This window comes from Pararhodobacter sp. CCB-MM2, from assembly GCF_001691415.1.
GTDB lineage: Bacteria > Pseudomonadota > Alphaproteobacteria > Rhodobacterales > Rhodobacteraceae > Pararhodobacter.
Window position 1 is genome coordinate 1 of sequence record NZ_LRRR01000023.1, and the last position, 56,965, is coordinate 56,965.

The following is a 56,965-nucleotide window of genomic DNA, read 5'->3' on the forward strand; positions in this document are numbered from 1 at the left end:
GGCTCGGAGAGGGTGGCGGGGCGGGGCATGCCTCGATTTCGCCCGATTCCCGTTGAGAAAAGGTTAATTGGCGCGGGAAAAGAAACGGCGCCCCGAAGGGCGCCGGTTTGTCTTGTCGGGGGAGGGGCACTTACGCCGGCCCTCGGCGTGGCCTCGGGCGTGAAACCCTGAAAAGGCTCCACCGGAGCCTTTTCGCGCTGCCGCCTTGGCGGCAGCGCCGGGTTTCACCCCTTCATCCCATCCCAGAAGCTTTTGACCTTGCCGAAGAAACTGCTGCCCTCGGGATGGTTGTCTTGCGACAGCCCCTCGAATTCACGCAGCAATTCTTTCTGACGCGCGGTCAGGTTCACCGGCGTTTCGACGCCCAGCTCGATCATCATGTCGCCCGAGCCACCGCCCCGCAGGGCCGGCATGCCCTTGCCGCGCAGGCGCATGGTCTTGCCCGATTGCGAGCCCGCCGGCACCTTCACGCGCGAGCGGCCACCGTCGATCGTCGGCACTTCGACCTCGCCACCCAAGGCGGCAGCGGTGAAGCTGACCGGCACGCGGCAATGCAGATCCATGCCGTCGCGCTGGAAGATCGGGTGTTCGCGTACCTCGATGAAGATATAGAGATCGCCCGCCGGACCGCCCCGCAGACCGGCCTCGCCCTCGCCCGTCAGGCGGATGCGGGTGCCCGTCTCGACCCCGGCCGGGATGTTGACCGAGAGCTGACGCTCCTTCTCGACCCGACCGGCACCCTTGCAGCTGTTGCAGGGGTTCTTGACGATCTGACCGAGACCACCACAGGTCGGGCAGGTCCGCTCGACGGTGAAGAAGCCCTGCTGCGCGCGGACCTTGCCCATGCCCGAACAGGTCGGACAGGTCACCGGCTCTGCGCCGCCCTCGGCCCCGGAACCGTTGCACGAGTCGCAGGCGGCCAGCGTCGGTACGCGGATGGATTTCTGCGTGCCCTTGTACGCCTCTTCCAGCGTGACGCGCAGGTTGTAGCGCAGGTCGCTGCCACGGCTGGCACGGGTGCGTTGACCACCACCGCCGCCACCACGGCCGCCCATGAAGTCGCCGAACAGGTCTTCGAACACATCCGAGAAGGACGCGCCGAAATCGCCGCCACCGCGCGGACCGGCACCGGGGCGCGGGCCGCCCATGCCGCCGTCGAAGGCTGCATGGCCGAAGCGGTCATAGGCCGCCTTCTTGTCGGCATCTTTCAGGACGTCGTAAGCCTCGTTCACTTCCTTGAACTGGTTCTCGGCGTCCGGATTGTCCTTGTTGCGGTCGGGGTGCAATTCCTTGGCCTTGGCGCGGTAGGCCTTCTTCAGCTCCTCGGCGGAGGCGCCCTTCGATACACCCAGAACCTCGTAGAAATCGCGCTTGGCCATTCGTGGACCTCACTTATCACAGGCAAGGCCCCGGCCCGGTATCTCTCCGGCCGGGGCCCCGCGTTAGGTTCTGGCGTCAGCCGCGACGCTTGTTGTCGTCGAGGTCCTCGAAGTCGGCATCGACGATGTCGTCATCCACCGGGCGCGGCTCGTCCTCGGCCGAGGCTTCCTCGCCTTCCGCCTGCTCCTGCTGCGCCTTGTAGATGGCTTCACCCAGCTTCATCGAGGCGTCGCGGACGTTGTTGATGCCGGATTTGATCTTCTCGGCATCGTCGCCGTCCAGCGTGTCCTTGAGCGCGGCGATGGCCAGCTCGATCGCTTCGACCGTAGTCGGGTCCACCTTGTCCTTGTATTCGACCAGCGATTTCTCGGTCGAATGAATGAGGCTTTCCGCCTGGTTCTTCGCCTCGACCAGATCCTTGCGGGCCTTGTCGGCATCGGCGTTCTCTTCGGCGTCCTTGACCATCTTCTCGATGTCGGCGTCCGACAGACCACCCGAAGCCTGGATCGTGATCCGCTGCTCCTTGTTGGTCGCCTTGTCGCGGGCCGACACGTTGACGATGCCGTTGGCGTCGATGTCGAAGGTCACCTCAATCTGCGGCATGCCGCGGGGCGCCGGCGGGATGCCTTCCAGATTGAACTGGCCGAGCATCTTGTTGTCCGCCGCCATCTCACGCTCGCCCTGGAACACGCGGATGGTCACCGCGTTCTGGTTGTCCTCGGCGGTCGAGAAGACCTGGCTCTTCTTGGTCGGGATCGTGGTGTTGCGGTCGATCAGACGGGTGAACACGCCACCCAGCGTCTCGATGCCCAGCGACAGCGGGGTCACGTCCAGCAGCACGACGTCTTTCACGTCACCCTGCAGAACGCCGGCCTGAATGGCGGCGCCCATCGCCACGACTTCGTCCGGGTTCACGCCCTTGTGGGGCTCTTTCCCGAAGAACTTCGTCACTTCCTCGATGACCTTCGGCATGCGGGTCATACCGCCGACGAGCACGACCTCGTCGATGTCGCCTTTCGACAGACCGGCATCCTTCAGCGCCTGCGCGCAGGGCTTCATCGACTTGACGATCAGATCGCTGACCAGCGATTCCAGCTTCGAACGGGTCAGCTTCATCACCATGTGGAGCGGCTGGCCAGTGTTCTTGTCCATCGAGATGAACGGCTGGTTGATCTCGGTCTGCTGCGAGGACGACAGCTCGATCTTGGCCTTTTCCGAGGCTTCCTTCAGACGCTGAAGGGCCATCTTGTCGAGGCTCAGGTCGACGCCGTGCTCTTTCTTGAACTCGTCCACGAGGTAGGTGACGATGCGCATGTCGAAGTCCTCGCCGCCGAGGAACGTGTCCCCGTTGGTCGATTTCACTTCGAACAGGCCGTCGTCGATCTCGAGGATCGAGATGTCGAAGGTACCGCCGCCGAGGTCATAGACCGCGATCGTCTTGGTGCCTTCCTTGTCCAGACCATAGGCCAGCGCGGCTGCGGTCGGTTCGTTGATGATGCGCAGGACTTCCAGACCGGCGATCTTGCCGGCGTCCTTGGTGGCCTGACGCTGGGCGTCGTTGAAATAGGCCGGAACCGTGATCACCGCCTGGGTGACGTTCTCGCCCAGATACGATTCAGCGGTTTCCTTCATCTTCTGCAGAATGAAGGCCGAGATCTGCGAGGGCGAATACTTCTCGCCACGGGTTTCCACCCAGGCGTCGCCATTGCCGCCGTCCACGATGTTGTACGGGACGAGCTTCTTGTCTTTCTCGACCTCGGCGTCGCCCAGGCGACGGCCGATCAGGCGCTTCACCGCGAAGACGGTGTTGGTGGGGTTGGTGACGGCCTGCCGCTTGGCGGGCTGACCGACGAGACGTTCGCTTTCGGTGAAACCGACGATCGACGGCGTGGTGCGCGCGCCTTCCGAGTTCTCGATGACCCGGGGCTGCGAGCCTTCCATGATCGACACGCAGCTGTTCGTCGTACCGAGGTCGATCCCGATGACTTTAGCCATGATGAAATCCTTCTTCCTTCGGCGATGTTGTGGGGCGACGATCCCGTCAGGCTTCGTGGCCCCGATCCCAGAACCGGGCGTCCCATCTGGGGCGTCGTCCCGGCTTCGAGGGCTATATAGGGAGGGGGTTTGGGGCCTGCAAGCGGCTGGTGGGCGTCTATTTCATCAGAGTTTCATGGTTTACGCAGGCTCTGGTTAACAATTCAACCCGTGAAACGGGCCAGGATCAGCGGCAAGGTCAGCACCGAGAGCCCGGTCGAGATCAGGATCGCGGCCGAGACGCGGGCAACAGCCACGCCGTAATGCTGTGCAAGGATGTAGACATTGCCTGCAACCGGCAGCGCGGCGGCCGAGATCAGCACCCCTGCGGCGAAGGGTTCGACCCGGAAAATGAACAGCGCGGCGCCGCCCACGGCCAGCGGGTGCAGCACCAGTTTGGCGAAGCTGAGCCAGCCGGCGACGGTCAGCCGCTCGGCCCGGCTTTGGGTCAGGGTGGCGCCGATGGCGAACAGCGCGCCGGGGGTGGCGGCGGCGCCCAGCAGTGTCATGGTCGCGGCAATCGGGGTGGGCAGCGGCACGCCGGTCGCCGACCACAGCAGGCCCGCCGCCATGGCCACGACCATCGGGTTCTTCAGCAGGCCGACGACAATCACCTTGGGCAGCGCCGGCGAGATCCGGCCCTCGCGCGCCAGCGTGATGATGATGGTCAGCAGGCTGGAGAAGACGATCAGGTCGATAGAGAGGACCAGCAGCACCGTCCCCGCGGCCTCGGCCCCGAGGATCATCACCAGCATCGGTACGCCGAGGAAGCCGGTGTTGCCGATCACGGCGGTATGGGCCTCCATCACGGACTCGGTCAGGGGGCGCAGGCGGATGAAGGCCACGCCCAGCGCAATCAGGTAGATCACGCCGCAGCCCCAGAGATAGGCCATGGCCGCGCGGGGCTCGAAGATATCGGACAGCGACATGCTGGCGGCAAAGCCGAACAGCATCGCGGACAGGGCGAAGTAGAAAACGAACTTGGTCAGCCAGGCCGTGGCCTCGGGCGGGAAGAAGCCGGTCTTTCCGGCGCCGTAGCCGACGGCGATGACCACGAAGAAGGGCACGACCTGGAAGAAGGTAATCAGCATCGGGGCGGTCTTCGGGGTTTCGTGTTCAGGGTCAGGATAGGAAAAGCCCCGCCCGGTGAAGGGCGGGGCAGGGCTGTCTTTGGATCAGTACAGCAGGTCCGGCAACCAGGTGACGAACTGCGGGAAGATGAACAGCAGCGCGATCACGGCGATCTGCAGGAACACGAAGGGGATGATCCCGCGGTAGATCATCATCGTCGACACCGAATTCGGGGCTACGCCGCGCAGATAGAACAGCGAGAAGCCGAAAGGCGGTGTCATGAACGAGGTCTGCAGGTTCACGCCGATCATCACGCCCAGCCAGATCGGGTCCACGCCGAGGCGCAGCAGGATCGGGGCGGTGATGGGCAGGACGATGAAGATGATCTCGAAGGCGTCGAGGATGAAGCCGAGGAAGAACATCAGCACCATGACGGTGATCATCGCACCGACCCAGCCGCCGGGCATGGCCGACAGCATCTCATGCACCAGGTTGTCGCCGCCCAGCTGGCGGAACACGATCGCGAAGACCGAGGCGCCGAACAGGATGATGAACACCATCGAGGTGATGACCGCGGTCTGCTTGGCGACTTCGTAGATCACCTTGAAGGTCAGGCGACGACGGGCAGCGGCCAGCACGGTCGCACCCACGGCACCCACCGAGGAGGCCTCGGTCGGGGTGGCAATACCGCCCAGGATCGAGCCCAGAACGGCGACGATCAGCAGCAGCGGCGGCACCAGCGCGACCAGCAGCTCACGGCCCAGACCCGCACGCTCTTCGGGGGCGACGGGGGTGGCCGGGCAGCTCTCGGGGTCGACGGCGGCCTTGAACAGGATGTAGCCGATGTACACGACGACCAGCAGCATGCCCGGGATGAAGGCACCGGCGAACAGGTCGCCCACGGAAACCGTTTTCGGGGCGAAGTTGCCGAGGCTCATCTGCACCTGGCTGTTCATGCCGGCGATCATGTCGCCCATGAAGATCAGGATGGTCGAGGGCGGGATGATCTGACCCAGCGTGCCCGAGGCGCAGATCGTGCCGCAGGCGAGCTTGGGGTCATAGCCTGCGCGCAGCATGGCCGGCAGCGAGATCAGGCCCATCGTCACCACGGTCGCGCCGACAACGCCGGTCGCGGCCGCCAGCAGGGCGCCCACGATCACGACCGAGATGCCCAGACCGCCGCGCATGTTGCCGAACAGCTTGCCCATGTTGGACAGAAGCTGCTCGGCAATGTTCGACCGTTCGAGCATCACGCCCATGAAGATGAACAGCGGCACCGCGACCAGCACCTCGTTCACCATGTAGCCGGTATAGCGGCCGGCGAGGGCGCTGAGGTTCGACATGTCGAACACGCCGAAATTCATGCCGATCAGGGCGAAGACCAGCGCCGAACCGGCCAGCGTGAAGGCGACGGGGAAGCCCAGCAGCATGAAGCCGATCACGCCGAGGAACATGACGCCGGAGAGGATTTCTCCAAGGAGAACGGGATCCATGACGCCTTACTCCGTTTCGATCTTGTAGCGGTAGTCTTCGGGCACGAGGTCCTCGCGGCCGGCAAGGGTCAGGATCGAGCGGATCAGCATCGACACCCCCTGCACCGCGATCACCACGGCGAAGACCAGGATGAAGGTTTTCAGAATGAACAGACCCTGCGCGCCGCCGGGGTTGGCCGAGGCCTCCTGCAGGCGCCAGGCGCGCATGACGAAGGTCTGGCTATAGCTCCAGACGACCCAGGCGAAGGGCAGCAGGAAGACCAGCGTGCCGAACAGGTCCAGCAGGGCCTTGGTGCGGAAGCTGGCCGGGCGGTACAGGATGTCGACGCGCACATGGTCGTTGCGATAGAGCGCATAGCCCGCAACGCCGGTGAACATGGCACCGTTCAGCCAGGGATAGAGGTCCTGCATCCACAGGCGCGTGGTCGAGAAGGCATAGCGCTCGACGACGACCCAGAAACAGACCAGCACGATCCCGACGGACAGCCAGAGGAAGATGTTGCCGATCAGCCGGTTGGCCAGGTTGATCGCCCGCATGATGTAGGACAGGAAGACCACGAGACTCTCACCCTGTTCGAGGCGGCGCCGGTTCGTGCCCCTCGGGCGGTGCCGGGTCGCCGGTGTGGATTGGCGCTTGGAAGGTGGCCCAGCCGGGGTCGGGGGCCGCGCGGGGGCCATGCCGGATCGGCCGGTCCGCGTCAAGCAAAATGGCCGGCCCCCTGGGGGACCGGCCGATACCTGTGGCGCCGGATTAGAGGTCCGACAGATCCAGGAAGCGCTGACGGGCGCTCATGAAGCCCTGGTCGGTGCCCTGGGTGCGGGTGCGCATCAGGGTCAGGCCGTCCACGAAGCTGCGGGCCACGCGCTGGGTCAGTTCGTCATCCGAGTTCAGCAGGTTGCGGATGATGTCCTTCGAAGCGTTGGCGCCGGCTTCCAGGATGTCGTCCGGGAACGACTCGTGGACGGTCACGCCATGCTCTTCGACCAGAGTGCGCAGGGCGCGCGGGTCGTTGGCGACGAAGTCCGAGTAGACGTTCTCGTACTCGGCCTGGCAGACGTCCTTGACGATCGCCTGCAGGTTCGACGGCAGCTCCTGATACTTCGCCTTGTCGACGACGAGTTCCGTGGCCAGGCCCGGCTCGACGAAGGACGAGGTGTAGTAGTGGTTGCAGACCTGGTGGAAGCCCAGCGCGAGGTCGTTGTACGGCCCCACGAATTCGGCGGCGTCCAGCGTACCGGTCTGCAGCGCGGCGAAGATCTCGCCGGCGGCCATGTTGGTCACCGAGGCGCCCAGCGCCTGCCAGACCTGACCACCCAGACCCGGGGTGCGGAAGCGCAGGCCCTGCACGTCAGCCAGGCTGTTGAGCGGGTTGCGGAACCAGCCGCCAGCCTGCGTGCCGGTGTTGCCCGACAGGAAGCCCTGCAGGCCGAACTGATCGTAGACCTCGTCCCACAGCTCCTGACCACCGAGGTAGCGCATCCAGCCCGAGATTTCCGACGCGGTCATGCCGAAGGGAACGCCCGTGAAGAACGACAGGGCGACCGACTTGTTCTGCCAGTAGTAGGCAGCGCCGTGGCTCATCTCGGCCGAACCGTCGATGACGGCGTCCAGCGATTGCAGCGGCGGAACCATTTCGCCGGCCGAGAAAACCTGCACCGTCAGCGCGCCATCCGAGGCGGCGGTGATGCGGTCGGCCAGACGCTGCGCGCCGACACCCAGGCCCGGGAAGTTACGCGGCCAGGTGGTGACCATGCGCCAGGTGATGTTGCCCTGAGCAATGGCCGGAGCTGCCAGCGACGTTGCGGCAGCGGCTGCGCCGCCCACGGTCGAGGCGCGCAGGAAAGAACGACGATCCATTAGTATCCTCCCAAAGGATTGCATGTGGTCAGTTTTGCTGACCAATGCAGCGGTTATACACGGCTCGTTGGCCGAGGGAACCCGATTTGCCTTGCCGGACCGGCTGGGTACGGGTTTGCGGCATCCTATCGCAGCGCCGTCAAGACGCCAGCGATTTCGCTGCATCATCCTTGTGCGGGTTGCCGCTTGCTCAGGCGCATATTGGCGAAGTTTGCCGAGAAAATGATCGCCGCGCCAATGAAGACGAAGGGGTCGAGCGATTCGTTGTACAGCGCCACGCCCACCAGCGCGATGATCGGCAGGCGGATGAATTCCATCGGCGCGACCAGCGTCGCCGGCGCCAGCCCCAGGGCCGAGGTCAGCGAGTAATGCGCCGTCAGCCCGGTGATGGCGATCACCACCAGCCAGGGGCTCATCGCCAGGCTGGGCCAGGTGAAGCCCGTGGCCACGGCCAGCACCAGCGCCATCACGGTCTGGCTGAGGGTCATCCAGAACAGCACGCAGAGCACGGTGTCATGCAGCATGATGCGGCGGGTAAAGATCAGGTTCATGGCAAAGCCGATCGCCGCCATCACCCCCGCCGCATGGCCCCAGTTCAGGGGCTGCACACCCGGTTGTGCCACGACCAGAACACCGGCGAAACCGATCACGGTCAGCAGCAGCTTGGTGCCGGTCAGCCGCTCGCCCAGCAGGAAGGGGGCAAGGATCACCACCCAGATCGGGCTGGTGAATTCCAGCGCCACCAGCTGCGACAGCGGGATCATGATCAGCCCGTAGAACCACATGTTCTGGCCGAAGAAGTGGAACAGGTTGCGGATCAGGTGCTGGCCCGCCATCCGGGTGCGGATCTGCGCGAAATTCCCGCTTCGGATACGGATGATGGCCGCGACGATGAAGAAGCCCAGAAGGGAGCGCCAGAACATCAGCTCGAAGGTGTTGAGTTCCTGCTGAACGGCCCGCCCCGCCACCGCCATCATCACGAACGAGACGATGGCCCCGCACATCCAAAGCGCCGCCTTCAGCGGTTGATACTGTTGGGTGCTCATGGGGTCCTCCTCGGCGCCGGGGCGCTCTCTCCTCCCGATGGATAGGCCTCCGGGGCGGGTAGGGCAAGCCAGTTATCAGGTTAAGTAACTCTCCAAGGCCGTGGCGGCGAGGGGGGCTACGGCCCGGTTCCGGTGCGGCAATTCGGGGGGATGCAGGCTGCCCGGAAGCCCGATAGAAAGACTCGGGATGGATCGGGAGCTTGCCATGAAACGTCGCCAATTCCTCGCCAGTTCGGGCCTAGCCATGGCCGGAGGGCTCTCGGGCCTGAGCCTGCTGCCGCGCCGGGCCGAGGCCTCGCCCCTGTCGCTGGTGATCCAGCCCGCCCGCTATGCGCTGGAGGGGGCGGTGACCGAGGGCATGGTCAGCCTCTCGCCCGATGGCCCGCCGCCCGTGCTGCGTCTGCGCCGGGGCGAGACCTTCGTGGCCGAGGTGACCAACACGCTCGAGGATTACACGGCGATGCATTGGCACGGGCTGCGGGTGCCGAATGTGATGGACGGCGTGCCCTATCTGACGCAGGTGCCGATGGGGCCGGGCGACAGCTATCGCTACGAGTTCACGCCGCAGGATGCCGGCACCTTCTGGTATCACCCGCATTGCAACACCATGGCGCAGATGGCGCGGGGCCTGACCGGCGTGCTGATCGTCGAGGATGACGAGGATCCGGGCTTCGACCTCGACCTGCCGGTGAACCTGCGCGATTGGCGACTGGGCGATGACAGCCAGTTCATCGACCTGTTCACCGCCCGAGGGGCGGCCCGCGCGGGAACCCATGGGACGGTGATGACGGCGAACTGGCAGCAGGAGCCGGTCTATGACGCCCCGGCCGGCGGGCTGGTGCGGCTACGCCTCGTCGCCACCGACACCACGCGGATTTACCGCGTGCAGCTGCCGGGGGCCGAGGGGCAGATCATCGCCGTCGATGGCCATCCCGTCGAGGAGGACGTGCCGATGCCGACCGAAGGGGCGCCGCTGATCCTCGGGCCGGGGCAACGGGCGGACATCGCCCTGCGCATACCGGGGCAGGAGGGGGCCGAGCTGGTGGTGCTGAACGAACAGCCCGGCCGGGCCCGCACGCTTCTGACCCTGCGCGCGACGGGCGCCGACCGGGGCCGCGCGCTGGACGAGCTGCGCCCGCTCAGCGCCAATCCCATCGCCATGCCGGACCTGTCGCAGGCCGAGACGATCGAGTTCGTCTTCGGCTGGAGCCCTGAGCAATCCTCCGAGAACAACGGCTTCTGCGGCACGTTGGGCTATACCTTCTGGTCGATCAACCGCACGGCATGGCCCGGCGATGCCTCGGGCACCGGGCCGCTGGCGGTGCTGGAGCGGGGTAAGACCTACGTCCTGCGCCTGCGCAACGAGAGCCCCAACGACCACCCGATCCATCTGCACGGCCTGCTGTTCATGCCGCTGGCGTCGAACCAGCGTTATGTCCCGGCGAACTGGACCGATACCGCCATGCTGCTGGAGCAGGAGGTGATGGATGTCGTGCTGGTCGCGGACAATCCCGGCGACTGGGCCTTCCACTGCCATGTGATCGAGCACCAGAAGAGCGGCCTGACCGGCTATCTTCGCGTTACCTGAAACCCGCCGATCCCGCGTCCCGTTGCAGAAACTTGTTTTTGACGGGGCGGGGGATTGGGATACGCTCCTCTCACCGGGCGCTTCGTCCGCGATTCAGAGATCTGTTTGAGGAGTTTCATTATGACCAAGGGCGTTCCCACCAGCGGCAAGGGCTCGACGGCCAAGGGCCAGATGCCGGGCGGCGACAAGAAGCAGGCCGGCAGCGGCGGCAATTCGGACGAAAGCCGCGTGACCTCGGGCCTGCCGAGTGGCGGCAGCAAGGGCGGTAGCTCGAAGTAAGCGCCCCGCCGTCGCGACACCGCCAACGGCATGAAAAATGGCCGGCCCCAAGGCCGGCCAGTCAGCACTCTCTGACCCGAGGGAACAAGTCAGAGCAGGACACTCACCAGATATCGGGACCCTTCTCGGCGAAACGATCGACGAGGAAATCGATGAAGGCGCGCACCTTCGGCTGGGTGAAGCGACCCGGCGGATAGACCGCGTAGATCCCCAGCGTGGTCTGCGGCAGATCCGGGATCACGTCCGACACCAGCCCCTGCTGCATCGCGTCGTGATAGAGGAAGCTGGGCAAGTAAGCGATGCCGAGGCCCTTCACCGCCGCGTTCAGCAGCGATTGGCCGTCATTGACCGTCAGCCAGCCCGTGCCGCGCACCTGCCGGACCTCGCCCGAGGGGGCGGTGATCTTCCAGACGTTGGCGCTGGCCTGGTTGGAATAATGCAGCAGGCGGTGTTCGTTCAGGTCGTCGATCTTCATCGGGCGACCATGGGCCTGGAAATACTTGGGCGACGCGATCAGGCGCTGCGTCGTCTCGGTGATCTTGCGGGCGCGGAGCGAGCTGTCCTCCATCTCGCCGACGCGGATCGACATGTCGAACCCTTCCGAGATCAGTTCGACATAGCGGTTCTTCAGCACCATGTTGACGCTGATCTCCGGGAATTCAGTCAGGAATTCATCCAGCACCGGGGACAGCAGCGAGACGCCGAAATCCGTGGCGACCGACATGCGCAGCACGCCCGAAGGGGCCGATTGCATGGCGGTGACGATGCTGTCGGCTTCGCCGGCGTCGTTCAGGACGCGGCGGGCACGGTCGTAATAGACCAGACCGATCTCGGTAGGGCTCACGCGGCGCGTGGTGCGGTTCAGAAGGCGGGCGCCGAGGCGCGCCTCCAGCGACGAGACATGTTTCGAGACGGCGGATTTCGAGATCCCCATCTTGCGTGCCGCGTCGGTGAATCCACCCTGATCCACAACCGTGGCGAAGGCTTCCATTTCGGTCAGACGATCCATCGCGCTATCCGTAACCCTGACTGTTTCGATGTTTCCGTTACACACCCCAATTGGGGCGCGATCTGGGCGCAGCCGGGGAATTGGCGGGGCGATTGTCGGGTATTCAGAAACGGTTAGCGGCTCATCAACCTGAATGTTTCGTTAATGGCCCGGCATTGTACACGTCACGTTAAGAATGCCGTGAGCGCGATCCAGAACGGTAGGGTCGCTACGCTGATCAATGTCGATTGAGCGACGACAGTTGCGGACAGCTTGCGATCCGCCCCGAAGGCTGCCGCAAGGATATGGCAGGCCGAGGCGGTGGGCAGCGCGGCGAACATCACGAGGATCTGCGTCAAGGCCGGTCCCGCGGCGAGCATCAGGCAGACGGTCAGGGTCACGGCGGGAAGAAGCACCAGCTTCACCCCCACCAGCACGCCGCTGAAGGCATCGAGCCGTGCCAGCGCCCGCCAGTCCATCGTCGCGCCCAGAGACAGCAGCGCCACCGGGATCGCGCCTTGCGACAGCAGGTGCAGGGGCGCCATCAACAGCGCCGGTGGCGTCCAGCCCGAGATGCCGACCAGCACCCCCGCGACCGAGGCCAGCAGGAAGGGGTTCAGCGCCACCTTGCGCAGCGTGGCTCCGAGGCCAAGGTTGCCGCCCCGCGACAGGGCCGAGACGGCGAAGATATTGGCCAGCGGCACCGCCATGCCCGCAACCACGGCCATCATCGCGGCATCCGCGAGGGGCAGGGTGGTCACGGCGACAAACCCCAGCGCGGTGTTGAAGCGCCACGCGGTCTGCCACGATCCGGCGAAGTCGAGGAAGCTCTCAGGTCCGAAACGCCGGGCGAGATAGCCGCCGGCCAGCCCCAGCGTCAGGATCGCCCAGACCCCCGGCGCGATCGCGGCGACGAGGCCCAGATCCATCGGTCGTCCGGCGGCGGCGGCGAACAGCAGGGCGGGGAACAGGATCTCGAAATTCAGCCGGTCGAGGCCGGTCCAGGCGTTCTCGGACAGCCGGTTGCGGACGAGGCCGCCCAGCCCCACCAGAAGGAAGCTGGGCAGAAGGCCCGCAAGCACGGCCGTGAGAATCATCGGAGCCCTTTCAGAGTTGTGCGGCCAGCCGCGCCCCCTGATCGATTGCGCGCTTGGCATCCAGCTCGGCGGCCAGATCGGCCCCGCCGATGACATGCACCTTTTTGCCCGCGGCCTCCAGCGCATCCGCCAGCGTCCGGTTCGATTCCTGCCCGGCACATAGCACGATGGTGTCGACCTCGAGCAATTGCGGGCCGTTCGCGGTGCCCAGCGTCACGCCCTCGGGCCCGATCGCGTCATAGGTGACGCCGCCCAGCATCTTCACGCCGCGCGCCTGCAGGCTGGCGCGGTGGATCCAACCGGTGGTCTTTCCCAGCCGTTTTCCGGGCTTCTCGGCCTTGCGCTGCAATAGCGTGACCGCGCGGGCGGGCGCGGGCGGCGCGGGTTCGACCAGACCGCCCGGCACGTCCGAGGGATCGCCAACGCCCCATTCCTTGCGCCATTCGGCGGGATCCAGCGTCGGCGAGACGCCTTCATGCGTGACGTACTCCGCCACGTCGAAGCCGATGCCTCCCGCACCGATCACTGCCACGCGCGCGCCCACCGGGGCCTTGCCGCGCAACACGTCGATATAGGAGAGCACATTCGCCCCGTCCTGCCCCGGAATGCCCGGATCGCGAGGGCTGACGCCGGTCGCGACGATCACCTCGTCAAAGCCCATCAGCGCCTCGGCGGTGGCTTCGGTCCCCAGCTTCAGCTCGACGTCCGAGGCCTTGAGCATGGTCTCGAACCAATGGACGAGGCCGTGGAACTCCTCCTTGCCGGGGATCACACGCGCCATGTTCAGCTGCCCGCCGATCACCTGGTCGCGCTCGAACAGCGTCACCTTGTGGCCGCGCTGATCCGCGACCAAGGCCGTCATCAGCCCCGCGGGGCCCGCGCCGATCACGGCGACGGTCTTGGCGGCCTCGGTGGGCGAGTAGTTCAGATCGGTCTCATGGCAGGCGCGCGGGTTGACCAGACAGGTCGAGATCTTGCCGCTGAAGGTATGATCGAGGCAGGCCTGATTGCAGCCGATACAGGGGGCGATGGTCTCGGCCTTCCCGGCGGCAGCCTTGTTGACGAACTCGGCATCGGCAAGGAAGGGGCGTGCCATCGACACCATGTCGGCGCAACCCTCGCGCAGGACGGCCTCGGCGGTGTCGGGGCTGTTGATCCGGTTCGAGGTGATGACCGGGATCGACACCTTGCCCATCAGCTTCTTCGTCACCCAAGCGAAGCCCGCGCGGGGAACCGAGGTGGCGATGGTCGGCACGCGCGCCTCATGCCAGCCGATGCCGGTGTTGAGGATCGTCGCGCCGGCCGCCTCGATGGCCTTGGCCAGCGTGACGATCTCGTCGAAGGACTGGCCGTTCGGCACCAAATCCAACAGCGAGATGCGGTAGATGATGATGAAATCCGGCCCGACGGCCTCGCGCACGCGGCGGACGACCTCGACGGGCAGGCGCATCCGGTTCTCATACGAGCCGCCCCAGCGGTCGGTGCGTTTGTTGACATGCAGGCAGAGGAATTGGTTGAGGAAATAGCCCTCGGAGCCCATCACCTCGACGCCGTCATAGCCGGCCTCGCGCGCCCGGACGGCGGCGGTGACGAAATCGGCGATCTGCTTTTCGATGCCCTCCTCGTCCAGCTCCTTAGGCGGGAAGGGGCTGATCGGCGACTTGATCGCCGAGGACGAGACGCAATCCGGCCCATAGGCATAGCGGCCGGCGTGCAGGATCTGCATGGCGATCTTGCCGCCCGCCTTGTGCACGGCGTCGGTCACCAGCTGGTGGTTGGCGATGTCCTGTGGGGTGTAGAGGCCCGCCGCCCCCGGAAACACGCCGCCTTCCGTGTTCGGGGCCATGCCGCCGGTGACGATCAGCGCGACGCCCCCCGCCGCGCGTTCGGCGTAATAGGTGGCGACGCGAGCCCAGTCGCCGCGCTCCTCCAGCCCCGAATGCATCGAGCCCATCAGGACGCGGTTCTTGAGCGTGGTGAAGCCCAGGTCCAGGGGGGCAAGCAGGGTCGGGTAGGGGCTGGACATCGGGTCTCCTCCGGTCTGGCGATGGCGCTCCACGGTAGCCGGGCGTGGGGGATTGTCATCCGAAACCTTGCGTCAGGTGGGCGGGACGGAAAGGGGGGCTGTCTGCCCCCCTCGCCCTGCGGGCTCACCCCCCGAGGATATTTTCGGAACGAAGATTTGTAAGTCGAGTCGCGTGGCTCAGACCGGGCGCCCGGCCCTCTCACCTTGTTGCAAATACTCAATGCGACGGGCGCAAACGGCGCATAACGGGCTCGTCGGCGCGCGCAATCACGGCCTCGAGGTCCTCTTCTGTCACGGCCATGTTGTGCGCGTTGGCATGGATGACCCGGCCCGGTCCGGTCACCACGGCGACATGGCCTGCCCAGAAGATCAGATCGCCCGCTTCTTCAGATCCCGGCACGACCTCGGCCCCGGCCATCAGGCTCTGGATGTCGCTGTCACCCGGACAGTCACGTCCGGTGGCGCGGAACACCGCCTGCACGAGGCCCGAACAATCGATCCCCTCACGCGAATTGCCGCCCCAAAGATAGGGCGTCCCGAGGAAGTCGCGCGCCACAGCGATGCCATCCGCCCGCCAGTCGCCGATCGTGCGCAGGTGCTTGGCGGGAATATAGCCGTGCGGCGTGACGGCGAAGCGCCCGGCCTCGTCCGTGACGGCCACGCGGGCGCCGAGGCTCAATGCCATGCGTTCGCGCTGTTTGATGTCGGCGGCGGGATAGACATGCGTTGCGGGGGCCGAGACCCAATGCGTCACCGCCGAATCCTCGCCCAGCGCGTCCTCGGCGATCCAGCCACAATAGCCCTCATCTCCGTCGAAGCCGAAGGCATAGCCGTCGCATTCGGTGATCACGCAGAACCGCGTGCCCAGCAGCATCTGACGATCCCGCGCGCCGGCGGGCGTGGCGCAGAGGTCGGTCAGCGGCACGGTCACACGTTGCCAGCGGCCGGGGACGAACAGCGCGCCGTCCAGCGCGCCGCGCAGGCTTTCATGCGCGACCCCTCCGGCGGCGCGCAGGTAGCGCCGGTCGGTCATGCCTTGCCCTCGATCTCTTCGCCCAGCACCTCGGGCAGCGCCCAGAGCACAGCACGGGCGCCTTGCCCGATCCCGCCTTTCGGCCGCGCCGGGGCGGCGGCGGGTTGCCAGCCGTAGATGTCGAAATGGGCGAAGCGTTGTGCGCCCTCGGCAAAGCGGCGCAGGAACAACGCGGCGGTGATCGAACCCGCCATCCCGCCCGAGGGCGCGTTGTCCAGATCCGCGATCCCCGGTTCGATCATCGCGTCGTAAGGGTCGTGGAAGGGCAGGCGCCAAAGCGGGTCGCGCTCATGTGCGGCGCCGTCGGAGAGGGCCAGTGCCAGATCCTCGTCGTCGGTGTAGAAGGGCGGCAGGTCAGGGCCCAGCGCCACCCGCGCCGCGCCGGTCAGCGTGGCCATGCAGATCAGCGCCTCGGGCTCTTCCTCGCAGGCCAGCGCCAGCGCATCGGCCAGCACCAGACGCCCCTCGGCATCGGTGTTGTTGATCTCGACCGTCTTGCCGTTGCGCGCGGTCAGCACGTCGCCCGGCCGCATCGCGCTGCCGGAGATCGAATTCTCCACCGCCGGGATCAGCACCCGCAACCGCACCTTCCAGCCCAGGGCCATGATCATCAGCGCCAACCCGGCCACGGTCGCCGCGCCGCCCATGTCCTTCTTCATCAGCCCCATCGAGGCGCCCGGTTTGATGTTCAGCCCGCCGGTATCGAAGCACACGCCCTTGCCGACCAGCGTCACGCGCGGCCCCTCCTGCCCCCAGCGCAGGTCCAGAAGGCGCGGCGTCCGGTCCGAGGCGCGGCCGACCGCGTGGATCAGCGGGAAATTCTCGTGCAGGAGGTCGTCGCCATAGGTGACCGAGACATCGGCGCCGAATTCTTCCCCCAGCGCAAGGATGGTCGATTCCAGCTCCTCAGGGCCCATCTGCGAGGCCGGGGTGTTGATCAGGTCGCGCGTCAGCCATTCGGCGCGGGCGAGGATCGCCAGCCGGCCTGCATCGATGCCCGCCGGGGCCTTCAGTGCGGGCTGCGGGATCTCCTCGGCCGGACGGTGGCGGAAACGGTCAAAACTGTAGCCGGCCAGCAGCCAGCCGAGAGCCTGTTCCGGCAGCGCCTCGGCGTCGAAGCCCGAGGCGAGGTGATAGGTGCCCTGCGGCAGCTTCGCGCGGGCGGTCCCAAGGGCCATGCGCGTGCGCCGGCGTGCTTTGGCGTTGCCCAAGCCGAACACCACCAGCGCAATGCCGCCGGCGGCGTCGGGCACACAGAGCGTCTCACCATTGCCGGCTTTGAAATCCACGGCGGCCAGCCAGGTCCGGACCCTTTCGGGCTGGGTATCCAGCCAGGCGGCCAGATCCTCGCTGGCGATGGCGTGCAGCGGGATCGAGGGGGTGTCGGCCGGGGCGAAGGTGGCGAGGCTGTGGCGCATCATTCGTCTCTCTGATCGTGGTCGTCCCACCCTACGCCGCAAGCGCGGCGGAAAGGAAGGGACATGCCACGGACAACGCGCGAGGCCGGAAAACGGCGCCGAATCAGAGGGCTGTTAACCCTTTCTTTACCAACCGTGGATAGTTTGTTTCCCAGATCGGCAAAATCGGCGGGGTTCTGAGGCCCGTGCCGTGAGCCGCTCGAGGGCCCAAACGTCACGGGCACCGGAACAGGGGCACCAGAAGGGGAGACCGCGCCAGAACGAGCAACGACGCCGCGCGCCGATGACGCACAACGCACCCCACTGCGCTCAACGCAGGCGGGTCAGCCGCAAGCCGGAAGGCTTACAGCGAGAGGCCGGGCATCTCCCAGACCATCGCCAACGAGCGATCACCGATCCGGACAAGACGTTCCCAGACCGCGCGGAACGCGACCATGTCCTGCCGACGCGCCGAGATCGCCATGTCGCGGGATACCCGCGCCAAGGAGGTCAGGCCGATTTCGGCACAGAGCCGCGAGACCTGCTGGGCCCGCGGTGGAATCTCGTCATAGGCCTCGTGTCGCACGAAGGCATCGACTTCGGCCAGGATGTCCGAAATCGTCTCGACGGTCTGCATGACGAAGCCTTCGGCCCCGCGGTCACCCAACCGTTTGAACAAGTCATCCAAGGTTGCGGCGTCAATAATGACGCGCTCACTCGGACGCATCTCGATGACAAACGTCACAATCGCACCCTTTCTGCCCCTAACGGCCTTCCCTTATTCACCCGAACCGAGGATCTTTTCTCGGTGCTAACAAAAGGTTGCTCCGGGTCTGGGAAGCTGCTCGATTTTCCTGCAAATTGAGCATAGCACTGGGATGGCCTGTGATTAAGGCAGAATTAAGGGGATGGACCGATGACGCACGCCCGCAAGTTGCCCGGATATCTGACGAACAGATTCCGCGGTTGGCGCGCCACGCAATATGCCGAAAACAAGAGCTGGTTCAGGCACTTAGCCCAAGAGGGCCAGCATCCGCGATCAATGCTCATTGCCTGCTGCGACTCACGCGTGCACGTCACGGCGATCTTCGGCGCCGATCAGGGCGAGTTCTTCATCCACCGCAACATCGCCAACCTCGTGCCGCCCTACACGCCGGACGGACAGCAGCACGGCACCTCGGCGGCGGTCGAATACGCGGTGACCGCGCTGAAGGTCGCGCATGTGATCGTGGTCGGCCATTCGAACTGCGGCGGCGTGCGCGGCTGCCATGACATGTGCGCCGGCAAGGCGCCGGAGCTGGCGCAATCCTCCAGCTTCGTCGGCACCTGGATGGAAATCCTGCGCCCGGGCTATGAGGCGACCGCTGAAATCGGCGATGCCGAGGCCCGGATCTCGGCGATGGAGAAACAGGCGGTACGCATCTCGCTGTCGAACCTGATGAGCTTCCCCTTCGTGAAGGAAGCCGTCGAGAACGAGACGCTGACCTTGCACGGCCTGTGGCACGACATCGGGGAAGGCGGGCTCGAGGCCTATGATCCCGAGACGGACAGCTTCCACTCCGTGCTGTGACAACCGGCCCGCTTGCGTGATTTGGGGACGGCGCGATAGGCTCGCGCCGTCTCTGTCATTCTGGCGGCCCCGATGCCCTATTCCGACCGGCTTGTCCCGGCGCTGATCCCCGTCCTGCGCGAGGGTTACACCGTCGATCACCTCAAACGCGACGCCGTGGCGGGCCTGACCGTCGCCATCGTCGCCGTGCCGCTGTCGATGGCCATTGCCATCGCTTCGGGCGGGACCCCGGCGATGGGGCTCTATACGGCGATTGTCGGCGGCTTCGTGATCTCGGCGCTGGGCGGCAGCCGCTATCAGATCGGCGGACCGGCGGGCGCCTTCATCGTGCTCGTCGCTGCCACAGTGGCGCAGCACGGGATCGGCGGCATGGTGATGACAACGCTGCTGGCCGGGTTGTTGATGGCCGCGCTGGGGCTGCTCAGGCTGGGCTCCTACATCCGCTTCATCCCCTATCCCGTCACCGTGGGCTTCACCGCCGGCATCGGTACGATCATCTTTGCCAGTCAGATCAAGGACCTGCTGGGCCTGACCCTGTCCGGCCCCGAGCCCGGCCCGATCCTGGAGAAACTGCCGGTGATCTGGCAGGCGCTGCCGACGGCGAACCCGGTGACCATCGCCTTGGCCGCCGTGACCATCGTGCTGATCGTCGGGCTCAAGCGCTTCGCCCCCCGGCTGCCGAACCTGCTGATCGCTGTCGCCGCGACGACGCTGGCGGTGGCGTTGCTGGGGCTGGACACGCCGACCATCGTCTCAACCTTCGGGCCCGTCCCCGCGATGTTGCCCGCGCCGGAATGGCCGCCCCTCTCGGCCGAGCTGGCGCTGGCGGTGCTGCCCAATGCCGTGGGCTTCGCGCTGCTGGGCTCCATCGAGGCGCTGCTGTCGGCGGTGGTCGCGGACGGGATGAGCGGGCGGCGGCATTCGTCCAACATGGAGCTGGTGGCGCAGGGCGTGGCCAATATCGCCTCGGGCCTGATGGGGGGCATGGTCGCGACCGGCACCATCGCCCGGACGGCGACCAATGTGCGGGCCAACGCCCATTCGCCGGTGGCGGGGATGCTGCATGCCCTGTTCGTTCTGGGCTTCATGCTGATCGCCGCGCCCTTGGTGGGCATGATCCCCTTGGCCGCGCTGGCAGGCGTGCTGGCAACCGTGGCGTGGAACATGATCGAGCGCCACGCCATCGTCACCCTGATCCGCAGCGCGCGGGGCGAGGCCGCCGTGATGGCCGTGACGCTGGGCCTGACCGTGTTCCGCGATCTGACCGAGGCCATCGTCGTCGGTTTCGCGCTGGGCTCGGTGCTGTTCATCCACCGCATGTCCCGCGCGGCTGGGGTGTCGCGCGATGGCGACGAGGCTGAGGCCGGTCCGGCCCGCGACGATGCCGTGCTGGTCTACCGCATCCGGGGGGCGTTCTTCTTCGGGGCCGCGGCCTCGGTCGGGGCGGTGCTGGAGAAGATCGGCGATCAGCACCGCGCGCTGGTCATCGACTTTTCCGAAGCCTCGATGGTGGATGCGACGGCGATCAACACTGTCGAGGGCCTGGTCGCCTCGGCCCGGAAGCGTGACGTTGTGGTGGTGCTGACCGGGGCCGACATGCCGTTGCGGATGCGCATGGCCGCCCATGGTCTGGCCGAGCCGCATATCCTGCTGGCCGCCGATGTGACGCAGGGCGTGGCGCGGGCACGGGCGGCGCTGGGGGCCGAGGCCCTGCCGACGGCGGCGCTTCTGGCCGCCCGTTGACCTGCGGGCGCCCGCATCCTATGCACCCCTGAACGGCCCAGACGCCGGCTAATTCCAGCCCGAGGACCTGCCATGCCCCATATCGTTCCTATCGGAGACATCCGCATCGGAGGGTCCAACCCCTTCGCGCTGATCGCCGGTCCCTGCCAGTTGGAGAGCCTCGACCATGCGCGGGCGATGTGCGCGGGCATTCTGGAGGCCTGCGAGCCCACGGGCACCAAGCTGATCTTCAAGGCCAGCTACGACAAGGCAAACCGCTCGTCGATTTCGACGGCGCGGGGGCTGGGGATGGAGAAGGGGCTCGAGATCCTCGCCGCGATCCGCGAGGAATTCGGCGTGCCGGTGCTGACCGATGTGCATGAGCCCTGGCATTGCGCCAAGGCCGCGCAGGCGGTCGACGTGCTGCAGATCCCGGCCTTCCTGTGCCGCCAGACCGACCTGCTGCTCGCCGCCGGTGAGACCGGCAAGGCGATCAACGTGAAGAAGGGCCAGTTCCTCGCGCCGTGGGACATGAAGAACGTGGCCGACAAGGTCGCTTCGACCGGCAACCAGAACATCATGCTCTGCGACCGGGGCACCTCGTTCGGCTACAACACGCTGGTCACCGATTTCCGCGGCCTGCCGGTGATGGCGGCGACCGGCTATCCGGTGGTGTTCGACGCGACCCATTCGGTGCAGCAGCCGGGCGGGCAGGGCGCGACCTCGGGTGGGCAGCGCGAATTCGTGCCGGTGCTGGCGCGCGCGGCCTGCGCTGTCGGCGTCTCGGCCCTGTTCATCGAGACGCATGAGGACCCGGACAACGCACCGTCCGATGGCCCGAACATGGTGCCGCTGCATCAGATGAAGGTGCTGCTCGGCCAGCTCTCGGCCTTCGATCGTCTGTCGAAGGAGAGCCTCGATGCGTGATGCCGTCATCGTCATCCCCGCCCGCTATGCCTCGACCCGCTATCCGGCCAAGCCCTTGGCGACGCTGAAAGGCGCCTCGGGCACCGAACGCACCCTGTTGGAACGCTCGGTCATGGCGGCCCGCGCCGCCGCCGTGTCCACCCGTGGCGTCACCGGCATCTTCGTCGCCACCGATGACGAGCGCATCGCCGACGAGGCTCGCCGCATCGACTGCGACGTGATCATGACCGCGCCCGAATGCGCCAACGGCACCGAGCGCGTGACGCAGGCGGTGGAACGCGCGGGCCTCGGCCAGCCGATCATCGTCAACCTTCAAGGCGACGCGCCACTGACCCCGCCGCATTTCGTCTCGGCCCTGATTGCCGCGATGCGCGAGGATGAGACGCGGCAGGTCGCGACCCCCGTGCTGCGTTGCGACCGCGAGGCGCTGGACAATTTCCTCAACGATCGCCGCAACGGCCGCGTCGGCGCCACCACAGTCGTGCGCGATCTGGTCGGCAATGCGATCTATTTCTCGAAGGAAGTGATCCCCTTCACCGGCTCCTTGAAGCCCGACGCGGAAATCCCGGTGTTCCACCATGTCGGCCTCTATGCTTATACGCCGGAGGCGCTGAAACTCTACGCAGGCCTCACCCCGGGCACGCTGGAGCAGCTCGAAGGGCTGGAACAGCTGCGCTTCCTCGAGCATGGGCACAAGATCGCCGCGGTCGAGGTCTCGGCCCCCGGCGCCGCCTTCTGGGAGCTGAACAATCCCTCGGACGTGCCGCTGATCGAAGGCTATCTGAAGCGGATGGGCATCGACTGACACCGTCTCTCCGGGGCACGCCTGCAGAGACGTTGTCTACCGGCGGGCGACCGCTCAAGCGCTCGGCACCCCCCTTGCTTGCTGCGATGCAGCAATGCTAACGTCATACCACTTTTGCTGGAAAGACGGCGATAGCGTACTCGTTTTCCGGGAGCAGGGCGAAATAAATGCTGAAACAAGCGGCAAATCGTGCAAAGCTGAGTCGCAGTTCTCGTGGCTCGCAGCGGTTTGCTGACACCGCCAAGGCCCAATCAAGTCATTCTGGTTCTTTTTTTGGTTTCCGCATGTTGTCGCGTCTTACGACCTTATCCAGGCCGGCCAAGCAACTGATCCTTCTGTCGCTGGATGTATTGCTCGTTCCCGTGTCGATGCTGGCCGCGATGGCCATTTCCATCGGGGCAATCCCGACGTCGGGCGAGGTCCGCGCCGAGGCGCCTGCGCTTGTGCTGATGTCGATCGCGGCTGTTTTCCTGTCCATCGGTCTGGGGCTGCCGCGGGTTCAGTTGAAATCCTACGAACTCTCGGCCCTCAGTCGATCCGCGGCATTGGGCGGCGTTCTGGCCGGGCTTCTGATCGTTCTGCGGCTTGTCCAAGTATCTGGGGTCGAGAATGGCACCCCCATCGTGCTGGCGCTGATCTATTCGGTGTTCAGCGGCGCGTCGCGGGTTGCCTTGCTGAAGATCCTGATGGCGATCTACCGCCATAACCAGCCGGAAACGCGCGTGATGATCTACGGCGCGGGCAAGACCGGCATCCAATTGGCCATGGCGCTGCGCACCTCAGACGAGGTGCGGCTGGTCGGTTTCGTCGACGACAACAGTGTTCTTCACGGCATGAGTGTTGCCGGGCAGACGGTGTATCCGGCCCAGCGGATCGAATCCCTGATCCATGCGCATGGGGTCGATCGGGTTCTGTTGGCCATGCCGTCCCTCAGCCAGCCGAGGCAGGCGCAGATTGCACGACGGATCGCCGGTCTGCATGTGGATGTGCAGGCTCTGCCCTCGTTCGCGCAGCTGATCGGCGAGGAGGAGATCGTCAACAAGCTGACGCCGGTCCTCCCGAATTCGGTTCTGGGACGAAAGCATCTGAAGGACGCTCTGGACGGTGGGTGTTCTGCTTACGAGGGCCGCGTGGTGATGATCACCGGCGCGGGCGGCTCCATCGGGTCCGAGATCTGCCGCCAGATCCTCGCGTGCAAACCGCGCAAGCTGGTCCTCTTCGAACTCACCGAATTTGCCCTGTTCAACATCGACCGCGAGCTGCGGGCCCTGGCCGAGGGCACAGACTGCGACATTGTGCCGATCCTCGGGTCGGTGACGGATCGCCGCGTGGTCGAGGCGACAATCGCGCGTCAGTCGGTTCAGGTCATCCTTCATGCGGCGGCCTACAAGCATGTGCCGATGGTCGAACAGAACCCGCTCGCCGGCATTGCCAACAACGTATTCGGCACGCAGGTCGTCGCTCAGGCTGCCAACGATGCAGGCCTTGAGCGTTTTGTGTTGGTGTCGACCGACAAGGCGGTGCGGCCGATCGGGGTGATGGGGGCAACCAAACGCATGGCCGAGCTGATCGTCGGCGATATGGCACGACGCTCTGCCGGGACGATCTTCACCATGGTTCGGTTCGGGAATGTCCTTGGCTCTTCGGGGTCGGTCGTGCCGATCTTCTACGAGCAGGTCAGCCGGGGCGGCCCGGTCACGGTGACGGACAAGGATGTCACCCGGTATTTCATGACCATTCAGGAGGCGTGCCGTCTGGTCTTGTGGTCCGGGACGTTGGCGCAGGGTGGCGAGATCTTCGTGCTCGACATGGGTGAGCCGGTGCGCATCGCCGATCTGGCGCGGCAAGTCATCGAAGCGGCCGGTTATTCGGTGCGTGACGGGGCCAACCCCGAAGGCGATATCGAGATCATCACCACGGGCCTTCGTGACGGCGAGAAGCTGCACGAAGAACTGACGGTCGCCCGCAAGCTTGAGCGCACGGCCCATCCGAAGCTGGGAAGTGCACGGGAGTCGATGCTCTCCGAATTCGAGATCACCCGCGCCCTTCATGCGCTTCAGACCGCCCTTGAGGCCGATGATGCAAACACCGCGGTGGACGAAATGATGCGCTGGCTGCGTCGGGATCTTGAGAACCAGACCTTGCCGGCGAATGGCGACATGGGTGGGCCGCCGAAGAAAGCCGAGCGCACCTCCGCCAACCTCCGCGACACGGACTGACGCGCGTTCGCCTTGGTATTTGCGGGGGACCGTGGCCCGCGTGGCGCGAGCCACCCTTCCTGCTAAAGAATGTTCCTGGGGTCGATACCCCGCCATCACATGATCTCGATATAGTCAGGCAACGACTCCAGATCGTCATAGCCATTCAGGGTCACGACATTGCCGCCCACATCGGTGAAGTCGAGAACGACATTCCCATGCCCGTCGACGGAGCCGAACCGTTCCACGACCTCTTCTGCCGTAAGATCGCCCAGCGAGAACCAGATCCAGTCGTCCAGCTTGATCAGATCGCCTTCGTTCGGATTGAAGTCCATGACCCGCCCGGTATCGTGATCGCGGAAGAACTCGAAGACATCGGCCCCCGCGCCACCCCAGAAACGATCGTCGCCAGAGCCCCCGCGTAGCGTATCATTGCCCGGCCCTCCGCTCAGGACATCGTTGCCGCTGCCGCCGGAGAGCCAGTCATCCCCCCAGCCGCCATGAAGCGTGTCGTTGCCTTCATCGCCCCAGACGGCATCGTTGCCGCTGCCGCCGTCCAACTCGTCGTCGCCGATGCGTCCGAACAGCCGATCGTTGCCCTCGCCGCCATCGACACTGTCATCGCCATCCCCCCCGTCCAGCGTGTCGGCCCCATTGCCGCCCAGCAGGGTGTCGTCGCCGCCATCCCCCTGCAGATTGTCGTTGCCGTCCCCGCCATCGATGACGTCGTCGCCCGACCGACCGCGCATCACGTCGCTTCCGGCATCGCCGCGCATCGTGTCGTGGCCACCGCCGCCATCCAGCGTGTCCGCGCCGTCGCCGCCTTCCAGAAGATCCTGTCCCGACCCACCGAGGATCCGGTCACTGTCGGAACCACCCCGGGCGGTGTCATTCCCGCCGCCGCCTTTGATGACATTGCGCCCTTCAGAATCGATCAGCAGATCGTCGCCCCCTCCGCCGAGGAGCTTGTCATTGCCGGTCCCGCCGTGGATCGTGTCCTGCCCGGCGCCGCCCTTGAGCTTGTCGTTGCCGGATCCCCCTTCGATGGAATCCCTGCCGCTGCCGCCGATGACCCGGTCAGCCCCGTCGCCGCCGATCAGCGTGTTGTCCCCGCTTGCGGACCGCAGGACATCGTTACCGCCCCCACCGACGAGCAGATCGTCGCCTCGGCCGCCATCGAGCGTATCGCGACCGTTCCCGCCGTCCAGCGTATCGTCGCGCGCCGTTCCGCCGAGGTCATCGTTGTTGCGGCTTCCGACGCGCCAGACGCCGGGATTGTCCGATTCCTCGCCTTCCGGAGGGAGATAGGGAAAATGATCGGCCCAGTCGAAGCCATCCGGGAACAGGTCGCGGATCTGCAACGGTTGCCCCAAGGCGGACGAGATCACCACCACATGTCCGCGGTATTCGATCACCGCCCCGGAGGATGTGCTGGTCACCGTCAGCTGCGACGGGTCCCGCAGCATCGGCAGGTCGCTCAGATCCAGCCGATCCTCGCCCGGCCGGAAGTCCTGGATCGCCGTTGCCCCACTGCCTTCGCGGATGACGAAAGTGTCGGCCCCGGCCCCGCCGATCATCTCGGTACCGGTTCCGTCCGACACGAGGATGTCGTCGCCATTGCCGCCGATCAGCGTGTCATTCGCGCCGGAGGCCATCAGGATATCCGCCCGATTGGTCCCCGAGAGCTCCTCGCGGCCGCCTTGCCCCTCGATCACCCGGCCCAGATCCGAAAGGTCCAGCGTGAAGGTGGTGATGCCGCCCTCTCGCTGCGAGCCGACGAAGACATAGAGTGTGTCGCCGGACACCGCGATCTCCAGCGACGAGACCGAATGCATCGACGTGTTGTCGGCGTCCGCCAGCGTCTGCAGTTCCAGAAGGGTGCCATCCGGCAGCATGGTGAACAGGGTGATGCCGTTGTCCGCGCCGCCGGCGACGATGAAGACGCGGCCATCGACTTCGGTGACGGCGAGGGCTTGCACCCCCTCGAACCGGGTCGCGCCCGTGTCGACGACGTGATCCGTCGGAACCAGATCGCCGCCCGCCGTCAGTTGCATCACCGATATCGACGAGGTATTGGCCGAGGCCAGCAGCACGAAGGTCTGGCCGCCCAGCGTCACGACCTCCATCGCGGTCGGCGCGTCGATGCCGAGGCCTTGCTCTGCCCCCATTTCCGACACCTCGACCAAGCGGCCGGCGCGGGCATCGAACCGGAATGCGGTCACGCTGTTCCCCACGGCATCCGCGACCAGCACGAATTCCTGACTGCCGACCGTGGCGCCGGCAACAGACACGACATGGGTGCTGTCAAACCCGCCGGGGAAGCAGCCGCCGGTTTGATCGGACAGCTCCATCAGGGCTGCCAGATAGGCGACGCTGCCCCCTTCGATCGCGGTATCCAAAGCGCCCCAGCCCGTCGTGCCCTGCTGGCCCAATCCACCGTTGCCGGTGATGTTATAGCCGATCAAGCCGCTGCCGCGGCTGCCGACCATCAAAACGGGACCATTCGGCGTGTCGACGAGGACAAGATTGTCATCAACACTGCCGGTGATGTTGTCGGGAAAGATGACGCGACTGTGGAGAGTGACCTGCCCGTCAGCGCCGATCACATACTCGGCGACGCCGCCGTTGCGACCGGTGGACGCGTAGAGATGAACCACCCCGTCCACCACCGCCACCTCGAAATCCGTAATGCCGGAATCGAGCAGCGAGACGCCTGTCTGCACTATGCCGTCAAGCCGAAGCTCCATGGCCAAACCCCTACTAACACACTAACAAACACTCTGACCGGAAACGACGGCAGCGCTTTGAGCGGGATTGTGGCGAAACAGTGGTCTTCATGTTGCATTTGACCTGTTCCTTTTTGGCAGATCGGTGTTCGTGGCCCCTCGTTTGACACGCCGCGCAGGGTGGGCCTAGTTGGCCGCACAAGGGAAAAGGGCGACGGGACATGGACGGGACTGAGGGTCTGACAGGGGCGCAGGGACGCCTCGTTGCCGTTGTCGTGACGTATCGGCGTCTGGAGCAGCTTCAGGTGACCCTGCCCGCGCTCCTTGCGCAGGCGGAGGAGGATCTGGCGGCGATTCTCGTGGTGGACAACGCCTCGGGCGACGGGACCGGCGCCTATCTGGCCGCGCAGCAGGATCCACGCGTGCATGTGCTGACGCTGCCGCAGAACGGGGGCGGCGCCGGCGGTTTCGAGGCCGGGATGCGGCACGCGATGACCCATCTGGCGCCGGACTGGATCGTCGTGATGGACGATGACGCGCGCCCGGCGCCCGGCGCCATGGCAGCCTTCCACGCTTTGGATCTGGACGGCTATGACGGGTTCGCGGCGGCTGTCCGACACCCGGACGGCACCCTGTGCGAGATGAACCGGCCCACCTTCAACCCGTTCTGGCACAAGCGCATTCTGGCCCACACGCTGCTGGGAGGCGGTCGCGGGGCGTTCCACCTCGGCGCCGAGGATTTTGCCCGTCCGGGACTGCGCAGGATCGACGGCGCATCCTTCGTGGGGTTCTTTGTCCGCGCAACGACCGTGGCGCGGCGCGGATACCCGGATCCTGCGCTGTTCCTGTATGGTGACGATGCGATCTACACGATGGGCCTGACCGCGGCCGGCCATCGCCTGGCCTTCGACCCTTCGGTCCGGTTCGAGCATGACAGCTCGACCTATTCCAATGCGGACCCCCGGATCAGGCCGCTTTGGAAGGTCTATTACTACCACCGCAACCTGCTGATCCTGTACCGGATCGCCACGGGGATCTTCTTTGTCCCGGTGCTGTTGCTCTACATCCCGCGCTGGCTTCTGCGACTGCGCCACCACAAAGGCGAACGCCGGCGCTATCTGCGGCTGTTCAGGCTGGCGTTGTGGGACGGGCTGCGCGGACGAACGGGCCGCCCTCACGACGACGTGATCTCGCATGCCGAGGGTGAATGACCGCGCCGATCAGCGGTTCAGCAATTCCAGATGGTAGCGCCGTACCAGCAACAAGCCGAGGCACAACGGGATCAAGGAGCAGGCGAGGACATACGGGATCGAGATGTAGGAAGGCTGATAGGTCGAATAAAAGCCTTCGCGCATGAGGCCCGTGATGTGCATCACCGGATTGTACCACAAGAACTTCTGCCCCAGCGGCGGCAGGTCGTCGTAGAGCATCAGCACACCGGAAGCGATCATAAGCGGTGCGGTCATGATGCCCCAGACGTTCGACCAGATCGAGATTCTCTCGACAAGGAAGCAATTCAGCATCCCGATCCCGAAACCGAGCAGGGCGGCCAGCAGCGTCGCCATGGCGATCCTTGGCCAATCGAGGATCAGGGTCAGCCCTTCAAAGTAGATTATTCCTGCCAGAATCAGGATCGTGACGACCAAAGACACCGCGACGTTCAGGAACAGGCGCGCCAGCACGGCGTCGATCCAGTTCACCCCGGGATAGGCCAGCAACTGCTTTGAAAAGGACAGACTCTTGCCGACCATGTTCGATGTCGTCTTGAACATGCTGAACGGCAGCATACCCGTCGCCTTGAACATGATGAAGCTGGTGCCCAGAGACGGCGTGCGTGCGATGAGGGAGAACGCGAACCCAAGGACGATGATCGTCGCCAAGGGCTGAAGGACGGCCCAGATGAAGCCACCGGGCGTCCGACCGAAGCGGGTTGCCACCTCGCGCAGCATCAATGCCGAAATCGACCGGAAAGCGCGGTATTTGATGCGTTGCGGTGCCCTCGGCAACTCACTGCCAAACTCTTCAAGGGAACCGGAGGCGACACTCATTGCGCAACCCTTCTTCTGGCCAATGCAGCCGGGACTATGTAGAAATTCGCAACGCAGTGCAATTCGCGCGGAACCGCGACGTGGAGCAGGATCAGGCCGGCATGGAAAAACAGGGACGCCTTGGTGCACGGGGCACGCAGGCCAGACGAAACCGGCGTGCCGCCGCCGATACCGCGCAGCTCGATCAACTCGATTCCATGTCGGAGGAAAATCCGGAGCATACCGATCCTGCGCGTGACGTCTCCGGCAAGGCCCCGCAGGGCCGCCCCGCACCCCGTGGTGACACAGCCGAGCCGGCGGTCCGACCTGTAGCCGCACGCGCGCGTCTCAAGCGTCGGCACAGCGGCCTGTTTCTGGCCTTCGTGATCATGGTGATCGTGCCGACCTTCCTGTTTTCGCTGTACCTCAATGTCTTTGCGCAGGACATGTATGCCTCGAAGACCGAATTCACCGTCCGCAGCGAGGAAACGACCTCTGCTTCGGAACTTGTCGGGGGCCTCAGCGCCTTCGTCGGCGGTAGTACGACCTCCAATGCCAACGTGCTCTATGCCTATGTGCACAGTCAGCAGATCGTGGAGCGGACGCAGGAACAGGTCGATCTACGCGCCCATTACTCTGAATTCTGGCGCACCGACCCCCTGTTCTCGATCTGGCCCGACGCCACGATCGAGGATCTGATGTGGTACTGGCACCGCATCGTGACGGTGTCCTACGATCAGAACTCGGGGCTCATGGATGTGCAGGTGAACGCCCATACCGCCGAGATGGCGCAGCGCATCGCGCAGGTGATCGTCTCCGAGAGCGAGGAGATGATCAACGCGCTCAATGAACAGGCGCGCTCGGACACCATGGCCAACGCCCAGCGCGATCTGGACGATGCGCTGGAGCGTCTGCGCACCGCGCGCGAGGAGCTGGCCAGCTTCCGCGCCCGTACGCAGATCGTCGACCCGCAAGCGGATATTGCCGGTCGAATGGGCGTGATCAACGGGTTGCAGCAGACCCTGGCCCAGGCCTTGGTCGATTACGATCTGCTGCTGCAGACCTCGGCCGAAAGCGACCCGCGGGTCCGTCAGGCCGAGCGCCGGATCGAGGTCATTCGCCAGCGTATCACCGAGGAACGCCGGAACTTCGCCACGCAGGACGTCACGACCTTCGATACCGATTATCCCCGCCTGATCGCCCAGTTCGAGGCACTGACGGTCAATCAGGAATTCGCGGAGATGACCTATACCGCCGCGCTTCAGGCCCTCGACAGTGCGCGGTCGAATGCGCAGCGGCAATCGCTTTATCTGGCGACCTATGTTCGCCCGACGCTTGCGGAACGCGCCGAGTATCCCCAGCGGATGCAGCTCACGTTGCTGCTGTTCGGGTTCTTGCTGTTGGGCTGGGCCGCACTGGCGATGATCTACTACAGCCTTCGCGATCGCGGTTGAGGACTGGGTCGCCATGATCCGCTTCGAGCATCTGTCCAAGGGTTTCTGGGTCCGAAACGAATTCCATCCGGTGATCCGGAACCTGAACCTGACCCTGCCAACCGGAAAGTCGCTGGCTTTGCTGGGGGGGAACGGGGCCGGCAAATCGACGCTGCTGTCGTTGATCGCCGGGACCATGCCCGCCGATTCCGGCAGGGTGTGGAGCGACGGGTCGATCTCGTTTCCGGTCGGCCTTGGCGGAAGTTTCCACAAGGATCTGACCGGCGCGCAGAACACCCGGTTTCTCGCCCGGGTCTATGGCGTCGACACCGAGGAATTGGCGGATTTCGTGCAGGACTTCGCGCAGATCGGCAAGCATTTCGACATGCCGATCCGAACCTATTCCTCGGGGATGAAATCCCGCCTGACGTTCGGGATCTCGATGGGCATCCCCTTCGACACCTATCTTGTCGACGAGGTGACTGCCGTCGGGGACCAAAGCTTCCGTCGCAAGTCCAAACAGCTGTTCAGGGACCGCATGCTGAAATCCAGCGCCATTCTGGTCAACCACAACCTTGAGGAGCTGCGCGAGTATTGCGACGCTGCAATCGTGCTGCACCAAGGCAAGCTTGCGTATTTCGAAGACCTCGAAGAAGCGGTCAATCACCACAAGAGCAATATGAAATGACGCCCCGGCGCCATCCGGATCCCGCATGACCCAGACCCGCGACATCATTCTCCATATCGGCCATTTCAAGACCGGGACCACCGCGCTGCAGGTGTTCTGCGCCAACAATGCCGAGGGCCTTGCCGGGCTGGGTCTGCATTATGCGCAGACCGCGCGCCATCACGACAAGCACTCGACACTGCCGCTAACCCTGCTGCACGAAGCAGGCGCCCACAAGATGATGTTCAGCTTCGATCCTGTGGAGGATTCGGATGCTCTGTGGGACATCTTCCTCGAGGAAGCCCGGATGCTCCCCGAAGGTCATGCCCTTCTCATCAGCAGTGAAGAGCTTATCCGCCTCGCGGCCTATCCCGGCGCCGTCGAACGCTTCAGGGCCTTGGTCGAACGGACTCCGGACATCCGGATCCGGGCCATCGCCTACCTGCGCGCGCCGCAGGATCATCTGGAAAGCTACTATAACCAGCTCATCAAGATGGGGCGCGACGTGCCCGGCTTCGACGCCACTGTTTGCCATTGGCTGGAGCCCGTCCACTGGGACTATGCCCTCGCCCTGCATCCCTGGCTGGAGATCCTCGGCCCTCGGAATGTGATGATCCGCCAGTTCACGGACGATCTTCGGAACGAGGACGCGATCTATGCAGATTTCCTCGCGGCGCTCGACAAGCCGATGCTGTTGCATCCCGTTGGCTCTGGCCGAGATCCCAATCCGAAACTGGACCCAAGGCTGCTGCCGCTGCAGCGTGGGCTGGGTCGGTCCGATCTGAAGCCGCGCCATATCCGCGACGTGGTCGAGAGCGCACGTGAGACCCTTGCAGCCGAGGCGGGCACGGGATTGGGCGGTGGACCCGATTTCGCCGCCATCGCCAAACGCTCCCGCGAGGGGCTGGAGCTTCTGGCCGCCCTGCCCAACGCGTCGATCGACCTGCCGACCATGCTTGACGCGCTGCCCCGCGCCCTCGACGATGGGCAGCGAAAGATGGATGAAAGTGTTGCCATGCTCAGCGCCGAGATCGGCCGCCTGCGCAGCCTCGTGCTGTCCCAGCAGGCACGGATCGCCAAGCTGGAGGGAGCCCTGGGCGACGACGGCCCGGACCGCCCCCGTGGCGGCCGGGGCCGCAAGCGGCGGAAAGACCCTGAAGCGTGAGGATCCTGTTCTACAACTGGGCCGACCCGTTCGATGCCGACAAGCGCGGCGGTGGCGTCACCGTCTATCAGCGCAATCTCCTGCATGCGCTGGGCCGGCAAGACGGCATCGAGACGGCGATGCTCTGCGCCGGATTGGCCCATGACCTTCACCGGCGCGATCCCCATGTCGTCACGCGCGGCCAAGGGGCGCAGCAGCGGCATGTGCTGGTCAATTCCGGGGTCATCGCGCCGTCGCATGCCGGCTACGGCCGCCCCGAGCAGCTGGAACACGCCCCGACCGAGAAGGCCTTTGCCGATTTCGTCGAGCGGACAGGGCCCTGGGATGTCATCCATTTCAACAACCTCGAAGGCCTTCCCGCGAATGTCCTGTCGCTGAAGGACCGTTGGCCCCAGACCAAGTTCGTGCTGTCGCTGCACAATTACTACCCGATCTGTCCGCAGGTGAATCTGTGGTTCTCCGAGCGCGAGACCTGCGATGATTTCCACGCGGGCGAGAAATGCACGCGCTGTCTCGTGGCGCGGCCCTCGCAGGGTTCGGTCCGGATGGCCTATGCCACCGCCTGGGGCCTGTCGCGGATGGGTATGGGCCCCGGCTCGGGTTTCTATGACGGGGTGTTCGAGCCCTTGGCCGGCAGCGCGTGGCGCAGCCTGCGTCGCTTGAAAACCGCGCGCCACCGCAAGCGGGACGCCGCGCACGCCGGCGCCTCCCCTGTCGCTGCGCCCAGTGTAGCCCCCATGCCGGCGCCCGCCCCGATGCTGGCCTTCGAGGCAGCGGGCGCGGGCAGCGGCCTTCCCGTCTCGAACGCTGCCCCTGAGCGTGAGGCACCCCGCACACCGCCCACGCAGCAGACCGCCCGCGCGCAAGCCGACGCCTTCCTGCAGCGACGCGCGCGGATGGTCAGTTTGATCAATGCCCATTGCGACCGCGTGCTGTGCGTTTCGGATCGCGTGCGGCAGATCGCCTTGACCCACGGCATCCACGCCTCGCGGCTGCAGACGCTCTATATCGGCAGCGCCGAGGCCGGAGAATGGCACTACACCAAGCCGCAGCCGAGCTTCCTGTCCGACGACGGCACGCTGCACCTTGCCTATCTGGGCTACATGCGGCGCGACAAGGGCTTCCATTTCCTAATGCAGGCCCTGCGCCGGCTCCCACGGGCGCTGGCTTCGCGCATCCATCTGACCGTCGCCGCGCGCAAGCTCGAAGCCGAGCCCGTCGCGCTGATGGAAGCGTTGCAGGGCCATATCGCCACCTTGCGGCATGTGGACGGCTATACCCATGCCGGCTTGTCGGACCTGCTGCAAAGCGTGGACATGGGCATCGTCCCGGTGATCTGGGAAGACAACCTGCCGCAAGTCGCCATTGAAATGCATGCAAGGCACATCCCTCTCATCACCTCGGACCGGGGCGGTGCGCAGGAACTGGGGCGCTGCCCCGAGACGGTGTTCCGCGCCGGCGACGCCGAGTCGCTGCACGCCGTTCTGGAGCGCGTCCTGAATGGCGGCGTGACCCCGGCCACCTACTGGACCCATGCCATCCCCCCCGTCAGCCTGCCCGAGCATATCTTGGCGCTGCTGGCCAGCTACCGGACCGCCTCATGAAAGCCGTCATCCACATCGGGACGCCGAAATCCGGCACCACGACCATCCAGTCCTTCCTGTCGCTGAACCGCACCGCGCTGCAGGATCAGGGCATCCGCTATCAGCCCTTCGATCCGCGCAACATCGCGCAGCTGGAGCTGGGTCTGGCCGGGCTGGTCGGCGTGGGCGAGATGGCCGGTGCCGCGAACAAGAAGCATGCCCTTGGCGCCCATACCCGCGCCGAGCAAGAGGCCTATGTGGCCCGTTTCGACGCCATGCTGGCCGAGGGGGTGAATTCCTGGCCCGAGGGGGTCTATCTCGGCTCGTCCGAGCAGGTGCATTCCTGGCTGTCGACACGCCCGCGCGTGCAGGCGCTGCACGATTTCCTCAAGCGCCATTTCGAGAGCGTGCACTACATCGTCTACTACCGCCCGCAGGAAGAATTCATGCTCTCGACCTATTCCGAGCGCATCAAGCGCGGCGAGATCTTGACCTTCGACGAGCATTACCAGCAGCGGCTGGAAGCGATGGATTTCCACCGCAAGGCCAAGATCTGGACCCGCGTCGCCGGGCGCGAGAACCTGACCGTGCGCCTGCTGGACCGGACCGAGTTGAAGAACGGCGACCTGCTCGACGACTTCTGCGCCGCCGCCGGCATCGACCGTGGCCCGCTGCAGGACCCACCACGGATGAACGTCTCGCTCAGCGCGGAAGAGATCGACCTCTATCTGAAGCTGGGTCGCCGCATTCCGGCGCGTCGGTCGAATGGTGGCCCGAACCCGGTGTTCTTTGGCCTGCTGAAGCTGATGAAGATGCGCCTGCCCAATCCCGGCTCCCGCCTGCGCCTGTCGCAGGCGCAGATCGCCGAGATCCGCGCCCTCAACGCCGAGAGCAACGAACGCCTGCGTGCCGATTTCTTCCCTGAGCGCGAGACGCTCTTTTCCCAGCGTTGAGAGGGTCCGATGGACGCGGTGATCCACATCGGGCTGCCGAAATGCGGCTCGACCTCGATCCAGGGGTTTCTGGCGCTGAACGCCGAGGGGCTGGCTGCGCGCGGGATCCGCTACGCCCCCTGTGACACGCGTTTCACCAGCCAGATCGAGCTGGGGATCGCTGCCCTCGATGCGGTGGGTGCGGGGGTGGCCAATGCCCATGCCCGGCGGGTCTTCCAGCTGGAAACGCCCGACGACATGCGCCAGCGGGCCGCAACCTTCGCCGCGTTTCTGGATGCGGGGATCGCGCAATGGCCCGAGGCGCTCTATGTCGCCAGCTCCGAGCATCTGGCCGTCTGGCTGGACACGCCCGAGAAGATCGCCGCGCTCGACACCTTCCTGACTGCGCGCTTCGCCTCGGTTCGCTATGTCGTCTACCTGCGGCCCCAGTCCGAGATCGTCCTCAGCAATTATTCCGAGAGCGTCCACCGGGGCAGCACCGAGAGCTTCGAGGCCTATCTGGGGCACCAATCCGGCGGGCATAACCACCGCGCCCTGGTGCGCCGTTGGGAAAAGGCCTTGGGCGGGGATCGGTTGTCGATCCGCCTGCTGACGCCTGACTTCCTGACAGACAGCGACCTGATCGCCGACTATTGCGCGCAGATCGGGACCTCTGTGCAGGGTCTGACACGGCCACCCCGGCTGAACAGCGCCATGACCGACGGCGAGATCCGGGTACGGCGGGTGCTGAACCGCGTGCTGGCTCTGCGCAAGAGCGGCGGCGGATCGAACCTGCTCTACCGGGGGGCGCTGAAGCTGGCGCATCTGCTGCGCCTGACCGGGGGCGCGCCGCATGAATTGCCGCGCGGCCATCGTGCTGCGATCGAAGCGCACTATGCCGAGTCGAACGAACGCCTGCGCGCGCGTTATTTCCCCGACCGCAAGACGTTGTTCTGAAACGCAAAGGGGCGCCCCGAAGGACGCCCCCTGACTTCCGCTCCGGCGAAGGGCCTCAGCCCTTCTTCAGGCAGCGCTGGCCCAGAACCTCGGCGATCTGCACCGCGTTCAGAGCCGCGCCCTTGCGCAGGTTGTCCGAGACGCACCAGAAGTTCAGGCCGTTGTCGATCGTCGAATCCTGACGGATGCGCGAGATATAGGTGGCGTATTCACCGACGCATTCGACGGGCGTGATGTAGCCACCGGCCTCACGCTTGTCGACGACGAGGATGCCGGGCGCTTCGCGCAGGATCTCGGTCGCTTCTTCCCAATCGAGGAAGTCCTCGGTCTCGATGTTGATCGATTCCGAATGGCCGACGAAGACGGGCACGCGCACGCAGGTCGCGGTGACCTTGATCTTCGAGTCGAGGATCTTCTTCGTCTCGGTGACCATCTTCCATTCTTCTTTCGTGTCGCCCGAATCCAGGAACACGTCGATATGGGGGATCACGTTGAAGGCGATCTGCTTGGGATAGACCGACGGCGCGACTTCCTGACCGGGGACGAAGATGCCCTTGGTCTGGTTCCACAGCTCGTCGATGGCTTCCTTGCCGGTGCCCGACACGGATTGGTAGGTCGAGACCACGACGCGCTTGATCTTGGCGCGGTCATGCAGCGGCTTCAGCGCCACGACCATCTGCGCGGTCGAACAGTTCGGGTTCGCGATGATGTTCTTCTTGGTGTAGCCGTCGACGGCCTCGGCGTTCACTTCCGGCACGACCAGCGGGACGTCCGGGTCGTAGCGATAGAGCGACGAGTTGTCGATGACGACACAGCCCGACGCCGCAGCCTTGGGGGCGTAGACCTTGGTCGCGTCCGAGCCGATGGCGAAGAGCGCGATGTCCCAGCCTTTGAAGTCGAACGTGTCGAGGTCCTGGCATTTCAGCGTCTTGTCGCCGAAGCTGCATTCCGTGCCCAGCGAGCGGCGCGAGGCCAGCGCGGCGATCTCGTCGACCGGGAATTCCCGTTCGGCGAGGATGTTGAGCATTTCGCGACCCACGTTCCCCGTGGCGCCAACGACGACGACTCGATAGCCCATGCGGACCTCCAATGCCTGAATGACGGGGGCCGCATAGCGTGAAACCCGTTCCTTGGAAAGGGAATTGCGCGCAATCCCTGCGATCAGGCCAAGAGGTCGCGGTAGATCGCCACCAGCGCGGCGGCCTCGTCTTCGATGCGGAAGCCCGCTTCGACATGCACTCGCGCGGCCTGACCCGCCGCGCGCAGGGCCTCAGGGTCCGACAGGTAGCGCCCGGCGGCCTCGGCCAGCGCCTGCGGATCGCCGGGTTCGACCAGCGCGCCGGTCTCGGGCGTGAGGATCTCGGGGAAGGCGCCGACCGTTGTGGCAACGACCGGCACGCCGCAGGCCATGGCCTCGAGCGGTGTCAGGCCGAAGCCCTCCCAGCGCTGCGGCGCGATGTAGAGGTCGAGCGCGCCGTACCAATCGGCCATCCGGTCCACGGTAACTTCGGGCAGGAACAGGAGGCGTTCGCTGAGCCCGGCCTCGGCCACCTTGGCCTTGAGGCCCGACAGGAACTCGCCATGCCCTTCGGTCGCGCGGCCCATGACCAGCGCCGTGGCTTCGGGATGGGCCGGCAGCGCGGCGATCATCGCGTCGACGAAGGCGTCGGTGCCCTTCTGCGCACGGATGCGACCGTAGCAGCCGATCAGCAGCCCGTCCGGCAGGCCCAGTCGCGCCCGCAGGGCGGCGCGGTCCTCGGGTGGGGTGAAGGTCGCGGTGTCGATGCCGTGCAGGATCACGGTCGCGGGGCGCTCAAGGTAGCTGGCCGTCCGGGCCGAGGTCGCCACGACCGCATCCATCTTCGAGATCAGCCATTTCGTATAGCCCGAATGCTTGCGTTGGCTGGCCGAGGTGAACATCAGCTTCAGCCGGCTCAGCCCCAGCCCGCGCAGGATCAGGCCGAGCAGCATCTCGGTATTGCGCCGCGCATGCCAGACGCGCAACCGGCGCTTGAGGAACGGCAGGCGCCACAGGGCCACATGCGGCGTCTCGGGCGGCAAGCCGGGGCCTGTGGCGACGATGCCGATCATCCGCGCCTGCACCGGCACCAGCCGGGCAATGGTCGCGGTGACGCCGGAAAGGCGGCGCTTGAGGTTCGGGGCGATGACATCGATCTCGGACATGGCGCCCTTGTCGCCGATCCCCGCCCCGCTGTCACGCCTTCAGTCGGTGCGGTCCTGCGAGAAGGCGTAGACTGCGCAACCGGCCAGCACGAGGAGGCCGAACATCAGGAAGATCGCCTGATAGGGGGCCTCGGCCGGCGGGGTGGGCGTCGCGTGATGAAGGCGGGCCGAGAGGGTCTGCAGCACGCCGACGCCGCCGATGCCGAACATGTTCATCAGCGTGACGCCCCGGCCCAACAGATGCGGCGGGAAGAAGCTGCGGCCATGGGCGATCATCATCGGGAAGGACGCGCCGAAGAAACCGATCCCGGCCAGCAGCGCGGTCACTGGCCAATAGCCCGCGGTCGGCACCGCCCAAAGCGCCATGACGCAGGCGGCGGTCAGCAGGTTGCCGACCAGCGCGACGCCCTTGCGGGTGCCGAACAGGCGGTCGGCGGGGCCATAGGCGAAGGAGCCTGCCACCATCGCCAGCGCCATTACCAGCGTTGCTGTGCCGATGCTGAGGGCGTCCGCGCCGTAGACATCGCGGAAGAACGGCCCGGCCCAGAGGCCCCGGATCGCCGCGGCGGGCAGGTAGCAGACGGTCATCAGCGGAATGATCAGCCACAGGGCTGGGATCTTCAGCAGGTCGAGGAGCGAGCCGCGGCCTTCCGGGCGGTGCTCCAGCGCCGGTGGGTCCTGCACGAAAAGCCACAGGGCGAGGGCCACGAGCAGCGTCACGGCGGCCAGCCCCATCAGGGTCTCGCGCCAGCCGAAGGTCTCGGCCGCCCAGGCCAGCGGCCAGGCCCCGGCGATGTTGCCCAATGTGCCGAAGCCGATGATCGCACCGGCCAGCGTGGCGAAGACCCCGGCGGGGAACATGCGTCCGAAAATATAGTAGCTGGCCATCAGCACCGGCGAGCAACCGATGCCGATCAGGATCATCGCGGCATGGATGTGCCAGGGCTCGGTCGCCAAGGCGAAGACGAGGGCGCCGCCACCGCCGGCCAGGCCGAGGAGCAGGGCCGAGGTCTTGCGCGGGCCGACGCGGTCCAGTGCGGCGCCGACGGGGATCTGCATCAGGGCGAAGGTCAGGAACCACAGGCCCGAGGACAGGGCGAGATGCTCGGCCGTGGCGCCGACCTCGGTGCCGAGGATGGGCGACAGCACGGCGAGGAAGGCCCGGTAGAACTGGCTCAGCACATAGGCGATGACGAGGAAGAAGATGCCGAGCTTCATGAGGGCGGTCCGTGAACAGGTGAAAGGCTGCGCACGATTGCCGAAAACTTGAGCAAGGTCCAGAGGCCGCAGCCGGTGGGGTGAAACCCCACCCTACACGCGCGACCCGTAGGGTGGGGTTTCACCCTACCTTTGCCGGCGCTCAGGCAAGATGCGCCCGGAAAGCCGCCACGACCTGTTTGTAGATCTCGCGCTTGAAGGGGACGATCGCCTCGATCATCTCCTCGGCCCCGACCCAGCGCCATTCGCTGAACTCGGGATGTTCCTGCTCCAGATCGATCTGATCATCCCGCCCGAGGTAGCGCAGCAGGTACCATTTCTGCTTCTGGCCCCGGTAGCGGCCCTTCCACATCTTGCCCAGAAGCTCGGGCGGCAGGTCATAGGCCAGCCAGTCCGGCGTCTCGTCGAGCACCTGCACCAGCGCCGGATGCACACCCGTCTCTTCCTGCAGCTCGCGCAGGGCGGCGGCGCGGGCATCCTCGCCTTCGTCGATCCCGCCCTGCGGCATCTGCCAGGCCGGGACCGGGCTGTCGAGCCGCTTGGCCGCGAAGATCATCCCCCGCCCGTCGATCAGCATGACGCCGACATTCGGGCGGTAGGGCAGTTTCTCGATCTCTTCCGGGCTCATCGCTTACTGGCCGTTCATCACCGACAGGCCGCGCAGGATGTCCAGCGCATAGGCCAGCTGGTAATCCTCGTTGCGCAGTTGCGCCAGTTCCTCGGCCGCGCGCTCCTCGTCCTCCATCTGCCGACGTTCGTCATCGGTGATGGTCTGGTTGCGCAGGGCCCCGCGCAGCGACGATTCACTGCGTTGCGGACGGGTGGTGCCAGCCTCTTCGGGGGCGGCGGCCATGTCGTCGGGATGCGCGGGCTCATGCACGACGATATCCGGGGCCACGCCCAAAGCCTGGATCGAGCGGCCCGACGGCGTGTAGTACAGCGCCGTGGTCAGACGCATCGCCCCATCGCCGCGCAGCGGGATCAGCGATTGCACCGAGCCCTTGCCGAAGCTGCGCTCGCCCACCACCACCGCGCGGTGGTGATCCTGCAGCGCGCCCGCCACGATCTCCGAAGCCGAGGCCGAGCCGCCGTTGATCAGCACCACCATCGGCAGCCCGCTGATCAGGTCGCCCTCGGTCGCGTTATAGCGATCCCCCTCCGCTTCCTCGCGGCCGCGGGTCGAGACGATCTCGCCGGCATCGAGGAAGGCATCCGACACGCGGATCGCCTGCATCAGCAGACCGCCCGGGTTGTTGCGCAGATCCAGCACGACGCCCTGCAGCTGGTCGATCCCGCCCATCTCGGCGATGCCGTCCTGCAGTTCGCTTTCCAGATTGTCGTAGGTCTGTTCGTTGAAGGTCGAGACCCGCAGCACGATGATATTGCCCTCGACGCGGCTGCGCACGGCCTGCATGCGGATCGTGTCGCGGATGATCGAGATGTCGAAGGGCTCGGCCACGCCTTCGCGCAGCACGGTCACGACGATTTCGGACCCGACCGGGCCGCGCATCAGGTCCACGGCCTCGGCCAGCGTCAGGCCCAGAAGCGAGGTGCCGTCGACATGGGTGAGCAGATCGCCCGGCTCGACGCCCGCCTGCGCGGCGGGGGTGTCGTCCATCGGCGTGATGACGCGGACATAGCCGTCCTGCTGGGTGATCTCGATGCCCAGACCGCCGAACGAGCCGCGGGTCTGCACCCGCATGTCTTCATAGTCATCCGGAGCGAGGTAGCTGGAATGCGGGTCGAGCGAGTTCAGCATGCCGTTGATCGCGGCCTCGACCAGCTGGCTGGTGTCCACCTCGTTGACGTATTGCGCGCGAATGCGCTCGAACACGTCGCCGAAAAGGTCGAGCTGCTCATAGACCGACTGGTCGGCGTCCTGCTCCTGCGCGAGCAATGGCGCGGCCACCTGCGTCGACAGCACGGCCCCGCCAAGGATGCCTGCCGCCGCCGCCACCAGATACTTGTTCATGCTTCCATCCCGTTTGTCCGCCGGGGAGGCTTCGCGTCTCCCCGCTCAGGCCTTGCCGGCCCGTTCATGGCTGCTGCCCACTCAAGTCGAACCAGTCGGCCGGGTCAATGGCCTGCCCGGCCTGCCTGAGTTCCAGATACAGCGTTTCCGTTGCATTCGCTACCGCATCGGGCTGCACGAATTCGTCACTTTGGGTCTCGGCGCCGGGCATCAGGCCCAGCGCATCGCCCTGCGCCACCACGTCGCCCATGCGCGGATAGACCGTCTCCAGCCCGGCGATGACCATCAGCCAACCCTCACCGGGCTCCAGCAGAACGACGTTTCCGTAATCCATCAGCGGCCCGCGATAGCGCACGGTGCCGAACCAGGGCGCGACGACGAGCGCGCCGGGTTCGGTGGCCAGCACGAGGCCCGGACGCGCGATCCCCGCCGCATCCGTCTCGCCAAAACCGCGCAGCACGGTCGCGGCCGCCGGCAGGGACAGGGTGCCGCGCGCAGTGCCGAAGATCGGCAGCCCGTCGGTATTGCCTGAGGGGCGTTGGGCGAGGCTGGTCGCCAGCTCCTGCAAGGTCCGCACCGATTCCAGCAGCGCCTGCATCCGCGCCTCGTCATCGCCCAGCCTGGGCGGCAGGTCGCGGCGGTCGGCCATCGCCTGACTGAGGTCGGCGCGTGCCGCCTGCAGGCTGGAGAGCCCCGCCGCCAGCGTATCCACCGCCGTCGCGCGCAGGGTTCGCAGGTCCTCAAGCTCACGCGCCAGCGCCCCGATCCGCGCGGCTTCGGCCTGAAGCCCCGCCGCGACATCGGCGATCATCATGCCCGACCGTGCGGTGGCCAGCGGCCCCTGAGGATGCACCAGCATCACCGGGCCCTCGATCCGCTCGACCGCCATCATCGCCGCCAGCATGCGGCTGACCTCGGCCTGCTGCCGCGCCAGCACCTGATTGATCGCCGCCTCACGCAAAGCCGCTTCGCGCAGCCCCTCGCGCAGGGCGGAAAGCCCGGCCTCATGCGCCTGAATGGCGGCGGTCAGCGCGGCCACCTGATCGGGCGCGCGCCGGGCCTCGCCCAAGGTGTCGATGGCATTCAGGAGCGAGATCGCCGCCTGTTGCGCATTCTCGGCCGTGGTCGCCCCCGCCGGAGCGCCGACGGGAGCACCGCCAAGGCAGGCCAGAACCGCAAGAGCGCGCGCGAACCGCATGGATCAGCCTTTCCGGATCAAGCTCTGGCCGGTCATCTCCTCGGGCTGGGGCAGGCCCATCAGCTCCAGAAGAGTCGGCGCCACATCCGCGAGGCGACCATCGGCCAGCGTCACCCCCTCGGGCCCGCCGATCAGCGCCACCGGCACCAGATTGGTGGTATGCGCGGTGTGGGGGCCGCCGGTCTCGTAATCGATCATCTGCTCGCAATTGCCATGGTCGGCGGTCAGCAGCATCGCACCACCCGCCTTCTCCAAGGCCTCCAGCACCCGGCCAAGCCCCCGGTCCACCGCCTCGACCGCCTTCACCCCGGCCTCGACGATGCCGGTATGGCCGACCATGTCGGGGTTGGCGAAGTTGGTGACGATCAGGTCGTAACCCTTCTCGATTGCCTGCACGAAGGCGTCGGTTACTTCGACCGAGGACATCTCGGGCTGCAGATCATAGGTCGCGACCTTCGGCGAGAGGGGCATGTAGCGATCCTCGCCTTCCTCGGGCGTTTCCTTGCCGCCGTTGAGGAAGAAGGTGACATGCGGGTATTTCTCGGTCTCGGCCAGCCGGAACTGGGTCAGGCCCTTCTTGGCCACCCATTCGCCCAGCGTGTTCTTGATCTTCCGCTTGGGGAAGGCCGTGTGCATGAAGGCGTTATGGGCGTCGGAATATTCCACCATGCCCAGCATGATCGCCCAATCGACGCGGCCACGGGCCTCGAACCCCTTGAACGAGGGGGCGCCGATGGCGGCGAGGATCTCGCGCGCGCGGTCGGCGCGGAAATTGAGGCAGAACAGCCCGTCGCCATTGCGCGTGCCCTTGTAGCCGGCCAGCACGGTGGGGGTGATGAATTCGTCGGTCTCGCCCGCCTCATAGGCCTGCGCGACGGCGGTGACGGCATCGGGCGCGTCCTTGCCATTGGCGCGGATCATCGCGTCATAGGCCTTTTCCACCCGCTCCCACCGCGAGTCGCGGTCCATGGCGTAATAGCGCCCGATCACCGTGGCGATGCTGGCGCCCTCGGGCAGGCTGGCCACGAGGTCGGCGATGAAACGATCCGCCGATTTCGGCGCCACGTCGCGGCCATCGGTGATGGCATGGATCGCCACCGGCACGCCGGCCCCGGCAATCGCCTGCACAGCGGCCTTGAGGTGGTTGATATGCCCATGCACCCCGCCATCCGAGACGACAGCCATCAGATGCGCGGTCCCGCCCGAGGCCTTCATGCGGGTGATGAACTCGACCAGCCCCTTGTTCTCGGCGAAGGAGCCATCCTCGACCGCGAGGTCGATCTGGCCGAGGTCCATCGCCACGACCCGGCCGGCGCCGATATTGGTGTGGCCGACTTCGGAATTGCCCATCTGACCGGTGGGCAGGCCCACGTCCCGGCCAAAGGTCACCAGCGTGGCCTTGGGGCAGGTCGCCATGACCCGGTCGAAATTCGGCGTCTCGGCCAAGGCAACGGCATTGCCCTCGCGGCGCGGGTTGATGCCCCAGCCGTCGAGGATGCACAGCACGACGGGTTGAGGGATGCGCGTCTGGGTGGTCATGGGGTCGCCTCCGGATCTTCTGCCGCCTGCATAAGCGGGCGGGTCCGTCGGAGCAATGCCCAAGGCCCCGCGCGCCCGCTCAACAGGCCGTGCATCCCCTAACTGGGCGAGGCCTCGCCGGTTTCAAGCCGCTTGCGTCAGCATTGGGCCGCAAATTCCGCCAGCAAGGCGTTGAAGGCGGCGGGTGTCTGGCGGAAGGGCGCATGGCCCGCGCCCGGCACCCCTACCGTGCCGCGCGACCACAGGCTGGGCGCCTCGAGCGTGTCGAAATAAGGCGCTTGGATGAAGGGATCCTCGGCCCCGTTCACCACCGCGAAGGGCACCGAGAGCCCGGCCACCACCGCGCGCTCATCCAGCATCTGCCCGGCCAGCGCCGAGCCGAACATCACTTCCCGCGCGACACCATGGGTGCGCTTGACCATCGCCAGCAGATGCGGGTCGACCTGCCCGTCGATCCCGCCCGTATGCAGCGCATAGGCCAGCGCGTCATCGTCGGTGAAATCACGTTTGGCGGTCAGGTTCTCGGCCGCGGGGTCGATGTTGAACCCGGCCATCATGCTCTCCAGCGTCGGCGCGATGGGCGGCGTGCCGCAGATCATCACTCCCGCCAGAGGCGCCTTGCCGCGCCCGGCCATCTCCAGCGCCGCATGCCCGCCCAGAGACCAGCCGAAGACCACCGGCGCCTGCAGGCCCAGCCCCGCGATCACCGTCTCCAGCATCGTGGCATAGCCGGGGAAGGTATAGGTCGCCGCCGGGTCCGCCGTGTCCTCCGAGGCGCCATGGCCCGGCAGGTCGGGGGCGATCAGGCGGAAGCCTGCCAGCTCGGGCGCGTCGAATTGCGCCGCGAAGACCTCTTTGCAGGCGGAATTGCCATGCACCAGCAGGATCGGCCGTCCGCTCCCGCCGCTGTCCCGATAGGCGATCTTGCCGAATTGTGTGTCGAGGGTCAGGTCGGGACTGGTCATGGCATTACTCCGTTGGACGGGTGAAGCCTAATCCCGGCCCGGCACGCTTGCCAAGGCAAGCCTTAGCGGATCACCACCCGCAGGATGCCGCGCAGCAGCGGCCGGAACAGCATCCGCCCGATCCGCATGAGCCCCGAGGCCATCAGCCCCGCCAGCGAGCCCATCGCCGCGAAGATCCCGCCGATCACGGCGACCACCTCGTCACTGAACCTGAGCCCGGTGCGCAGGAAGCGCGACTTGCCCAGCATCTCGAAGGCGCCAACCGTGCGCGGCCCCAAGGCATCCGAGGCCCGGGCGAGCCGTGCCGCATCCGAGGGTGTGTCGATCGCCCCCATCAGATGCAGCGCCTGCCGCGTCCCCAGCCGCGTGTTCAACCGCCCGAGGTCCTGTGCCACCTTGACCGCCGGGCGCAGCACAGCGGGCCGGGCCAAAGCCGCCAGTTCATCCGCCGAGCGCACCGCCCGCAGCCCGCCCCAATCGACGCCCAAAGTTACGGCGCGGCGGAACAGCGTCAGGATCTCCGGCGCGAGCCGCCCCATGCGATGTGCGACCCTGAGCAGCCCCGATCCGATCTTCACCGTGTAGGAGGTCCCGCCCGAGAAGACGACGAGCCCCGTCGCCGCGATGCCGACAAAGGCAATGCCGAGGTCGATCTGGTCGACCTCCTCACCCGCCACGTAATGCCCGCCCTCGCGGACCAGCGCCACGAGGTCGCCGATCACCGTCAGGTTCACCGCCACCCCGCAGGACAAGGCCGCCGACAGCTCGCAATCGCGCAGATCCCAAGAACAGGACAGGCAATCGAGCCCGGTTGCGATCCAGCCATTGTCCTCGGCATCCAGCAGCGTGCGCCGTTCGATCAGATCGGCTGGCAGGGCGATTCCTTCCTCAGCCGCCAGCGCCACCAGCCCGTCGATCACGACCCAATCGCGCGGGTCCTCGCCGAGCCGCGCCTCCAGCCTAGCGGCCAGCGCTTCGGGTGTCGCCTCGCGCTCCAAGGCGCGCTCATAGGCCGCCGCCAGCTCGGATTCCGTACGTGCAACGAGGGGTTCGAAAACCGGCAACCGCGCGAGGTCCATCGCCCACCAGAGGGTCCAGCCCAGCGAGGCCACGGCCAACAGCGCCATGATCCCGCGCTCGACCCACCGCCGACGGCGGGCCTTGGGGTCGGCTGGGCGTTTTGTCCGCAATTGGGCCATGGCGCTCAACGTGGGGAACGGTGCGCCTTAAGACAACAAAAGACGAGTATTTGCAGCAGAATGAATGCCAAGCGCGGGTGCCAGGCCGCCCTGCGTTTTGAGTATTTGAAACAAGGTGAGAGGGCGGACATGCCGATCGGAACAATTTGACTCAAAACGCCCATCTTCGTTCCGGAAATATCCTCGGGGGGTGAGCCCGCAGGGCGAGGGGGGCAGACAGCCCCCCTGCCGACCTGTCAGTGATCGGTCCCGTGGGCCATGCCGTGACCCTGCATCTGGCCCTGCATCGGCATGCGCTCGTTATCGACGGTGACGGTCACCGTGTCCTCGGTGCCGTCCTCGAATTCGAAGGTGATGTCGAAGCTCTCACCTTGCTCCAAGGGCGCCGTCAGGCCCATCAGCATGATGTGGTCGCTGCCGCGTTGCAGCAGATGGTCGCCACCGGCGGGAACGGTGAAGCCGTCCTCGACCTGCATCATCCGGGCCACGCCGTTGTCGTCGATGACATGGGTGTGCAGCTCAGTGCGCTGGGCCACCTCCGAACGGGCGCCGATGATGTGGCAATCGGCCGGGCCGGTGTTGTCCATGGCCATGAAGGCCGCGCCGGATTGCGACATCGAGGTGGAGAAGCGGGCATAGGCGTCATGGGCCGAGAAGCCCTCACACGCGAGAGCGGGCATGGTGAAGAGGGCCGCAGTGGCGGCGAAGGAAAGCGTGCGGATCATGGATCTGTCCTGTCTTTTTGAAGGGTCTGAAACGAAGGGATCAGACCGCGACAGGGGGCGCGCGGGATTGGCTATGGGCCGGGGCTGCGGGCGTGGGCATCGGCAGGTCGATGCGGGCATAGGCCACAGGCGTCAGCGTGCCGGGGGTCTCGGGCAGGGCGACGGCGGTGTCGGTCAGCGCGGCCAGACCCGGCACGCAATCGGGGCAGAGGATGACCTGTCCCGGGATGCGGTTGCCCTGCGCGTCGACGGTGATCGTGGTCAGGCCGTAGCCGGTACAGATCACCACCTCGCCCGCGCCACGCATCTGGTGGCGGGCCGAGGCCATCGCCACCGAGCCAGTGACAAGCACCAGCACCAGCGAGATCAGGTTGAGGAGGCGAAGGACACGCATGCGGGCACCATAAGGGCGCCCGCGGGCAGGCGCTAGTGCGACCAAACGCGCGGGATCAGCGCCTTGATGCGACCCGCGTGTCGCTCGGGCGCGGCGCAGGCGTCGGTGGTCAGGGCGTGGGCTTCGGACAGCAGCGCCTCGGGTGCCACAAGTCGATCGACGAGGCCCCATTGCAGCGCCTCGGACGCCTCGATCCGGGCGCCGCCCATCAGGATCATCCGCGTGCGGCCCGGCCCGATCAGTGCGGCCATGCGGGCGGGGTCCGAGGGTTGGGGCAGGAAGCCCAGCTTCATCACCGGGTAGAAGAACTTGGCCGTCGGCACCGCGAGGCGGATGTCGCAGGCCAAGGCCATCCCGAAAGCGCCACCCGCCAGCGTGCCGTTCAGCGCGGCGATGGTCAGGCAGGGCAGGGCGGCCATGGTGCCCGAGAGCTCCTCCCAGATGCTATCTGTGGCGAGGCCGGCACGGGCCTCGTCCAGATCCGCGCCGGCCGAGAAGACCTTGCCGGCGCCGGTGAGGATGACGGCGGCATGTGTCCGGCCGGCGTCGGTCAGGGCGGCGATCAGCTGCTCCATCATCGCGCGGGTCAGCGAGTTGGCCTTGTCCGGGCGATCCAGCGTCAGGATCGTCAGGGCGCCGTCATCCTCGCGCCGGATCACCGCGTGAGGCCCAGCTTGGCGCGCAGGCCTTCGTCGCGCAGGGTCACTTCGCCGCCGCGGAAGCTGTCGGCGTCCGGGGTGCACATCCACAGCAGCGCCTCGGCCGGCCATTCGGCGGGAACGTGATCCTCCCAGTCGATCTGGCTGACCGCGTTCACGCCCGAGGCCTTGATCGCGCGCTGCATGTCGGTGGCCACCGTGCCGGGCGACAGGGACAGCACGCGGACCTTGGACCCGGCTTCCAGATGCGCGGCCTTGGTCATCATGATCGCCCCGGCCTTCGAGGCGCAGTAACCCGACCAGCCCTCCAGCGCGTTATAGGCCGCACCCGAGCCCACGGTCAGGATCGTGCCCGCGCCCTGCGCCTGCATCACCGGAAGGGCAGCGCGCATGCCGTAGAAGACGCCCTTCAGGTTGACGTCGATCTGGCGGCCCCAGGCCTCGGGGTCGGCGCGGGTGATCAGCGCGATCGGGTCAATGGTGCCGGCGTTGTTGATCAGCACGTCGAGGCGCCCGTGGCTGGCGACCAGGGCCTCGACCGCGGCTTGCACGTCGCCGGCGTCTGCCACGTCACAAGGGATCAGCGCCGCGCCGGTCTCCTGCGCGACGGCTTTCAGCGCGTCCGAGGGCCGGCCAGCCAGTCCCAGTTTCGCACCGACGGCGGCGAAACGGCGGGCGGTTGCCGCCCCGATGCCGCGGCTTGCGCCCGTGATCAGTACCACCTTGCCGCGCACGGCGGCCTCGCGTTCGATTGCGTCCTGCATGCGGATCTCCCTGACTTTGCGCCCTTGGTAACGCGCAGTTTTACGCCTGACCATCCCCGCGAGGCGCCTTTGCCCTTGACCAATGCCGGGGGGCGTCCAGAATCCCGGCAATTCGCCGCAAGGCCCCATGGGAGTTTTCAACGATGTATCGCTTTGCGCGTTTCGCGCCCGCTTCGACCACCGCCATGCTGCTGGCCCTTCTGGCCACCAGCCCGGCTTTCGCCCAGACCATGACCCCGGACGAGGCCTGGCGACAGCTGGAACGCATCGCCGATCAGCTGGACCTGAGCATCACCAGCACCGGCCAGAGTGCGACCGCCGACGCGATGATCGCGACCGGTGTGCGCATCTTCCCTGAGGACGATCCCAACACCGTCGTCGTCAGCATGGACAGCCTGCGCGTCGCCGGCGCGGATGGACAGGTCTCGCTGACGCCGTCCTCGACCTTCGATGTGGCCGTCGCCGTGTCGCGCAATGAGACGCGGCATGTGCAGATCACCCATGACGGCCGGATCTCGGGCATGCTGGACTCGCAGAACGCGGCGCTGAACCTCAGCTTCCCGGCCCTGCGGGCGCTGCTTTTGCCGAATGTGAACGCCAAGGGGACGCCGTCGGGCGGGCCTGAACTGGACATGACCTTCGGCGCCCTGGAGGTCACCGCCAGCGCCGCGAACGAAGGATCGGCCGCGCTGAACCTCGACGCCGGGCAGGTCACCTATGACCTCACCTATCCCGATCCCTCGGGGGCGGCCGGGGCGATGATCTCGCAAGACGGGAGCATGACGGGTCTGCACCTCGCCTTCACGGGCACCGAGATGGACCTGCTGTCGGATGACGACGGCATGCTGGCCGCGGCCTTTGCCGGCGGCTTCAACGCCCGGCTGGAGATGAGCGCCGAGGGCTCGCGCCAGACCTCGACGCAGATGCTGGAGGGCATGCCGCTGAACATGGTGACCGAAGGGTCGTCGAGCAGCATCCAGATAAGTGCCGTGGACGGCCGCGTGGACATCACCGGGGATGCAGGCCCGCTGTCCGTCAGCGGCAGCTACGGTCCCATCCGGGGCGGCGCCACGTTGGGCGGCATGGACATGGCCTTCGGCTTGCCGCTGGTCGTCACGCCTGAGGGGCAGGAAGTCCGCTACCGCGTCTCGTTCCGCGATCTGGTCCCGGCGCCCGAGCTTCTGGCCATGGTCGGCGCCAGCCAGTTCGCCGGTGATGCGGTGACGCTCACGGTGGATCTGGGCGCACAGGCGCGCCTGCTGCAGGAGCTGGGCGAAGACTTCTTCGAAGCGGACGCCCCGCCCGTCGACTTGAGCGGCGCCAGCCTGAACGAGTTGCGCGTGGCGGTCGGGGATTCGGTCCTGACCGGCTCGGGCGCGGTCGAGCTGATCGGCGGCTTGATGGCGCAGATCGGTCGCCCAATGCCCGAGGCGAACGGCGATTTCTCGTTCGATCTCGTGGGTGGTGAGCGTCTGCTGACCCGCCTGCAATCGATGGGCATCATCCCGCAGGACCAGCTGTTCTTCGTGCGCATGATGCTGAACGGTCTCAGCCGTCCGGTGGGCGACGATCATCTGCAATCCGAGGTGGCGATCCGTCCGGGTGGCGTGGTCACCGTCAACGGCGCCCCGATCCCGTTCTGACCGCAGGAGCAAGATTGTGCAGAGCCGCCGGCTGATCCACGTCGTCAATTGCCACGCCGCCGGTGAGGTGGGCGATGTGATCACCGGCGGTGTCGCGCCCCCTCCGGGCGAGACGCTCTGGGAGCAATCGCGCTTCATCCATCGCGACGGGGCCCTGCGCGACTTCGTGTTGAACGAGCCGCGCGGGGGCGTGTTCCGCCATGTGAACCTGCTGGTGCCACCGAAGGATCCGCAGGCGCAGATGGGGTTCATCATCATGGAGCCCGCGCATACCCCGCCCATGTCGGGCTCGAATTCGATCTGCGTGACCACGGTGCTGCTGGAGACGGGCATCCTGCCGATGGTCGAGCCGGTGACCGAGCTCACGCTGGAAGCGCCCGGCGGGTTGATCCGGGTGCGAGCCGAATGCTCAGGCGGGCGCGTACGGCAGGTGAGCGTCGAGAACGTGCCCTCGTTCGCGGGGCAGCTCAATGCGGTGCTGGAAGTGCCGGGGCTGGGCATGCTGAAGGTCGATACGGCCTATGGTGGCGACAGTTTCGTCGTTGTCGATGCCAAGGCGCTGGGCTTCGATCTGGTCCCCGACGAAGCTCGCGATCTGGCCGAGATGGGCATGCGCATCACCCATAACGCCAACAAGCAGCTGGGTTTTCACCATCCGCAGAACCCGGACTGGTCGCATATCTCGTTTTGCCTGTTCGCCGGTCCCCTGACCGAAGGGGCCGAGGGGCTGGAGACCAAACACGCCGTCGCGATCGAGCCCGGCAAGATCGACCGCTCCCCCACCGGCACCGCCGTCTCGGCCCGTCTGGCGCTGCTGCATGCGCATGGTCAGATCCGCCCGCGCGTGCCTCTGGTCGCCCGCTCGCTGATCGGCTCCGAGTTCCGGGGTCGGATCGTCGAGACCGGCCAGATCGGCGACACGCCCTGCATCACGCCCGAGATCTCGGGCCGGGCATGGATCAGCGGCACGTCGCAGCTGATGCTGGACCCCGAGGACCCGTGGCCGCGCGGCTATCGTCTCTCGGACACCTGGCCGGGCGCGTGACGCGCGCTCACAGGTAGCGCCGGACCCTGGCACGGTAATCGCGCCACGCCTGTCCATAGGTTGCCTCCAGCCACGGCTCTTCGGCCAGTGGCGCGAGGGCCAGCAAGGCCAGCACGGCCACCGCCATCGGCACCGCCGCGCCCGAAGCCGAGACCAGCACCCAGCCGACGACCAACGCCATATCCGCCACGTATTGCGGATTGCGGGACCATCGGTAGAAACCCTCGGTCCGCAGGCTGCCGGCGTCGCCCATGGTCTGGGCCGAGCCAAAGGCACCGGCTTCCCGCCAGACGATAAAGTTCCCGGCCAGCACCAGCGGCAGGCCGACACCCCAGCGCAGCCAGCCGGGTAGGGGCATGGCGCCCCAATCCAGCACGCTGAGCGCGGCCAGCAGGACCACGATGCCAATGGTCAGCGTCCAGACAGCCAAGCGGCTGCGGCGCGATGGATGGCGGGGTGGCCACAGGCCCGTTTCCGGCCGCAGTACGGCATGCAGGACGAGGGCAAGGGCGATGGCGCAAGCCGTGAGGCCGAGAATCAGGATAAGCTGTGTCATGTGGCCGTTCTGCAACCTCCAGCCGCTGGAGGAGCAAGGACTTTCGCGATGGCCCTTGATCTGCGTGGGTCCGGGTGCTAGCTCGGCGGTCATGTTCTTCGTATCGACCCTTAAGCGTACTACCAAGACCACCGCTCCGGCGGGGGTGCTTCGGGTATGCGCGGTCGGACGACCGAACTAAGCCCCGAAAGCCCCGCCGGTAACGGACGGGGCAAACGGAGAGAAACCGGTCCCGTCCTCTAGGAGAAGACGATGACCGAAGTTCTGGATCCCCCCGCTCAAGCCGCCCCGCAGCCGCGCGTGAACCGCCGCCTGCCTGCCCATCCTGTCGTCGCCATCGTCGGCGCGACCGGCGCCGTGGGCATCGAGTTGATCGAAAGCCTCACCGCTCGCGATTTCCCCGTGGCGCAGCTGAAACTGCTGGCCTCGGCCCGTTCGGCCGGGATGCGCCTGCCGTTCCGCGGCCGCGAGATCATCGTCGAGGAACTGACCGAGGACAGCTTCGCCGGTGTGGACGTGGCGTTTTTCTCGGCGGGCTCGGGCATCTCGCGCAAGTTCGCGCCGATCGCCGTGCAGGCCGGCGCCGTGGTTGTCGACAACTCGTCGGCCTTCCGCATGGCGCCCGAGGTGCCGCTGGTGGTGCCGGAAGTGAACGCGACGGCGCTGGAGGCGCATGACGGCATCATCGCCAACCCCAATTGCGTCGCCGCGATCCTGACCGTCGCGCTGGCCCCGCTGGCCGCCGCGCAGCGCATCCGCCGCTTGAATGTCGCGACCTATCAGGCCGCCTCGGGCGCCGGGGCCGCAGCGATGGAGGAGTTGCGTCAGGCGACCGGCGCCTACCTGGAGGGCCGTCCGTTCGAGCAGAAAGTCCTGCCGCATCCCTACGCCTTCAATTTCTTCTCGCACAATGCCGAGGTCGATCCGCTGAGCGGCTACAACGGCGAGGAAGAGAAGGTCGTGGCCGAAACCCGCCGGATCATGGGGCGCCCGGACCTGCCGGTTGGCATCACCTGCATCCGCGTGCCGGTGCTTCGCGCGCATGGCATGGCGGTGACCGTCGAGTTCGAGGATGCGCTCTCGGTCGACGAGGCCCGCCGGGCGCTGGTCGCCGCGCCAGGTGTCCGACTGGTCGATGACCGCGAAGCCAATCACTTCCCGATGCCCGTCGAGGCCTCGGGGCAGGAGGACGTGCTGGTCGGCCGCCTGCGCGAAGATCTGGGCGATCCCTCGGGCCGCTCGCTGGCGCTGTTCGTGGTGGGCGATCAGCTGCTCAAGGGGGCGGCGCTGAACGCGGTGCAGATCGCCGAGGCGCTGATCGGCCGCTGAGGCAGACGGGCTTCGGGGCCTCGGGAATGGTGGGATGAAATCCCACCCTACGCGGTTCGGTCTTTGGCTGGGCCTGTGTAGGGTGGGGTTTCACCCCACCTCCTCGCCGCCACCACGCGCGCGTCCCGTCGGTACGCCTTCCACCCTCAGACCCGGGCCGGAATGCCTGCCGGCAAGCAAGGCAGCATCCGACGACTGGCCATGGACCCGGGCGCCGGAAACACGGCGGGAGAAGGCGTGCCTACCGGGCGCGTGTATATTTGTGACGCAGGGCCAGCAGCTTGTCGGCCATCAGCCGGCGTTGCTTGATCAGACCGTAGAGCGGATGCCGATCCTCGCGGGAGCGGCTGACGGGGCCGGCGAAAATGTCGCTTTCTGCGCCCGTTGTCTCGACCAGCGGCGGCCAGATCGCAAGGCCGCGGTCTCGACGTGTCTGCCAATGGCGGAAATAATTGTCGACCGGTGCGAAGATACGGTCATGCGCTTGCAGGAACGCGAGCGCCCCTTCGCGCTTCCACAGCAGGCCCGAGGCCATCATCGGGAAGTAATGCGCTCGGGTGAGTGCATGGGCCCCGAACTGCACCAAGTTCGAATAGATCCGGTGCTTGTTCGCGCCAAGGTTCACGAGGTCCCAATCATCGCGCCCGGCCAGCCAATCGGCCAGCGCCTGCAGGCGTTCTGCCGCGCCGGGTACGAGCTGCATGTCATCCTCGAACACCAGCCCCATCGGGGCCCCGCTGTTCACCACGGCCTGCGCCGCGCGCAGATGGCTGTGGTAGCAGCCGATCTCGCCACCGCGCATTGGCCGGCCCATATAGGCCAGCGCCGCCTTGGCGTCGTAATCGGGGAATTCCTGTGGCGTCAGGCCGCGCCCGTCGAAAGCGGGCACCCGCTGGAAGGCAAGCCCGGTTGCCGTCAGCTGCGCCGCCGCCGAGGCCATCCGCGCTTCGGACCCATCGAGATTGATGACGAAGGCCGGGGGCAGGGGCATCAGAACAACCCGAGGAATTTCTTCCGCTTCGGCGGCACAAGGTCGAGGATCGCCATGTAGCGGTCGAAATCATGGTGCCCGGCGATCACACCCTCGGCCACGGCAACGAACAGGTCGCGCGATTGCTGGCGACGGGCCTCGAAGAGGTGGAAGAACTCGTTCTCGCCGTAGAAGGTGCCGATGCCGTAGACGCCGTATTGCGCCAGCGACCAGCGCGGCTGGATGCAGAATTTCGGGTAGATCAGGCCGATCGGTAGCCCGGCTTCCTCGGCCTGCAGGGTCAGGATCTGCGCCACGTCCGACCGCTCGGTCCGGCGCATCTCGGGCGCGCCGGCGGCCTTGTAGACATCACGCCGTGCTGCGAGGAACATCGGCGCGGCGTAGATGTGATCGGGGTTCTTGTGGTTGGCGACCTGCGCCAGCCCGGCCACAGCGCCGCCCTGCGCCATCGCCACGATCCGCTCGTAACCCGCGCGGCTGAGGGGGAAGGCGTCGATATCGGCCACCACCGCCAGATCGCCGAGGCTGTCGTTGCGCATCGTCCGGGTCAGCCAGGCGGCGTGATCGACCTTGTCATCGAGCTCCTGCACCAGCGGGATCTCCAGGTGCCGGAAGACAGCGGCCTGCGCCTCGACCAGGGCTGCGTCGATATTGCTCTGGTAGAAGGTATAGGCGGTGGGCAGGTTGGGCATGGTCATTCAGCCTTGGCAATGTCTGTGGCATTTCTAGGCAGGGCTATCCGGGTTATCGCAACCCGGTCGCCCCTCTAAGCCAGGTTCTGAACGCCTTAAGCTTCGGATATCGGCGAACGGTCGTGGTTTGCCCTTCGCCGATATGAGTGCAGACTGGCGGGCGAAGGTAAGCCACAAACGCCCCTTGTGCGCGAAAATGGCGGGAAATGTGGCGCTCTTTACGGAATCCGGCATAACCGCCGAAGGTTTGCCACGAGGACTTCCGGATCAGAGTGGGATTCAGCGTGAAGCCGAACCATTGATCATCAAGGTGATCGAGCCGGTGATACTCGACGCCGCCGGCAGTGCCGGTCGCTATGGCGGCGCGCTGCGCGTCGCTGAGCGGGACCTCCGCAGTATCTCGCAGGCAGACCGCGGATATGGCTGGGTCGGCTTCAAGCAAACGGGTGGCGTCAGGCAAGAAATCGTGCCGACTATAGGCCCAGTCGTCCTCGCCATGGAGAATAAGCGGGGTTTCGACGGCGGCATACAGGGCGTCGATGGCGGGGTGGTGGCCAAGATGATGACCAGGGCCGACAAGACGTCCTTCAGGGCACAGTGACCGGAACGTGTCGTTCGTGGCCTCATCTCCAAAGTCGTTGATGGCAAGGGTTCTAAGATCTCGGAGAGGGCCGAGGCTCTCCAGTGTTTGGCGAAGAAGCTCAGGGCGACTGCCGATAGTCAAACAGTGGGTAATCTGATCGTCAAACACGGACTGACTGTTCCACATAAGAGAGGCCCCCCGCCCGAAGGCGAGGGGTAACGCTGATTACTCGGCGTCGTCTTTCTTCTCGACGATCTCTTCGCCGGTCTCCTGGTCGATCATCTTCATCGCCAGACGGACCTTGCCGCGATCGTCGAAGCCCAGAAGCTTGACCTTCACTTCCTGGCCTTCCTTCAGCAGGTCGGACGGGTGGTTCAGGCGCTTGTTGGCGATCTGCGACACGTGGACGAGGCCGTCACGCTTGCCGAAGAAGTTCACGAAGGCGCCGAAATCGACGATCTTCACCACGGTGCCGGTGTAGATCTGACCGACTTCCGGCTCGGCCACGATCGAATAGATCATGTCGTAGGCCTTCTTGATCGCATCGGCGTCCGACGAAGCGATCTTGATCACGCCGTCGTCGTTGATGTCGACCTTGGCACCCGAGACTTCCACGATCTCGCGGATGACCTTGCCGCCCGAGCCGATCACTTCACGGATCTTGTCGGTCGGGATGGTCATGGTCTCGATCTTCGGCGCGTATTGGCTGAAGCCCGAGGGAGCCGACAGCGACTTCGACATCTCACCGAGGATGTGCATCCGGCCGTCCTTGGCCTGGGCCAGGGCTTTCTCCATGATCTCGGGCGTGATGCCCGCGACCTTGATGTCCATCTGCAGCGAGGTGATGCCGTTCTCGGTACCCGCAACCTTGAAGTCCATGTCGCCGAGGTGATCTTCGTCACCCAGGATGTCCGACAGGATCGCGAAGCGGCCGTCGTCTTCCAGGATCAGACCCATGGCGACACCGGCGACCGGCGCCTTCAGCGGAACGCCCGCATCCATCATCGACAGCGAGCCGCCGCAGACGGTGGCCATCGAGGACGAACCGTTCGATTCGGTGATCTCCGACACCATGCGGATGGTGTAGGGGAAGTCGGTCGCGGCGGGCAGGACGGCCTGCAGCGCGCGCCACGCGAGCTTGCCGTGGCCGATCTCGCGACGGCCGGGCGAACCCATGCGGCCCACTTCACCGACCGAATACGGCGGGAAGTTGTAGTGCAGCAGGAAGTTGGCTTTGTAGGTGCCGGTCAGGGCATCCACGAACTGCTCGTCGTCGCCGGTGCCCAGCGTCGCCACGCAGAGCGACT

General features: G+C 66.1%; 50 protein-coding genes (1 of these 50 cut by a window edge). 18 read left to right on the forward strand and 32 right to left on the reverse strand.

The window, feature by feature from the left end; all coding sequences use genetic code 11:
• Positions 1 to 224: 224 nt before the first annotated feature.
• From dnaJ to BCY78_RS17940, 7 genes are all read right to left on the reverse strand, one after another.
• Positions 225 to 1,379, reverse strand: a complete 1,155-nt coding sequence (gene dnaJ / locus BCY78_RS17910; RefSeq protein ID WP_068304631.1) for a molecular chaperone DnaJ — start codon at positions 1,377 to 1,379, stop codon at positions 225 to 227.
• Between the two features lie 76 nt (positions 1,380 to 1,455).
• Positions 1,456 to 3,375 (reverse strand): molecular chaperone DnaK, encoded by a 1,920-nt coding sequence (dnaK, locus tag BCY78_RS17915; RefSeq protein ID WP_068304632.1) that lies wholly within the window; start codon positions 3,373 to 3,375, stop codon positions 1,456 to 1,458.
• Positions 3,376 to 3,578: 203 nt separating this feature from the next.
• A complete protein-coding gene (locus BCY78_RS17920) occupies positions 3,579 to 4,505 on the reverse strand; it encodes an AEC family transporter (RefSeq protein WP_068304633.1) in 927 nt (308 codons plus the stop codon).
• An 84-nt stretch (positions 4,506 to 4,589) separates the two neighbouring features.
• On the reverse strand, positions 4,590 to 5,978 hold the full coding sequence (locus BCY78_RS17925) for a TRAP transporter large permease subunit (RefSeq protein WP_068304635.1): 1,389 nt from the start codon (positions 5,976 to 5,978) through the stop codon (positions 4,590 to 4,592).
• A 6-nt stretch (positions 5,979 to 5,984) separates the two neighbouring features.
• Positions 5,985 to 6,536: a TRAP transporter small permease subunit gene (locus tag BCY78_RS17930; protein ID WP_139103212.1), complete on the reverse strand. Its 552-nt coding sequence runs from the start codon at positions 6,534 to 6,536 to the stop codon at positions 5,985 to 5,987.
• Positions 6,537 to 6,729: 193 nt separating this feature from the next.
• Positions 6,730 to 7,836 carry a TRAP transporter substrate-binding protein gene (locus BCY78_RS17935; RefSeq protein WP_068304636.1) on the reverse strand — a complete coding sequence of 369 codons (1,107 nt, stop codon included), beginning with the start codon at positions 7,834 to 7,836 and terminating at the stop codon, positions 6,730 to 6,732.
• Between the two features lie 164 nt (positions 7,837 to 8,000).
• Entirely contained in the window at positions 8,001 to 8,882 is an 882-nt protein-coding gene (locus BCY78_RS17940; protein WP_068304637.1) for a DMT family transporter, read from the reverse strand.
• A 205-nt stretch (positions 8,883 to 9,087) separates the two neighbouring features.
• Between BCY78_RS17940 and BCY78_RS17945 the strand changes: the two genes are divergently transcribed.
• Positions 9,088 to 10,470: a multicopper oxidase family protein gene (locus tag BCY78_RS17945; RefSeq protein ID WP_068304717.1), complete on the forward strand. Its 1,383-nt coding sequence runs from the start codon at positions 9,088 to 9,090 to the stop codon at positions 10,468 to 10,470.
• Between the two features lie 120 nt (positions 10,471 to 10,590).
• Entirely contained in the window at positions 10,591 to 10,749 is a 159-nt protein-coding gene (locus tag BCY78_RS25640; protein ID WP_158515955.1) for a hypothetical protein, read from the forward strand.
• A 103-nt stretch (positions 10,750 to 10,852) separates the two neighbouring features.
• Here BCY78_RS25640 and BCY78_RS17950 read toward each other — a convergent pair whose 3' ends face one another.
• From BCY78_RS17950 to BCY78_RS17975, 6 genes are all read right to left on the reverse strand, one after another.
• Positions 10,853 to 11,758 (reverse strand): LysR family transcriptional regulator, encoded by a 906-nt coding sequence (locus tag BCY78_RS17950; protein ID WP_068304639.1) that lies wholly within the window; start codon positions 11,756 to 11,758, stop codon positions 10,853 to 10,855.
• 164 nt (positions 11,759 to 11,922) lie between these two features.
• On the reverse strand, positions 11,923 to 12,834 hold the full coding sequence (locus tag BCY78_RS17955) for an AEC family transporter (RefSeq protein ID WP_068304640.1): 912 nt from the start codon (positions 12,832 to 12,834) through the stop codon (positions 11,923 to 11,925).
• Between the two features lie 10 nt (positions 12,835 to 12,844).
• Positions 12,845 to 14,860 carry an NADPH-dependent 2,4-dienoyl-CoA reductase gene (locus tag BCY78_RS17960; RefSeq protein ID WP_068304642.1) on the reverse strand — a complete coding sequence of 672 codons (2,016 nt, stop codon included), beginning with the start codon at positions 14,858 to 14,860 and terminating at the stop codon, positions 12,845 to 12,847.
• Between the two features lie 217 nt (positions 14,861 to 15,077).
• The gene (locus BCY78_RS17965) at positions 15,078 to 15,893 is read right to left on the reverse strand and encodes an NlpC/P60 family protein (RefSeq protein WP_068304644.1); all 816 of its coding nucleotides are present in this window, start codon (positions 15,891 to 15,893) and stop codon (positions 15,078 to 15,080) included.
• Complete coding sequence (locus BCY78_RS17970) at positions 15,890 to 17,314, reverse strand: M17 family metallopeptidase (protein WP_233499435.1); 1,425 nt, start codon at positions 17,312 to 17,314, stop codon at positions 15,890 to 15,892. Before BCY78_RS17970 ends, BCY78_RS17965 begins: the two co-directional genes overlap by 4 nt.
• 340 nt (positions 17,315 to 17,654) lie before the next feature.
• Positions 17,655 to 17,978: a hypothetical protein gene (locus BCY78_RS17975; protein WP_139103213.1), complete on the reverse strand. Its 324-nt coding sequence runs from the start codon at positions 17,976 to 17,978 to the stop codon at positions 17,655 to 17,657.
• A gap of 228 nt (positions 17,979 to 18,206) precedes the next feature.
• Here BCY78_RS17975 and BCY78_RS17980 point away from each other — a divergent pair, with 228 nt between their 5' ends.
• The 5 genes from BCY78_RS17980 (at position 18,207) to BCY78_RS18000 (ending at position 24,533) form a co-directional block, all read left to right on the forward strand.
• Positions 18,207 to 18,860 (forward strand): carbonic anhydrase, encoded by a 654-nt coding sequence (locus tag BCY78_RS17980; protein ID WP_068304647.1) that lies wholly within the window; start codon positions 18,207 to 18,209, stop codon positions 18,858 to 18,860.
• 72 nt (positions 18,861 to 18,932) lie between these two features.
• Positions 18,933 to 20,603, forward strand: coding sequence for a SulP family inorganic anion transporter (locus BCY78_RS17985; protein WP_068304649.1), 1,671 nt, complete (start codon positions 18,933 to 18,935; stop codon positions 20,601 to 20,603).
• 72 nt (positions 20,604 to 20,675) lie between these two features.
• Positions 20,676 to 21,509 (forward strand): 3-deoxy-8-phosphooctulonate synthase, encoded by an 834-nt coding sequence (gene kdsA / locus BCY78_RS17990; RefSeq protein ID WP_068304651.1) that lies wholly within the window; start codon positions 20,676 to 20,678, stop codon positions 21,507 to 21,509.
• The gene (locus BCY78_RS17995; protein WP_068304653.1) at positions 21,502 to 22,314 is read left to right on the forward strand and encodes a 3-deoxy-manno-octulosonate cytidylyltransferase; all 813 of its coding nucleotides are present in this window, start codon (positions 21,502 to 21,504) and stop codon (positions 22,312 to 22,314) included. The genes kdsA and BCY78_RS17995 overlap by 8 nt, the downstream gene beginning before the upstream one ends.
• A 284-nt stretch (positions 22,315 to 22,598) precedes the next feature.
• Positions 22,599 to 24,533 (forward strand): nucleoside-diphosphate sugar epimerase/dehydratase, encoded by a 1,935-nt coding sequence (locus tag BCY78_RS18000; protein ID WP_083195132.1) that lies wholly within the window; start codon positions 22,599 to 22,601, stop codon positions 24,531 to 24,533.
• 95 nt (positions 24,534 to 24,628) lie between these two features.
• On the opposite strand, the gene BCY78_RS18005 is transcribed toward BCY78_RS18000, so the two are convergent.
• Entirely contained in the window at positions 24,629 to 27,259 is a 2,631-nt protein-coding gene (locus BCY78_RS18005) for a calcium-binding protein (RefSeq protein WP_068304656.1), read from the reverse strand.
• Positions 27,260 to 27,459: 200 nt separating this feature from the next.
• On the opposite strand from BCY78_RS18005, the gene BCY78_RS18010 reads away from it, so the two are divergent.
• Positions 27,460 to 28,449 carry a glycosyltransferase gene (locus tag BCY78_RS18010; RefSeq protein ID WP_068304657.1) on the forward strand — a complete coding sequence of 330 codons (990 nt, stop codon included), beginning with the start codon at positions 27,460 to 27,462 and terminating at the stop codon, positions 28,447 to 28,449.
• A gap of 9 nt (positions 28,450 to 28,458) precedes the next feature.
• Here BCY78_RS18010 and BCY78_RS18015 read toward each other — a convergent pair whose 3' ends face one another.
• Positions 28,459 to 29,286 (reverse strand): ABC transporter permease, encoded by an 828-nt coding sequence (locus tag BCY78_RS18015; RefSeq protein WP_068304659.1) that lies wholly within the window; start codon positions 29,284 to 29,286, stop codon positions 28,459 to 28,461.
• A 101-nt stretch (positions 29,287 to 29,387) separates the two neighbouring features.
• Here BCY78_RS18015 and BCY78_RS18020 point away from each other — a divergent pair, with 101 nt between their 5' ends.
• The 6 genes from BCY78_RS18020 to BCY78_RS18045 are packed head-to-tail and all read left to right on the forward strand — an operon-like array spanning position 29,388 to position 36,002.
• Complete coding sequence (locus BCY78_RS18020) at positions 29,388 to 30,719, forward strand: sugar transporter (RefSeq protein WP_139103215.1); 1,332 nt, start codon at positions 29,388 to 29,390, stop codon at positions 30,717 to 30,719.
• 13 nt (positions 30,720 to 30,732) lie between these two features.
• Positions 30,733 to 31,386 carry an ABC transporter ATP-binding protein gene (locus BCY78_RS18025; protein WP_068304661.1) on the forward strand — a complete coding sequence of 218 codons (654 nt, stop codon included), beginning with the start codon at positions 30,733 to 30,735 and terminating at the stop codon, positions 31,384 to 31,386.
• A gap of 25 nt (positions 31,387 to 31,411) precedes the next feature.
• The gene (locus BCY78_RS18030) at positions 31,412 to 32,530 is read left to right on the forward strand and encodes a hypothetical protein (protein ID WP_068304662.1); all 1,119 of its coding nucleotides are present in this window, start codon (positions 31,412 to 31,414) and stop codon (positions 32,528 to 32,530) included.
• Complete coding sequence (locus BCY78_RS18035; RefSeq protein ID WP_068304664.1) at positions 32,527 to 34,134, forward strand: glycosyltransferase; 1,608 nt, start codon at positions 32,527 to 32,529, stop codon at positions 34,132 to 34,134. Before BCY78_RS18030 ends, BCY78_RS18035 begins: the two co-directional genes overlap by 4 nt.
• Positions 34,131 to 35,066: a hypothetical protein gene (locus BCY78_RS18040; RefSeq protein WP_068304666.1), complete on the forward strand. Its 936-nt coding sequence runs from the start codon at positions 34,131 to 34,133 to the stop codon at positions 35,064 to 35,066. The genes BCY78_RS18035 and BCY78_RS18040 overlap by 4 nt, the downstream gene beginning before the upstream one ends.
• Positions 35,067 to 35,075: 9 nt before the next feature.
• Positions 35,076 to 36,002, forward strand: coding sequence for a hypothetical protein (locus tag BCY78_RS18045; protein WP_068304667.1), 927 nt, complete (start codon positions 35,076 to 35,078; stop codon positions 36,000 to 36,002).
• Positions 36,003 to 36,057: 55 nt separating this feature from the next.
• Here the strand turns inward: BCY78_RS18045 and BCY78_RS18050 are convergent, their stop codons facing one another.
• From BCY78_RS18050 to BCY78_RS18110, 13 genes are all read right to left on the reverse strand, one after another.
• Positions 36,058 to 37,080: an aspartate-semialdehyde dehydrogenase gene (locus BCY78_RS18050; protein ID WP_068304668.1), complete on the reverse strand. Its 1,023-nt coding sequence runs from the start codon at positions 37,078 to 37,080 to the stop codon at positions 36,058 to 36,060.
• Between the two features lie 83 nt (positions 37,081 to 37,163).
• Positions 37,164 to 38,186 (reverse strand): glycosyltransferase family 4 protein, encoded by a 1,023-nt coding sequence (locus BCY78_RS18055; RefSeq protein ID WP_068304670.1) that lies wholly within the window; start codon positions 38,184 to 38,186, stop codon positions 37,164 to 37,166.
• Between the two features lie 39 nt (positions 38,187 to 38,225).
• Positions 38,226 to 39,404: an MFS transporter gene (locus BCY78_RS18060; protein WP_068304672.1), complete on the reverse strand. Its 1,179-nt coding sequence runs from the start codon at positions 39,402 to 39,404 to the stop codon at positions 38,226 to 38,228.
• Between the two features lie 142 nt (positions 39,405 to 39,546).
• Positions 39,547 to 40,032, reverse strand: a complete 486-nt coding sequence (locus tag BCY78_RS18065; RefSeq protein ID WP_068304674.1) for an RNA pyrophosphohydrolase — start codon at positions 40,030 to 40,032, stop codon at positions 39,547 to 39,549.
• 3 nt (positions 40,033 to 40,035) lie between these two features.
• Positions 40,036 to 41,376: a S41 family peptidase gene (locus tag BCY78_RS18070; RefSeq protein WP_068304676.1), complete on the reverse strand. Its 1,341-nt coding sequence runs from the start codon at positions 41,374 to 41,376 to the stop codon at positions 40,036 to 40,038.
• A gap of 64 nt (positions 41,377 to 41,440) precedes the next feature.
• On the reverse strand, positions 41,441 to 42,574 hold the full coding sequence (locus BCY78_RS18075; protein WP_083195133.1) for a murein hydrolase activator EnvC: 1,134 nt from the start codon (positions 42,572 to 42,574) through the stop codon (positions 41,441 to 41,443).
• A gap of 3 nt (positions 42,575 to 42,577) precedes the next feature.
• Positions 42,578 to 44,113 carry a 2,3-bisphosphoglycerate-independent phosphoglycerate mutase gene (gpmI, locus tag BCY78_RS18080; protein WP_068304677.1) on the reverse strand — a complete coding sequence of 512 codons (1,536 nt, stop codon included), beginning with the start codon at positions 44,111 to 44,113 and terminating at the stop codon, positions 42,578 to 42,580.
• Between the two features lie 137 nt (positions 44,114 to 44,250).
• Positions 44,251 to 45,078 carry an alpha/beta fold hydrolase gene (locus BCY78_RS18085; RefSeq protein WP_068304679.1) on the reverse strand — a complete coding sequence of 276 codons (828 nt, stop codon included), beginning with the start codon at positions 45,076 to 45,078 and terminating at the stop codon, positions 44,251 to 44,253.
• A 62-nt stretch (positions 45,079 to 45,140) separates the two neighbouring features.
• Entirely contained in the window at positions 45,141 to 46,277 is a 1,137-nt protein-coding gene (locus BCY78_RS18090) for a hypothetical protein (protein ID WP_139103216.1), read from the reverse strand.
• Between the two features lie 236 nt (positions 46,278 to 46,513).
• Entirely contained in the window at positions 46,514 to 47,002 is a 489-nt protein-coding gene (locus tag BCY78_RS18095; RefSeq protein WP_068304682.1) for a copper chaperone PCu(A)C, read from the reverse strand.
• Positions 47,003 to 47,042: 40 nt separating this feature from the next.
• A complete protein-coding gene (locus tag BCY78_RS18100; protein ID WP_068304683.1) occupies positions 47,043 to 47,396 on the reverse strand; it encodes a hypothetical protein in 354 nt (117 codons plus the stop codon).
• A gap of 32 nt (positions 47,397 to 47,428) precedes the next feature.
• Complete coding sequence (locus BCY78_RS18105) at positions 47,429 to 48,055, reverse strand: enoyl-CoA hydratase/isomerase family protein (protein WP_068304685.1); 627 nt, start codon at positions 48,053 to 48,055, stop codon at positions 47,429 to 47,431.
• Positions 48,052 to 48,819: an SDR family oxidoreductase gene (locus tag BCY78_RS18110; RefSeq protein WP_068304686.1), complete on the reverse strand. Its 768-nt coding sequence runs from the start codon at positions 48,817 to 48,819 to the stop codon at positions 48,052 to 48,054. Before BCY78_RS18110 ends, BCY78_RS18105 begins: the two co-directional genes overlap by 4 nt.
• Before the next feature lie 143 nt (positions 48,820 to 48,962).
• Here BCY78_RS18110 and BCY78_RS18115 point away from each other — a divergent pair, with 143 nt between their 5' ends.
• The gene (locus tag BCY78_RS18115; RefSeq protein WP_068304689.1) at positions 48,963 to 50,462 is read left to right on the forward strand and encodes a hypothetical protein; all 1,500 of its coding nucleotides are present in this window, start codon (positions 48,963 to 48,965) and stop codon (positions 50,460 to 50,462) included.
• A gap of 16 nt (positions 50,463 to 50,478) precedes the next feature.
• The gene (locus tag BCY78_RS18120; protein ID WP_068304691.1) at positions 50,479 to 51,507 is read left to right on the forward strand and encodes a proline racemase family protein; all 1,029 of its coding nucleotides are present in this window, start codon (positions 50,479 to 50,481) and stop codon (positions 51,505 to 51,507) included.
• A gap of 7 nt (positions 51,508 to 51,514) precedes the next feature.
• Here BCY78_RS18120 and BCY78_RS24740 read toward each other — a convergent pair whose 3' ends face one another.
• Positions 51,515 to 52,063, reverse strand: coding sequence for an isoprenylcysteine carboxylmethyltransferase family protein (locus tag BCY78_RS24740; RefSeq protein WP_158515956.1), 549 nt, complete (start codon positions 52,061 to 52,063; stop codon positions 51,515 to 51,517).
• Positions 52,064 to 52,315: 252 nt separating this feature from the next.
• Between BCY78_RS24740 and BCY78_RS18130 the strand changes: the two genes are divergently transcribed.
• Positions 52,316 to 53,392, forward strand: a complete 1,077-nt coding sequence (locus BCY78_RS18130) for an aspartate-semialdehyde dehydrogenase (RefSeq protein ID WP_083195135.1) — start codon at positions 52,316 to 52,318, stop codon at positions 53,390 to 53,392.
• A gap of 241 nt (positions 53,393 to 53,633) precedes the next feature.
• Here the strand turns inward: BCY78_RS18130 and BCY78_RS18135 are convergent, their stop codons facing one another.
• Together BCY78_RS18135 and BCY78_RS18140 are read right to left on the reverse strand one after the other, a co-directional pair.
• Complete coding sequence (locus BCY78_RS18135; protein WP_068304693.1) at positions 53,634 to 54,383, reverse strand: glycosyltransferase family 25 protein; 750 nt, start codon at positions 54,381 to 54,383, stop codon at positions 53,634 to 53,636.
• On the reverse strand, positions 54,383 to 55,081 hold the full coding sequence (locus BCY78_RS18140; RefSeq protein ID WP_068304694.1) for a hypothetical protein: 699 nt from the start codon (positions 55,079 to 55,081) through the stop codon (positions 54,383 to 54,385). The genes BCY78_RS18135 and BCY78_RS18140 overlap by 1 nt, the downstream gene beginning before the upstream one ends.
• A gap of 136 nt (positions 55,082 to 55,217) precedes the next feature.
• Between BCY78_RS18140 and BCY78_RS18145 the strand changes: the two genes are divergently transcribed.
• Entirely contained in the window at positions 55,218 to 55,676 is a 459-nt protein-coding gene (locus BCY78_RS18145) for a hypothetical protein (protein WP_139103218.1), read from the forward strand.
• A gap of 207 nt (positions 55,677 to 55,883) precedes the next feature.
• Here BCY78_RS18145 and pnp read toward each other — a convergent pair whose 3' ends face one another.
• A protein-coding gene (gene pnp, locus BCY78_RS18150) for a polyribonucleotide nucleotidyltransferase (protein ID WP_068304698.1) crosses the window boundary here: on the reverse strand, positions 55,884 to 56,965 show its 3' portion. The gene runs 1,054 nt beyond the window's last position; the window shows 1,082 of its 2,136 coding nt (coding positions 1,055-2,136); its start codon lies beyond the right edge, outside the window; it ends in the stop codon at positions 55,884 to 55,886.

Excerpts from the sequence above, each read along its gene's own strand:
- BCY78_RS17945 (WP_068304717.1), top strand. The coding sequence starts at position 9,088 with ATGAAACGTCGCCAATTCCTCGCCAGTTCGGGCCTAGCCATGGCCGGA.
- BCY78_RS18050 (WP_068304668.1), bottom strand. The coding sequence starts at position 37,080 with ATGGGCTATCGAGTCGTCGTCGTTGGCGCCACGGGGAACGTGGGTCGC.
- BCY78_RS18070 (WP_068304676.1), bottom strand. The coding sequence starts at position 41,376 with ATGAACAAGTATCTGGTGGCGGCGGCGGCAGGCATCCTTGGCGGGGCC.
- dnaJ (WP_068304631.1), bottom strand. The coding sequence starts at position 1,379 with ATGGCCAAGCGCGATTTCTACGAGGTTCTGGGTGTATCGAAGGGCGCC.
- BCY78_RS17970 (WP_233499435.1), bottom strand. The coding sequence starts at position 17,314 with ATGATGCGCCACAGCCTCGCCACCTTCGCCCCGGCCGACACCCCCTCG.
- BCY78_RS18045 (WP_068304667.1), top strand. The coding sequence starts at position 35,076 with ATGGACGCGGTGATCCACATCGGGCTGCCGAAATGCGGCTCGACCTCG.
- BCY78_RS18100 (WP_068304683.1), bottom strand. The coding sequence starts at position 47,396 with ATGCGTGTCCTTCGCCTCCTCAACCTGATCTCGCTGGTGCTGGTGCTT.
- BCY78_RS17955 (WP_068304640.1), bottom strand. The coding sequence starts at position 12,834 with ATGATTCTCACGGCCGTGCTTGCGGGCCTTCTGCCCAGCTTCCTTCTG.
- BCY78_RS17985 (WP_068304649.1), top strand. The coding sequence starts at position 18,933 with ATGCCCTATTCCGACCGGCTTGTCCCGGCGCTGATCCCCGTCCTGCGC.
- BCY78_RS18110 (WP_068304686.1), bottom strand. The coding sequence starts at position 48,819 with ATGCAGGACGCAATCGAACGCGAGGCCGCCGTGCGCGGCAAGGTGGTA.
- BCY78_RS18005 (WP_068304656.1), bottom strand. The coding sequence starts at position 27,259 with ATGGAGCTTCGGCTTGACGGCATAGTGCAGACAGGCGTCTCGCTGCTC.
- BCY78_RS18030 (WP_068304662.1), top strand. The coding sequence starts at position 31,412 with ATGACCCAGACCCGCGACATCATTCTCCATATCGGCCATTTCAAGACC.
- BCY78_RS17920 (WP_068304633.1), bottom strand. The coding sequence starts at position 4,505 with ATGCTGATTACCTTCTTCCAGGTCGTGCCCTTCTTCGTGGTCATCGCC.
- BCY78_RS18095 (WP_068304682.1), bottom strand. The coding sequence starts at position 47,002 with ATGATCCGCACGCTTTCCTTCGCCGCCACTGCGGCCCTCTTCACCATG.
- BCY78_RS18055 (WP_068304670.1), bottom strand. The coding sequence starts at position 38,186 with ATGTCCGAGATCGATGTCATCGCCCCGAACCTCAAGCGCCGCCTTTCC.
- BCY78_RS17950 (WP_068304639.1), bottom strand. The coding sequence starts at position 11,758 with ATGGATCGTCTGACCGAAATGGAAGCCTTCGCCACGGTTGTGGATCAG.
- BCY78_RS18065 (WP_068304674.1), bottom strand. The coding sequence starts at position 40,032 with ATGAGCCCGGAAGAGATCGAGAAACTGCCCTACCGCCCGAATGTCGGC.
- BCY78_RS18085 (WP_068304679.1), bottom strand. The coding sequence starts at position 45,078 with ATGACCAGTCCCGACCTGACCCTCGACACACAATTCGGCAAGATCGCC.
- BCY78_RS18015 (WP_068304659.1), bottom strand. The coding sequence starts at position 29,286 with ATGAGTGTCGCCTCCGGTTCCCTTGAAGAGTTTGGCAGTGAGTTGCCG.
- BCY78_RS18075 (WP_083195133.1), bottom strand. The coding sequence starts at position 42,574 with ATGCGGTTCGCGCGCGCTCTTGCGGTTCTGGCCTGCCTTGGCGGTGCT.
- BCY78_RS17925 (WP_068304635.1), bottom strand. The coding sequence starts at position 5,978 with ATGGATCCCGTTCTCCTTGGAGAAATCCTCTCCGGCGTCATGTTCCTC.
- BCY78_RS18060 (WP_068304672.1), bottom strand. The coding sequence starts at position 39,404 with ATGAAGCTCGGCATCTTCTTCCTCGTCATCGCCTATGTGCTGAGCCAG.
- BCY78_RS18025 (WP_068304661.1), top strand. The coding sequence starts at position 30,733 with ATGATCCGCTTCGAGCATCTGTCCAAGGGTTTCTGGGTCCGAAACGAA.
- BCY78_RS18140 (WP_068304694.1), bottom strand. The coding sequence starts at position 55,081 with ATGACCATGCCCAACCTGCCCACCGCCTATACCTTCTACCAGAGCAAT.
- BCY78_RS24740 (WP_158515956.1), bottom strand. The coding sequence starts at position 52,063 with ATGACACAGCTTATCCTGATTCTCGGCCTCACGGCTTGCGCCATCGCC.
- BCY78_RS17940 (WP_068304637.1), bottom strand. The coding sequence starts at position 8,882 with ATGAGCACCCAACAGTATCAACCGCTGAAGGCGGCGCTTTGGATGTGC.
- BCY78_RS18040 (WP_068304666.1), top strand. The coding sequence starts at position 34,131 with ATGAAAGCCGTCATCCACATCGGGACGCCGAAATCCGGCACCACGACC.
- BCY78_RS17935 (WP_068304636.1), bottom strand. The coding sequence starts at position 7,836 with ATGGATCGTCGTTCTTTCCTGCGCGCCTCGACCGTGGGCGGCGCAGCC.
- BCY78_RS17995 (WP_068304653.1), top strand. The coding sequence starts at position 21,502 with ATGCGTGATGCCGTCATCGTCATCCCCGCCCGCTATGCCTCGACCCGC.
- BCY78_RS18130 (WP_083195135.1), top strand. The coding sequence starts at position 52,316 with ATGACCGAAGTTCTGGATCCCCCCGCTCAAGCCGCCCCGCAGCCGCGC.
- BCY78_RS18010 (WP_068304657.1), top strand. The coding sequence starts at position 27,460 with ATGGACGGGACTGAGGGTCTGACAGGGGCGCAGGGACGCCTCGTTGCC.
- BCY78_RS17960 (WP_068304642.1), bottom strand. The coding sequence starts at position 14,860 with ATGTCCAGCCCCTACCCGACCCTGCTTGCCCCCCTGGACCTGGGCTTC.
- BCY78_RS18145 (WP_139103218.1), top strand. The coding sequence starts at position 55,218 with ATGAGTGCAGACTGGCGGGCGAAGGTAAGCCACAAACGCCCCTTGTGC.
- dnaK (WP_068304632.1), bottom strand. The coding sequence starts at position 3,375 with ATGGCTAAAGTCATCGGGATCGACCTCGGTACGACGAACAGCTGCGTG.
- BCY78_RS25640 (WP_158515955.1), top strand. The coding sequence starts at position 10,591 with ATGACCAAGGGCGTTCCCACCAGCGGCAAGGGCTCGACGGCCAAGGGC.
- BCY78_RS18090 (WP_139103216.1), bottom strand. The coding sequence starts at position 46,277 with ATGGCCCAATTGCGGACAAAACGCCCAGCCGACCCCAAGGCCCGCCGT.
- BCY78_RS18000 (WP_083195132.1), top strand. The coding sequence starts at position 22,599 with ATGTTGTCGCGTCTTACGACCTTATCCAGGCCGGCCAAGCAACTGATC.
- BCY78_RS18115 (WP_068304689.1), top strand. The coding sequence starts at position 48,963 with ATGTATCGCTTTGCGCGTTTCGCGCCCGCTTCGACCACCGCCATGCTG.
- BCY78_RS17965 (WP_068304644.1), bottom strand. The coding sequence starts at position 15,893 with ATGACCGACCGGCGCTACCTGCGCGCCGCCGGAGGGGTCGCGCATGAA.
- BCY78_RS18020 (WP_139103215.1), top strand. The coding sequence starts at position 29,388 with ATGGAAAAACAGGGACGCCTTGGTGCACGGGGCACGCAGGCCAGACGA.
- BCY78_RS18135 (WP_068304693.1), bottom strand. The coding sequence starts at position 54,383 with ATGCCCCTGCCCCCGGCCTTCGTCATCAATCTCGATGGGTCCGAAGCG.
- gpmI (WP_068304677.1), bottom strand. The coding sequence starts at position 44,113 with ATGACCACCCAGACGCGCATCCCTCAACCCGTCGTGCTGTGCATCCTC.
- kdsA (WP_068304651.1), top strand. The coding sequence starts at position 20,676 with ATGCCCCATATCGTTCCTATCGGAGACATCCGCATCGGAGGGTCCAAC.
- BCY78_RS17980 (WP_068304647.1), top strand. The coding sequence starts at position 18,207 with ATGACGCACGCCCGCAAGTTGCCCGGATATCTGACGAACAGATTCCGC.